50 protein-coding genes (2 of these 50 only partly in view) are annotated in these 57385 nt (G+C 71.8%); 20 read left to right on the top strand and 30 right to left on the bottom strand.

Features of this window, described 5'->3' with window-relative positions:
• Nucleotides 1–393 carry the start of an alanine dehydrogenase gene (ald, locus tag BJP65_RS12010; protein ID WP_070409299.1) on the bottom strand. It extends 693 nt beyond the left edge of the window, so only the first 393 of its 1086 coding nucleotides appear in the window; it begins with the start codon at nt 391–393; the stop codon falls past the left edge of the window.
• A 154-nt stretch (nt 394–547) separates the two neighbouring features.
• On the opposite strand from ald, the gene BJP65_RS12005 reads away from it, so the two are divergent.
• Both BJP65_RS12005 and BJP65_RS12000 read left to right on the top strand, forming a co-directional pair.
• On the top strand, nt 548–1021 hold the full coding sequence (locus BJP65_RS12005; RefSeq protein ID WP_055939124.1) for an Lrp/AsnC family transcriptional regulator: 474 nt from the start codon (nt 548–550) through the stop codon (nt 1019–1021).
• Nucleotides 1022–1131: 110 nt separating this feature from the next.
• A complete protein-coding gene (locus tag BJP65_RS12000; protein ID WP_070409298.1) occupies nt 1132–2136 on the top strand; it encodes a hypothetical protein in 1005 nt (334 codons plus the stop codon).
• Between the two features lie 10 nt (nt 2137–2146).
• Here BJP65_RS12000 and mmuM read toward each other — a convergent pair whose 3' ends face one another.
• The 5 genes from mmuM to BJP65_RS11975 all read right to left on the bottom strand — a co-directional run bounded on the left by mmuM (nt 2147) and on the right by BJP65_RS11975 (nt 6882).
• Nucleotides 2147–3001, bottom strand: coding sequence for a homocysteine S-methyltransferase (gene mmuM, locus BJP65_RS11995; RefSeq protein ID WP_070409297.1), 855 nt, complete (start codon nt 2999–3001; stop codon nt 2147–2149).
• Entirely contained in the window at nt 2998–3504 is a 507-nt protein-coding gene (locus BJP65_RS11990; RefSeq protein ID WP_055839275.1) for a MarR family winged helix-turn-helix transcriptional regulator, read from the bottom strand. Before BJP65_RS11990 ends, mmuM begins: the two co-directional genes overlap by 4 nt.
• A gap of 203 nt (nt 3505–3707) precedes the next feature.
• Nucleotides 3708–5264, bottom strand: a complete 1557-nt coding sequence (locus tag BJP65_RS11985; RefSeq protein WP_070409296.1) for a tripartite tricarboxylate transporter permease — start codon at nt 5262–5264, stop codon at nt 3708–3710.
• Nucleotides 5252–5893, bottom strand: a complete 642-nt coding sequence (locus BJP65_RS11980) for a tripartite tricarboxylate transporter TctB family protein (RefSeq protein ID WP_070409295.1) — start codon at nt 5891–5893, stop codon at nt 5252–5254. Before BJP65_RS11980 ends, BJP65_RS11985 begins: the two co-directional genes overlap by 13 nt.
• Nucleotides 5890–6882, bottom strand: a complete 993-nt coding sequence (locus BJP65_RS11975) for a tripartite tricarboxylate transporter substrate binding protein (protein ID WP_070409294.1) — start codon at nt 6880–6882, stop codon at nt 5890–5892. Before BJP65_RS11975 ends, BJP65_RS11980 begins: the two co-directional genes overlap by 4 nt.
• A 141-nt stretch (nt 6883–7023) precedes the next feature.
• Between BJP65_RS11975 and BJP65_RS11970 the strand changes: the two genes are divergently transcribed.
• Nucleotides 7024–8277 carry an ATP-binding protein gene (locus tag BJP65_RS11970; protein ID WP_156784884.1) on the top strand — a complete coding sequence of 418 codons (1254 nt, stop codon included), beginning with the start codon at nt 7024–7026 and terminating at the stop codon, nt 8275–8277.
• Complete coding sequence (locus BJP65_RS11965) at nt 8274–8987, top strand: response regulator (protein WP_070409293.1); 714 nt, start codon at nt 8274–8276, stop codon at nt 8985–8987. Before BJP65_RS11970 ends, BJP65_RS11965 begins: the two co-directional genes overlap by 4 nt.
• A 51-nt stretch (nt 8988–9038) precedes the next feature.
• Here BJP65_RS11965 and BJP65_RS11960 read toward each other — a convergent pair whose 3' ends face one another.
• Complete coding sequence (locus tag BJP65_RS11960) at nt 9039–10040, bottom strand: LacI family DNA-binding transcriptional regulator (RefSeq protein WP_070409292.1); 1002 nt, start codon at nt 10038–10040, stop codon at nt 9039–9041.
• A 171-nt stretch (nt 10041–10211) separates the two neighbouring features.
• Between BJP65_RS11960 and BJP65_RS11955 the strand changes: the two genes are divergently transcribed.
• The 5 genes from BJP65_RS11955 to BJP65_RS11935 all read left to right on the top strand — a co-directional run bounded on the left by BJP65_RS11955 (nt 10212) and on the right by BJP65_RS11935 (nt 17906).
• Nucleotides 10212–11495 (top strand): extracellular solute-binding protein, encoded by a 1284-nt coding sequence (locus BJP65_RS11955; protein WP_055839296.1) that lies wholly within the window; start codon nt 10212–10214, stop codon nt 11493–11495.
• Nucleotides 11496–11506: 11 nt separating this feature from the next.
• Nucleotides 11507–12520: a carbohydrate ABC transporter permease gene (locus BJP65_RS11950; protein ID WP_070409291.1), complete on the top strand. Its 1014-nt coding sequence runs from the start codon at nt 11507–11509 to the stop codon at nt 12518–12520.
• Complete coding sequence (locus BJP65_RS11945; RefSeq protein ID WP_055839302.1) at nt 12517–13401, top strand: carbohydrate ABC transporter permease; 885 nt, start codon at nt 12517–12519, stop codon at nt 13399–13401. Before BJP65_RS11950 ends, BJP65_RS11945 begins: the two co-directional genes overlap by 4 nt.
• A gap of 7 nt (nt 13402–13408) precedes the next feature.
• The gene (locus tag BJP65_RS11940; RefSeq protein WP_070409290.1) at nt 13409–15742 is read left to right on the top strand and encodes a glycoside hydrolase family 3 N-terminal domain-containing protein; all 2334 of its coding nucleotides are present in this window, start codon (nt 13409–13411) and stop codon (nt 15740–15742) included.
• 607 nt (nt 15743–16349) lie between these two features.
• The gene (locus BJP65_RS11935; RefSeq protein WP_083285840.1) at nt 16350–17906 is read left to right on the top strand and encodes a deoxyguanosinetriphosphate triphosphohydrolase family protein; all 1557 of its coding nucleotides are present in this window, start codon (nt 16350–16352) and stop codon (nt 17904–17906) included.
• A 33-nt stretch (nt 17907–17939) separates the two neighbouring features.
• Here BJP65_RS11935 and BJP65_RS11930 read toward each other — a convergent pair whose 3' ends face one another.
• Nucleotides 17940–19022, bottom strand: a complete 1083-nt coding sequence (locus BJP65_RS11930; protein WP_070409289.1) for an SDR family oxidoreductase — start codon at nt 19020–19022, stop codon at nt 17940–17942.
• A gap of 160 nt (nt 19023–19182) precedes the next feature.
• Between BJP65_RS11930 and BJP65_RS11925 the strand changes: the two genes are divergently transcribed.
• Nucleotides 19183–19782, top strand: a complete 600-nt coding sequence (locus tag BJP65_RS11925) for a hypothetical protein (RefSeq protein ID WP_070409989.1) — start codon at nt 19183–19185, stop codon at nt 19780–19782.
• A gap of 306 nt (nt 19783–20088) precedes the next feature.
• On the opposite strand, the gene araA is transcribed toward BJP65_RS11925, so the two are convergent.
• From araA to BJP65_RS11885, 8 genes are all read right to left on the bottom strand, one after another.
• Entirely contained in the window at nt 20089–21600 is a 1512-nt protein-coding gene (gene araA, locus BJP65_RS11920; protein ID WP_070409288.1) for an L-arabinose isomerase, read from the bottom strand.
• A 20-nt stretch (nt 21601–21620) separates the two neighbouring features.
• On the bottom strand, nt 21621–23192 hold the full coding sequence (locus tag BJP65_RS11915; RefSeq protein ID WP_070409287.1) for a xylulokinase: 1572 nt from the start codon (nt 23190–23192) through the stop codon (nt 21621–21623).
• On the bottom strand, nt 23189–23905 hold the full coding sequence (locus BJP65_RS11910) for an L-ribulose-5-phosphate 4-epimerase (protein WP_070409286.1): 717 nt from the start codon (nt 23903–23905) through the stop codon (nt 23189–23191). Before BJP65_RS11910 ends, BJP65_RS11915 begins: the two co-directional genes overlap by 4 nt.
• Before the next feature lie 175 nt (nt 23906–24080).
• Nucleotides 24081–25049 (bottom strand): LacI family DNA-binding transcriptional regulator, encoded by a 969-nt coding sequence (locus tag BJP65_RS11905; protein WP_070409285.1) that lies wholly within the window; start codon nt 25047–25049, stop codon nt 24081–24083.
• Nucleotides 25050–25172: 123 nt separating this feature from the next.
• A complete protein-coding gene (xylB, locus tag BJP65_RS11900; protein WP_070409284.1) occupies nt 25173–26564 on the bottom strand; it encodes a xylulokinase in 1392 nt (463 codons plus the stop codon).
• A gap of 388 nt (nt 26565–26952) precedes the next feature.
• Nucleotides 26953–28140, bottom strand: a complete 1188-nt coding sequence (xylA, locus tag BJP65_RS11895) for a xylose isomerase (protein ID WP_055939172.1) — start codon at nt 28138–28140, stop codon at nt 26953–26955.
• Between the two features lie 103 nt (nt 28141–28243).
• The gene (locus tag BJP65_RS11890; RefSeq protein WP_070409283.1) at nt 28244–29140 is read right to left on the bottom strand and encodes an alpha/beta hydrolase; all 897 of its coding nucleotides are present in this window, start codon (nt 29138–29140) and stop codon (nt 28244–28246) included.
• A gap of 324 nt (nt 29141–29464) precedes the next feature.
• A complete protein-coding gene (locus BJP65_RS11885) occupies nt 29465–29950 on the bottom strand; it encodes a glutathione peroxidase (protein WP_055839341.1) in 486 nt (161 codons plus the stop codon).
• A 127-nt stretch (nt 29951–30077) separates the two neighbouring features.
• Between BJP65_RS11885 and BJP65_RS11880 the strand changes: the two genes are divergently transcribed.
• Nucleotides 30078–31229 (top strand): ROK family transcriptional regulator, encoded by a 1152-nt coding sequence (locus tag BJP65_RS11880; RefSeq protein ID WP_070409282.1) that lies wholly within the window; start codon nt 30078–30080, stop codon nt 31227–31229.
• A 197-nt stretch (nt 31230–31426) separates the two neighbouring features.
• Entirely contained in the window at nt 31427–32671 is a 1245-nt protein-coding gene (locus BJP65_RS11875; protein WP_070409281.1) for a D-arabinono-1,4-lactone oxidase, read from the top strand.
• Between the two features lie 76 nt (nt 32672–32747).
• Here BJP65_RS11875 and BJP65_RS11870 read toward each other — a convergent pair whose 3' ends face one another.
• Nucleotides 32748–33476 (bottom strand): SDR family oxidoreductase, encoded by a 729-nt coding sequence (locus tag BJP65_RS11870; RefSeq protein ID WP_070409280.1) that lies wholly within the window; start codon nt 33474–33476, stop codon nt 32748–32750.
• Between the two features lie 235 nt (nt 33477–33711).
• Here BJP65_RS11870 and BJP65_RS11865 point away from each other — a divergent pair, with 235 nt between their 5' ends.
• The 5 genes from BJP65_RS11865 to BJP65_RS11845 all read left to right on the top strand — a co-directional run bounded on the left by BJP65_RS11865 (nt 33712) and on the right by BJP65_RS11845 (nt 39014).
• Nucleotides 33712–34410 (top strand): nucleoside/nucleotide kinase family protein, encoded by a 699-nt coding sequence (locus BJP65_RS11865; protein WP_235560586.1) that lies wholly within the window; start codon nt 33712–33714, stop codon nt 34408–34410.
• Complete coding sequence (locus BJP65_RS11860) at nt 34407–35183, top strand: ATP-binding cassette domain-containing protein (protein ID WP_055839350.1); 777 nt, start codon at nt 34407–34409, stop codon at nt 35181–35183. The genes BJP65_RS11865 and BJP65_RS11860 overlap by 4 nt, the downstream gene beginning before the upstream one ends.
• Nucleotides 35180–36262, top strand: coding sequence for an ABC transporter permease (locus tag BJP65_RS11855; RefSeq protein WP_055839353.1), 1083 nt, complete (start codon nt 35180–35182; stop codon nt 36260–36262). The genes BJP65_RS11860 and BJP65_RS11855 overlap by 4 nt, the downstream gene beginning before the upstream one ends.
• A 94-nt stretch (nt 36263–36356) precedes the next feature.
• A complete protein-coding gene (locus tag BJP65_RS11850; RefSeq protein WP_055839355.1) occupies nt 36357–37343 on the top strand; it encodes an ABC transporter substrate-binding protein in 987 nt (328 codons plus the stop codon).
• 207 nt (nt 37344–37550) lie between these two features.
• Nucleotides 37551–39014 (top strand): mannitol dehydrogenase family protein, encoded by a 1464-nt coding sequence (locus BJP65_RS11845; protein WP_070409279.1) that lies wholly within the window; start codon nt 37551–37553, stop codon nt 39012–39014.
• On the opposite strand, the gene BJP65_RS11840 is transcribed toward BJP65_RS11845, so the two are convergent.
• The 8 genes from BJP65_RS11840 to BJP65_RS11805 form a co-directional block, all read right to left on the bottom strand.
• A complete protein-coding gene (locus tag BJP65_RS11840; protein ID WP_070409278.1) occupies nt 38961–40187 on the bottom strand; it encodes an alpha/beta fold hydrolase in 1227 nt (408 codons plus the stop codon). The genes BJP65_RS11845 and BJP65_RS11840 overlap by 54 nt on opposite strands.
• Complete coding sequence (locus tag BJP65_RS11835) at nt 40184–41110, bottom strand: hypothetical protein (protein WP_055839363.1); 927 nt, start codon at nt 41108–41110, stop codon at nt 40184–40186. The genes BJP65_RS11840 and BJP65_RS11835 overlap by 4 nt, the downstream gene beginning before the upstream one ends.
• Entirely contained in the window at nt 41104–41565 is a 462-nt protein-coding gene (locus BJP65_RS11830; protein WP_055839366.1) for a hypothetical protein, read from the bottom strand. Before BJP65_RS11830 ends, BJP65_RS11835 begins: the two co-directional genes overlap by 7 nt.
• Before the next feature lie 22 nt (nt 41566–41587).
• Nucleotides 41588–42142, bottom strand: a complete 555-nt coding sequence (locus tag BJP65_RS17025) for a hypothetical protein (RefSeq protein WP_199858839.1) — start codon at nt 42140–42142, stop codon at nt 41588–41590.
• 318 nt (nt 42143–42460) lie between these two features.
• Nucleotides 42461–44119, bottom strand: coding sequence for an alpha-amylase family protein (locus BJP65_RS11820; protein ID WP_070409277.1), 1659 nt, complete (start codon nt 44117–44119; stop codon nt 42461–42463).
• A gap of 292 nt (nt 44120–44411) precedes the next feature.
• Complete coding sequence (locus BJP65_RS11815; RefSeq protein WP_083285975.1) at nt 44412–45383, bottom strand: LacI family DNA-binding transcriptional regulator; 972 nt, start codon at nt 45381–45383, stop codon at nt 44412–44414.
• A 242-nt stretch (nt 45384–45625) separates the two neighbouring features.
• Nucleotides 45626–46513, bottom strand: a complete 888-nt coding sequence (locus tag BJP65_RS11810; RefSeq protein ID WP_070409276.1) for a tagatose-bisphosphate aldolase — start codon at nt 46511–46513, stop codon at nt 45626–45628.
• A gap of 59 nt (nt 46514–46572) precedes the next feature.
• On the bottom strand, nt 46573–47925 hold the full coding sequence (locus BJP65_RS11805) for an FGGY family carbohydrate kinase (RefSeq protein WP_070409988.1): 1353 nt from the start codon (nt 47923–47925) through the stop codon (nt 46573–46575).
• Nucleotides 47926–48026: 101 nt separating this feature from the next.
• On the opposite strand from BJP65_RS11805, the gene BJP65_RS16310 reads away from it, so the two are divergent.
• Nucleotides 48027–49253: an HAD-IA family hydrolase gene (locus BJP65_RS16310; RefSeq protein WP_181015926.1), complete on the top strand. Its 1227-nt coding sequence runs from the start codon at nt 48027–48029 to the stop codon at nt 49251–49253.
• 239 nt (nt 49254–49492) lie between these two features.
• On the opposite strand, the gene BJP65_RS11795 is transcribed toward BJP65_RS16310, so the two are convergent.
• A complete protein-coding gene (locus tag BJP65_RS11795; protein ID WP_070409986.1) occupies nt 49493–50494 on the bottom strand; it encodes an SDR family oxidoreductase in 1002 nt (333 codons plus the stop codon).
• A gap of 66 nt (nt 50495–50560) precedes the next feature.
• Here BJP65_RS11795 and BJP65_RS11790 point away from each other — a divergent pair, with 66 nt between their 5' ends.
• Nucleotides 50561–50776: a hypothetical protein gene (locus tag BJP65_RS11790; protein ID WP_070409275.1), complete on the top strand. Its 216-nt coding sequence runs from the start codon at nt 50561–50563 to the stop codon at nt 50774–50776.
• 334 nt (nt 50777–51110) lie between these two features.
• Nucleotides 51111–51938, top strand: a complete 828-nt coding sequence (locus BJP65_RS11785) for a CPBP family intramembrane glutamic endopeptidase (RefSeq protein ID WP_070409274.1) — start codon at nt 51111–51113, stop codon at nt 51936–51938.
• 51 nt (nt 51939–51989) lie between these two features.
• Here BJP65_RS11785 and BJP65_RS11780 read toward each other — a convergent pair whose 3' ends face one another.
• The 4 genes from BJP65_RS11780 to BJP65_RS11765 form a co-directional block, all read right to left on the bottom strand.
• On the bottom strand, nt 51990–54797 hold the full coding sequence (locus BJP65_RS11780) for an FAD-binding and (Fe-S)-binding domain-containing protein (RefSeq protein ID WP_070409273.1): 2808 nt from the start codon (nt 54795–54797) through the stop codon (nt 51990–51992).
• Nucleotides 54794–55792, bottom strand: coding sequence for a 1-phosphofructokinase family hexose kinase (locus tag BJP65_RS11775; protein ID WP_070409272.1), 999 nt, complete (start codon nt 55790–55792; stop codon nt 54794–54796). The genes BJP65_RS11780 and BJP65_RS11775 overlap by 4 nt, the downstream gene beginning before the upstream one ends.
• Nucleotides 55789–56616, bottom strand: coding sequence for a class II fructose-bisphosphate aldolase (locus BJP65_RS11770; protein WP_235561638.1), 828 nt, complete (start codon nt 56614–56616; stop codon nt 55789–55791). The genes BJP65_RS11775 and BJP65_RS11770 overlap by 4 nt, the downstream gene beginning before the upstream one ends.
• Before the next feature lie 171 nt (nt 56617–56787).
• Nucleotides 56788–57385 carry the 3' portion of an ABC transporter substrate-binding protein gene (locus tag BJP65_RS11765; protein WP_070409271.1) on the bottom strand. The gene runs 392 nt beyond the window's last position, so only the last 598 of its 990 coding nucleotides appear in the window; the start codon falls outside the window, past its right edge; the stop codon is at nt 56788–56790.

Here is a 57385-nt window from a genome sequence, read left to right as displayed (position 1 = left end):
CGCCAACAGCGGGAGCGCGCGGTCGGCGGTCTGCACGGTCTCGTAGGCCACGGCCGTGGTCCCCGCGGCCATGAGCGCGTCGGTGAGAGGGCGGTCGGCGGCGAGGTGCAGGTAGGTGAAGAGGGTGAGGTCGCGGCGGAGGAAGCCGTACTCGGGCGCGATGGGCTCCTTCACCTTGACCAGCAGCTCGGCCCGCGCCCACGTCTCGTCGGCGGTCGGAACGATCTCGGCCCCCGCTGCGCGGTACTGCTCGTCGGCGAAGCCGCTCCCGACCCCGGCACCGGCCTGCACGAGGACCTCGTGGCCGCGGTGCACGAGCGCGTCGACCCCGGCGGGGGTCATGGCGACGCGGTTCTCGTTGTTCTTGATCTCGGTCGGCACAGAGACGCGCATGGGTTCCTCCTCGAGCGGATGGGCGTGCCGGAAGAATCGCAGAACAGGGTGTTTCGGTGGTGTAAACCCGCAGATTCTTCGCGCAGCGGTCGAGGAGCACGCGTATCGTCGGATCCTGACGCTCCGAGCGCGACCGACGGCCGAAGGATCTGCGATGCCCGACGACGAACTGCACCCGCACGACGCCCGCATCATCGAGCTGCTCTCGGTCGACGCGCGCATGACCAACGCGGCACTGGCCGAGGCGCTGGGGGTCGCCCCCTCGACCGCGCACTCGCGCCTGCGCTCGCTCGTCGACCGCGGCCTCGTCACCGGGTTCCACGCCGCCGTCGATCAGCGTCGCCTCGGCCGCGGGCTGCAGGCGATCGTCGGTGTGACATTGCGCCCCGGGCAGCGGCAGGAGAGCATCCACGCCTTCGCGCAGGAAGTGCGCCGGCATCCCGACGTCATCCAGCTGTTCTTCCTGGGCGGCGCCGACGACTTCCTCGTGCACATCGCCGTCGACGACTCCTCGGCCGTGCGACGCTTCGTCGTCGATCACCTCTCGGCGCGGCACAGCGTGGCATCCACGCGCACGAGCATCATCTTCGAGTACCACCGCAACGCCGTGGCGGCCGATTTCGACTGATCCCGCGTACGGCGACGTCGACTCCCTGTCACGTTCCACGCCCGGCGTCAACACCCGCCCCCACTCCACGGCGCGTGCGGCGCGGCGGCATGATGGGGCGCGGGGGTGCCATGCTGCTGTCGATCGGGGTGCTCGTGATGTGCGCCGGCCTGGCCGCCGGCATCATCGTCATCGTGCTGCCGCGCGTGGGAAGCCCCACCCCTCTCGGCGTCTTCCTGCGACTGTCATCGGTGGCGGGCGCCATGTCGGTGGGCGCGGGAACCCTGTACGTGGTGCGCTTCAACGGCGGTGGAGCGGTGTCGCAGGTGATGGCCGACACGGCCGTGGTGCTCGGTCCGGCGACGATGTGCCTCGCGGTGTCGGCACCCCGCGGGCGTCGCCTGCGCGTGGCGGTGGTTCTCGTGCTGGTCGTCGGGGCGGGGGTCGCGGCGAGCTCCGCGCTGCTTCCGCAGGACGGCGCACTCGTGGTCAAGGCGGCCGCTCTCGCCCTCAGCTGCGCGGTCTGCGCGCTTCTCACGGCGCGCAACCGCGCGCTCCCCCGAAGCTCTCGACGAGTCCTCATCGTGACGATGGCCACCTACGCCCTCTACTCGGCGGGTCGGGCGGTGACGGCGCTGCCCGGTCTGGGATCCCCCGCCGCCGACCTCGTCTTCTCGCCCGCGGGGATCGTCGTCGCAGCCATCACGGCGATGATGCTGACGGGACTCTCGGTCGCCCTCGTGGGGCGCCCGGCGACCGTCGGAACCTACGCCGATCGCCGGCCGCGCACCGCCGTGGTGATCGGCGACTGGAAGCTCGCGACCGCGGCGTACGGGAGAGACCGCGTGCTCGCCCTGCTGCTGGACCTGCGCTTGGCCGCCCGCGAGGTCGACCCCTCGGCCGTCGACGCGATGCACGGCGTCGAAGTCGCGCACCCCTCGGCCGTCTCGACGCTCAGCGCGCGCATGCGCGACTCCCACGGCTGGAAACCCGAAGAGGTCGCGCTGCTCACCACCGCCGCTCCGCGTTCGCTCCGCCGCAGCGATCGGGAGCTGCCGCCGTCGGCGACTCCGCTCGCCGGCGGGGAGGTCGTCGACGGGGGCGGCGCCGCGCTCCCCGGGTACGACGCGCAGTGACCGTGCGCGGTCAGCGCACCGCCGCCGCGATCGCGGCGATGTCGACCGGCATCGAGCGGCAGCAGCCTCCCACGATGCGCGCTCCCGCGGCGACCCACGCGGGTACGCCGTCGGCCAGCGGGGCGGTGCCGCCGTGCCAGGTGCGGGTCTCGGCATCCCACCGCTCCCCCGTGTTCGGGTAGGCGACGAGCGCGATGCCGGGCGCCTCGGCCAGCGCGGGCAGCACCGTGTCGGGCGCGCAGCAATTCACGCCGACGGCGAGCACACCGGGAACGGATGCCGCGAGGCGCAGCGCCGCGGCTCGAGAGCCGGGAACGGCGAAACCGGTGCTGTCGGCCGAGAGGCTCACCACCGCGGGGACTCCGAGGTCGGCGAGCTCGAGCGCCACCGCTTCGAGCTCGAGGGGCGAGGGGATCGTCTCGACCGCGAGCACGTCGGCCCCGGCGTCGGCCAGCACGTGCAGGCGCCGTCGATGGGCGCGACGCAGCTCGTCGAGCGACAGGCCGTACTCTCCCGTGTACTCGCTGCCGTCGGCACGCAGCGCTCCGACCGGACCCACGGATGCCGCGACCACGACGTCGGCGGCTTCTCGCGCGAGCGACACCGAACGTCGCAGGAGCGTCTCGACTTCGGCATCGGGGATCTCGCCGCCGAACCCCACCTGGTACGACGCCGTGATCACGATCTCGGCGCCCGCGGTGGCGAACTGCGCGTGCGCCGCGCGGATCTCGTCGGGGGCGTCGCGCAGCACCTGCGCCGACCAGAGGGCCGACGACACGTCGTTGCCACGGGCCTCGAGCAGGGTGCCGAGGCCGCCGTCGAGCACGACGGGACGCTGCCGCAGGGTCGCGGCGAGGTCGATCACGCCTCGTGCGTCTCGCCCGCAGCGAGCACGCGCAGGGCGCTGGCGAGCAGGGCCTGGTCGCCGCGGCTGACATCGCGCAGGGCCTCGCCCTCGAGGCGGACGAGCTCGGTCATCGCGGCGTCGACGCGCTCGATGCCCTCGGGAGTGATCGCGACGAGGATCGCGCGGCCGTCGGAGGGATTGGGGCGCCGGTGGACGAGAGCGCGCTCGGCGAGCTTGTCCAGACGATTGGTCATGGCGGCGCTGCCGATCATCGTGGCGGTGATCAGGCGCGTCGCGCTCAGCTCGGTGCCCGCGCGGCGGAGCACGGCCAGCACGTCGAACTCCCACACGGCGATGCCGGCGCTGGCGAACGCCTTCGCGCGCAGCTTCGACAGGTGGAACGCCGCACGGCGCAGGCGCGACATGACGTCGAGCGGGGTGAGGTCGACCTCGGGCAGCAGCTGCGACCAGGCGTCGATGAGGAGGTCGACCTCGTCGTCTTTGCTGCTGGCGGTAGTCACACCTCGACGGTACCGGAGCCGCGAGGGGATGCGGCGCGCGGCGGGGGCGTGTGCGGGGCTTTGGGAGGTGCGCCGGCCCGAGGGGCGCGGCGCCCTACCTCCGCCGGAGGGCGTCGAGTGTCCGAGACGCGCCGCGCGGCCAGGGACACGACCGGCGTGTCTCGGACACTCGACCTGGGGGAAACGCCGAGGAGGCGCAGCGGTCAGCGACGCCCGGCGGGAACCGGCGCGTCGCGGCGGGCGGCGGCCTCGAGGCGCTCGCGGCGAGCATGACGGGCGTGCTGCAGCACGCTCACCGTCACGATGATCGCGAGCAGCGCGTACAGCACGATGGTCAGCGGCGAGGCGACGAGGATCGTGGGGTCGCCCTCCGACACGGCGAGCGCCCGGCGCAGCTGCGTCTCGGCCATGGGTCCGAGGATCGCGGCGATGAGCACCGGAGCGAGCGGGATCGAGAAGCGCCGCATGACGAACCCGACGACGCCGATCGCCAGCGCGAGCCACAGGTCGACCACGCGCGAGGCGATCGCGTAGATGCCGAGCATCGCGACGACGGTGATGCCCGCGTACAGGTAGTGACGCGGGATGAGCAGGAGCTTGGCCCAGACCGCCGCGAACGGCAGGTTGATGATCAGCAGGATGATCAGGCCCAGGAACAGGCTCGCCAGCAGCGGCCAGACGAGATCGCCGGAGCGTTCGAACAGCAGCGGGCCCGGCTGCATCCCGTACTGCTGGAACGCGGCGATCATCATCGCCGCCGTGGCCGAGGTGGGGAGGCCGAGTCCGAGCAGCGCGCCCATGGCGGAGCCGGCGGTGGCGTTGCCGGCAGCCTCGGGGGCGGCGACGCCCTGAATCGCTCCGCGCGAGCCGAAATCGGTGTCACCGCGGCGGCGGGCGAGGCGCTTCTCGGTGCCGTAGGCCAGGAACGTCGGTACCTCCGACCCGCCGACCGGGATCGCCCCGAACGGGACGCCGAACGCCGTGCCCCGCAGGAACGCGGGCAGGGCCTGACGCCATTCGCTCCGTGACAGCAGCGGCGAGCCGCTGGGTGTGACGAGCTTGCCCGGTCCGCCCGCGCGGCGGATGTGCGACGACACGTGCAGCACCTCACCGATGGCGAGCAGACCGACCGTGATCACGATGATCGAGATCCCGTCGAAGAACACGGGGCTGCCGCCGGTGAAGCGTTCGGCTCCCGTCATCCCGTCGATACCGACCAGCGCCAGGGCGAAGCCGAGCCCCAGGGCGACGAGACCGCGCACGATCGAGTCGGCCACGACGGCCGAGATCGCCACGAACGCGAAGACGGCGAGCGCGAAGTACTCCGCGGGGCCGAAGACCTTGGCGAGTTCGACGATGTACGGGGCGAAGAACACCACCAGCACGCACGCGATCGTGCCGCCGATGAAGGCGCCGATGGCCGACGTGCCGAGCGCCTTCGCCGCCCTGCCGCTCTTGGCCATCCGATGACCCTCGAACGTCGTCGCGATCGCCGAGGAGTTGCCGGGGGTGTTGAGCAGGATGCCGGCGGTCGAGTCTCCGAAGAGCCCCCCGAAGTAGATGCTCGCGAACATGATGAACGCGCCGGTGGGGTCGAGGCTGAAGGTGACCGGCAGCAGCAGCGCGACCGCCATGGCCGAGCCGAGGCCCGGGAGCACGCCCACGGCGGTGCCGAGCACGGCGCCGATGACGAGGAAGAGCAGGTTCTGCGGCGTGAAGGCGACCGCGAATCCATCGGCGAGGTTGATCAGCTGATCCACGGCGAGAGTCCTTCCAGGATGCCGGCGGGAAGCGACAGGCCCAGGCCCGCGCCGAACGCGAGCTGGACGAGAGACGACACGATCACCGAAACGCCGATGTCGAGAAGGGGCCGGCGACTGCCGAACGCCCACGAGAGCACCCAGAACAGGGCCGCGGCCGAGAGGAGCCAGCCGAGCACCGGCAGCACCACGATGAACGCGGCCAGGCTGACGACGGTGATCCCGAGGGTCCGCCAGTCGACGCGCGCCGGCGCCGACGACGAGGCGACGTCTTCGGGTGAGACGACACGGATCTCGCCGGTCTCGTCGATCGCGCCGAGGTCCTCGAGCATCTCGTTCGAGATCTCGACGGGGTCGTCGGCGACGTGGGAGCGACGGGTCGTGCGGAGCACCTCGACGAGCAGGCCGACACCGGCGAGCCAGAGGAAACCGCTGACGAGCATCGGGAAGAACTGGGGACCGGGGACGGCGACGTCGGCGGGCACCTGCATGGTGACCGTGCCGTGGGTCATGAACCCGGCGAGGACGAAGACTCCCGCGACGACCACCAGCTCGCTGCGGCCGGTGTACCAGCGGGGCGTGCGCTGCACGCGCAGCGATCCCGTGGTGAGGGTGGACGGTTCGGTCACAGACCCAGCTCCTTCATGATCGCGGTCGTGCGTTCGGTCTCTTCCGCCAGGTATGCGGCGAACTCGTCGCCGACGAGGAAGCTGTCGACCCAGCTGTTGCGGGCGAGCACCTCTTGCCAGGCGTCGGTCTCGCGCATCTCGGATGCCATGGCCACCAGTTCCGCGTGCACCTCGTCGTCGATGCCGGGAGGCGCCACGAGCCCGCGCCAGTTCGACATGGCGACATCGACCCCCTGCTCGCGGAAGGTGGGCACGTCGACGTCGTCGAGCGGCTCCTCGGCCGACAGCGCGAGGGCGCGGAGATTGCCCGACTCGATCTGGTCGCGGAACTCGTTGTACCCCGAGAGCCCCGCCTGCGTGGTGTGCGACAGCAGCGAGGTGACGACCTCGCCACCGCCGGGGTACGCGAGGTAGTTCACGCGCTGCGGATCGATGCCGCCCTGCTGGGCCAGCATGCCGGCGAGCAGGTGGTCGATGCCGCCGAGCGACCCGCCCGCGATGGCGGTGCCCTCGGGGTCGGCGAGGAACGCGGCCATGAAGTCGTCGAGGGTCTGGAAGGGCGAGTCGCCGGGCACGACGAGCACGTTGAAGTCGTCGGCGAGGCGCGCGATGGGCCGCACGTCCTCGAGGCTCACGGGCGAGCGGTTGACGATCACGCCGCCCACCATGACGCCGCCGGTGACGAGCATGATGTCGTGCCGATCGCCCATCTCGGCGACCGCGCCGAGGCCGATGGTGCCGGCGGCTCCCGGGATGTTCATCACCTGCACGGCGCCGGCGATGCCCTCTTCGCGCATGACCTGCTGGGCCTCGCGGCCGAAGGTGTCCCACCCGCCGCCGGGGGCGGCCGGGGCCACGATGGTGAGCTTCGTGCGGGGGTTCGCCACCCCGCCGCTCGCGGCCGCGCTCAGACCCGCCGTCACGAACAGGGCGGCGGCGACGACGCCCACGATCGCTCCGGTGATCCGCTTTCGCGCTGATGACTGCATCGTCGCCCTCCCGGGACATCGTCGTTGCCGGATGAGAAGCTAGGTTGACAGCGCCGTCCCCCCTGCGGCGCCGTGCGAAGGCATTGCGCTCTTAGATGCTCACGATTCGCACTCACCCGCGATGCGCACGAGGAGGTGCCCATGTCGACCGCCCCCCTCGACCGCGCGGCCGACCGTGCGCCGGTGCGCGTGCGCCTCGCCGTGCTGCTCGCCCTGCAGTGCACCGTCGTCCTGGTGTGCGTGCTCGCCACGACCCTCGTCGCCATGTCGACGCAGGAGCGCAGCATCCGCACCGCGACCGAGGAGCGCGTTCTCGACGTCGCTCGGAGCCTCGCCGAGCTCGATCAGGTGCGGCGCGCCGTGCTGCTCGACGCCGACGCCGCCACCGCGGAGCTCCAGCCCCTCGCCGACGTCGTCGCCGCGGCATCCGGGGTGGATTACGTCGTGGTGACCGATGCCCGCGGCATCCGTCTCACCCACCCCAACCCGGCGGAGCGGGGGCGCAGCGTCTCGACGGATGCGACGGCGGTGCTGGCCGGCGAGACGTTCCTCGGCACCGAGACCGGCACGATCGGCCCGAGCCTGCGCGCCAAGGTGCCCGTGCGGGCGGGTGATGCGGAGACGGGGGCGGTCATCGGCACGGCCTCGGTCGGCGTGCTGGAGTCCGAGATCGCGGGCAGCTACGAGGAAGCCGTCGGCGGGTTGCTGCCCTGGGTCGCCGGGTCGATCGTGCTCGGCGTCGTGCTGAGCGGGCTGCTGACGGCGGCACTGCGTCGACGCGTGCGACGACTCGAAGCCGACGCGCGCGAACTCGAGACCCAGCGCCGCATCTCGGGCGCCCTGCGCGACCAGACGCACGAGTTCCACACGCGGCTGCACGTCATCCGCGGGCTCGTCGCCGAGGGTGAGACCGGCGACGCGCTGACCTACATCGGAGGGCTGGCGCCCGTGGCGTCCGGTCTCTCGATCGACGACCCGGCGCTGCGCGCCCTGCTCGACGGGCTGGCGGCCGAGCACCGGGGCCTGCGGGTCGATCCGGCGAGCCTCGTGCCGCGCGGAGTCGTCGACGACGACGCGCTGAGCGTCATCGGCAACCTCGTGCGAAACGCCGCCGAAGCGGCCGGCCCCGGCGGACGCGTCGACGTGCTCGTGCTCGCCGGCGACGAACGGCTCACGATCGATGTCGCCGACGACGGCCCCGGCGTGCCGCCCGCCGACGTCGCCCGCATCTTCGACCGCGGCGTCAGTTCGAAGGCTGCCTCGGGCCGCGGCGTCGGCCTCGACCTCGTGCGCCGCATCGCGGGAGCGCGCGGCGGTTCGATCACCGTCGGCGCGGCGGCCGCGGGCGGGGCGCGCTTCACGGTGGAGCTGCCGCACGCGGGGGTGCGGGCATGACCCCGGATGCCGCGATCCGCACCGTAATCGTCGACGACGACCCCGCGGTGGTGCGGCTGCACACCGCCTATCTCGAGTCGCTGCCCGGGTTCCGGCTCGTCGGGACGGCGCGGACGGGGGCCGCGGGGGCGGCGCTGGCGACGGGCACCGACGTCGAGCTCGTGCTGCTCGACATGAACCTGCCCGACTTCAGCGGGGTCGAGGTGCTGCACCGACTGCGGCTCGTGCGGGAGTGGAACGTCGACGTGCTCGTCATCAGTTCGGCCCGTGACACCCTGACGATCCGGCAGGCTGCGGCCGCCCACGTCGTGGGGTATCTCGCGAAGCCCTTCACGCGCGAGGCGTTCGTGCGCCGGCTCGAGGAGTACCGCCGCGGTCGCGCCACCCGCCCCGCCGAGGTGCCGGTGAGCATGGGGCAGGGCGACATCGACCGGCTGGTGGGTCCGGCGACCGCTCCGGTGCGTGCGGTGTCGGCATCCGAGCCCCTCCTCCCCAAGGGTCTCGCGGAATCGACCCTGCACACCATCCGCGCGGCGCTGCACCCGGTGACCCCGGCGAGCGCCCGCGACGTCGCCGCCGCGTCGGGCGCCTCGCGTGCAACCGTGCGCCGGTACCTCGACGCCCTCGTGGCTCGCGGCGAGGTCGATGTCTCGCACCGCTTCGGCGCCCGCGGGCGACCCGAGGTGCTGTACCGGCTGGCGGCGCGCTGACGCGGGGTTCCGGTTGCGCGGCGCCACCGGAGCTCGGCGCCGCGCGCGGTGTCAGCCCGCCCGCGGCGGCGCCGTCGTGCCACGCGCGACCAGGCGCGTCGGCAGCTGGATGTGCGTCTCGGGCAGTTCCTCGCCGGCGAGCAGGGCCAGCACCATCCGCACCGCCTCGGCGCCGAGGCGCTTCATCGGCTGGCGCACGGTCGTGAGCGCCGGTTGGGCGCGGGCGGCCTCGGGCACGTCGTCGAACCCGACGACCGAGAGGTCTTCGGGCACCCGCAGCCCGCGGTCGGCGGCGACGTCGATGATCGACAGGGCAGACAGGTCGTTCGCAGCGAACACCGCGGTGGGCGGGTCGTCGAGCGAGAGCATGGCCTCGGCTGCTTCGCGCGCGACGTCTTGGGCGTAGCGCCCCACGCCGACGAGGGCGGGATCGAAGGGGATGCCGGCCGCCGACAGCCCCGCGCGGTACCCCGACGCGCGGGCGACCGCCGAACGCAGATCCGGGCGCCCCGCGATGAAGCCGATGCGACGGTGGCCGAGCTGCACGAGGTAGTGCACCGCCTGCTGCGCACCGGTGAAGCTGTCGGATTCGACGGTCGGTACGACCCCGCGGCCGGTGTGCGGGTCGATCGCGACGATCGGCACCTCGCTCGCGACGGTGACGATGGTCGGCGTGACGATGATCGCGGCGTCGATGAGCGTGCCGCTCAGACGGCTGAGCGAGCGGCGCTCCCACCCCTCGCCGTCGCGGCGCGCGCCGGTGTAGGCGAGCAGGTCGTATCCGGTGTCGGACAGGGCCCCGCCGACGCCCTTGAGGATCTCGGCCGAGAAGGGCTCGATGTCGGCGACGAGCACGCCGATGACCCCCGTGCGGCGCGAGCGCATGCTGCTCGCGACGAGGCTCGATTCGTAGCCGAGGTTCTTCACGGCGTCCAATACCCGGCTCACCGTCGTGGGCGAAACCCCGTAGCGGCCGTTCACGGCTTTCGACACCGTGGCGACCGAGACGCCGGCCGCCGCGGCGACGTCGTGGATGGTCGGGCGCCTCGTCATGGCATCCGACCCTAGCGTGGAAATCATTTTCGAAAACGTTTGACGACCCTTCCGCGCGGGGCGACACTGCTCAGACCCGGGGCGCAGCAACACCCCGGGAAACGGCAACGCTGCCCATGACAACCGACGCCTCCTCACGGACGCACCTCGACGAAGAGAAACGGGAATCACATGAACACGCGCAAGATCCTCGCCGGAGCGGCCCTCGCCGTCGCCGGCACCCTGGCCCTCGGCGGCTGCGCCGGCGGCGGCGGCGCAGAGAACGCCGACGGCTCGGTCACCCTGACCCTGTGGCACAACTCCACCACGGGCGACGGGAAGCAGTACTGGGAAGACACCGCCAGCGCCTTCGAGGCAGCCAACCCCGGCGTCACGGTCGAGATCCAGGCCGTGCAGAACGAGGAGATGGACGGAAAGCTCCAGACCGCCCTCAACTCCGGCGACGCCCCCGACCTGTTCATGGCCCGCGGCGGCGGCAAGCTCGCCGACATCGTCACAGCGGGTCAGGCGATGGACCTCACCGACAAGATCTCGGCGGAGGCTAAGACCGCCCTCGGCACCTCGCTCGACGCCTTCGAGGTCGACGGCAAGAACTACGGCATGCCCGTCGCCGTGCTCCCCTCGGGCATCTTCACCGCGCAGGACCTCCTGAGCGCGGCCGGCGTCACCGAGGCCCCGGCCACGATCGAGGACCTCGAGGCCGCCGACGCGAAGATCCGCGCCACCGGCGTCGCCCCCATCGCGGTCGGCGCGAAGGACGCCTGGCCCGCCGCGCACTGGTACTACAACTTCGCCCTGCGCGCCTGCGCCAAAGACGTGCTCGACGAGGCCGCGCAGAGCCGGAGCTTCGACGACCCGTGCTGGCTCGAAGCCGGCGAGAACCTGCAGTCGTTCCTGCAGACGCAGCCGTTCAACGACGGCTTCCTCACCACCGCCGCCCAGCAGGGCGCGGGATCGTCGGCGGGCCTGCTCGCCAACCACCAGGCCGCCATGGAGCTCATGGGCGCGTGGAACCCCGGCGTGATCGCCTCGTTGACCCCCGACGAGAAGCCGCTCGCCGACCTCGGCTGGTTCCCGTTCCCCGAGGTCGCCGGTGGCGACGGTGAGCCCGGCGCGATCATGGGCGGCGTCGACGGATACTCGTGCTGGGTCAACGCTCCCGCGCAGTGCACCGACTTCCTGAACTTCCTCGTCAACAAGGAGAACCAGGAGAGCTACGCCGACGCCTTCCAGACCATCCCCGCCTCGAGCGAGGCCACGGAGGCCGTCACCACCCCCGCCCTGCAGTCGGCGCTCCAGGCCTACACCGACGCCCCGTACGTCTCGGTCTGGCTCGACACCCTGTACGGCCAGAACGTCGGCAACGCGCTGAACGTCGCGGTGGTCGACCTGTTCGCCGGCAAGGGCAGCCCGCAGGGCATCGTCGACGCCGTCAACGCCGCGGCCTCGCGCTGAGGACGACGGCCATGACCACCCAGCTCGCCACCTCGGCGACCGACGCCGGGTCTCGCCGCCCGGCCGGGGAGGGCGCTCACCGCGTCCCCTCGGCCGGGCGGCCGCCCGCGCGGCGCCGACTCGAGAATTGGCGCATCCGCGGCGAACTCGCGATCCTCCTGGGCCCCGCCCTCGTGGTCTTCGTGTCGTTCGTCATCCTGCCGGTGGCCCTGGCCGCCTATTACGGCTTCTACAAATGGTCGGGCTTCGGCACCCCCGTCGACTTCGTCGGCATCCGGAACTACGTCACGATCCTCACCGACCCCGCCTTCCACGAGGCGCTCGGTCACAACGCGTTCATCGTCGTCGGCTCGCTGGTGCTGCAGGGACCGCTCGCGCTCGGTCTGGCCCTGCTGCTGAGCCGCAAGATGCGCGGCCAGTCGCTCATCCGCGTGCTGATCTTCGTCCCCTACGTCATCTCCGAGGTCGTCGTCGGCCTCGGTTGGGGCCTCATGCTGCAGTCGGGCGGCGCGCTCAACGGGGCGCTGGACAGGATCGGCCTCGGCGCCCTGCGCGCCGACTGGATCTCGGATCCGGCGCTCGCGATCTGGACGCTGCTCATCATCATCACGTGGAAGTACATCGGCTTCGCGGTGATCCTCTTCCTCGCCGGGCTCCAGGGCATTCCCGAGGAGCTCAGCGAGGCCGCCGCCATCGACGGCGCCTCGTACTGGCAGATCCAGCGCTACATCGTGCTGCCCCTCATGGGCCCGACCATCCGCATCTGGGCGTTCCTGTCGATCATCGGCTCGCTGCAGCTGTTCGACCTGGTCTGGATCATCTGGGGCCAGTACGTCGCCTCGACAGCGGGCACCTCGACCATGGCCACGTACATGGTCGCCAACGGCCGCAACGCCGGCAGCTTCGGGTACGGCAGCGCCGTGGCCGTGGTGATGTTCCTCATCTCGCTCGCCGTCGCCCTCATCTACCAGCGCTTCGTGCTCCGTCGTGACACGGCCGGCGCCCTCACCGGAGGCACCAAGTGACCGCCACCGCCACCCTCGTCACCCCGCGCGGAAGCAGGACCCCGCGTCGGGCCCCCGTCGGATCGAGCCGCGGCACCTCGGTGATCGTCGGGTTCGTCGCCCTGCTGCTGATCGGCATGATGCTCGCGCCCGTGGTGTTCATCATTCTGGGCGGGTTCCGCTCGAACGCCGAGATCACGGTCGACCCCTCGGGCTTTCCCACCCGATGGAACTGGGAGAACTACTCCGACGTCCTCACCAGCGGCATCTTCTGGGGGCAGGTCGGCAACTCCGCCATCGCCGCGATCGCGACGACACTGTTCGTCGTGGCCCTCGGCCTGATGGCGGCCTACGCCCTCGCCCGCTACCGCTTCCGCGGGCGCGGGGCGGTCTACGCCCTGTTCACCGCCGGGCTCATGTTCCCGATGACCGTCGCCATCACGCCCCTGTACATCCTGGTGCGCAACCTCGGCCTGATGAACTCCCTCGCGGGCGTCATCGTGCCGCAGATCGCCTTCGCGCTGCCGTTGACGATCATCATCCTGTCGCCCTTCCTCGCAGCGATCCCCGCCGAACTGCAGGAGGCCTCCTCGATCGACGGCCTCGGCCGCCTGGGCTTCTTCTGGCGCATGGTGCTGCCGCTCGCGGTCCCCGCGGTGGTGACGGTCGGCATCCTGGCGTTCGTCAACAGCTGGAACTCGTACATGCTTCCGCTGTTCATCCTCAACAACGAGGCCGCGTACACGCTGCCCCTCGGCACGCAGGCCTTCGCCTCGCAGTACTCCGTCGACACCGCGCGCGTGCTCGCGTTCACCTCGCTGTCGATGATCCCCGCTCTGCTGTTCTTCAGCGTGTTCGAGCGACGGATCGTCGGCGGTCTCACCGGCGCCGTGAAGGGCTGACCCCGCCATGACCATCCACAACACCGACGTCGGCGCTGCCCTGGCGGCGGGCTTCTCGCCCCGGGTGCGGGCTCTCGTGGCCGACATGACCCTCGACGAGAAGCTCGCACAGCTCGTGGGCTACTGGGTCGACCAGGGCGACGAGGTCGTCGCCCCCCTCTCGGGCGAGAAGGTCACCTCGGCCGCGTACACCGACGCCACCGTGCACGGCCTCGGCCACCTCACCCGCGTGTACGGCACACGGCCGGTCGATCCGATCGAACGCGCCGCCTGGTTGTGGGGCGAGCAGCGGCGGCTGAGAACCGAGACGCGCCTGGGCATTCCCGCCCTGGTGCACGAGGAATGCCTGACGGGCTTCGCGGCCTGGCAGGCGGCGACCTTCCCGACCCCGCTCGCCTGGGGCGCGTCGTTCGATCCGGATGCCGTGGAGCTCATGGCATCCGCCATCGGTCGCTCGATGCGCGAACTCGGGGTGCACCAGGGCCTCGCTCCCGTGCTCGACGTGGTGCGCGACGCCCGCTGGGGCCGCGTCGACGAGTGCATCGCCGAAGACCCCTACGTCGTCGGCACGATCGGCACCGCGTACGTCCGGGGCCTGCAGGGCGCGGGCGTGCACGCGACCCTCAAGCACTTCGTCGGCTACTCGGCCTCGCGCGCCGGTCGCAACCACGCGCCCGTGCACGCCGGTCAGCGCGAGCTGCAGGACGTCTTCCTTCCGCCGTTCGAGATGGCCGTGCGCGACGGCGGGGTGCGCTCGGTGATGAACTCGTACACCGAGATCGACGGGGTGCCCGTCGCCTCGTCGCCCGAGCTGCTGACCGACCTGCTGCGCCGACGGTGGGGTTTCGACGGCACCGTCGTCTCGGACTACTTCGCGGTCGAGTTCCTGCGCTCGATGCACGGTGTCGCCGGGTCGCTCGGCGAGGCGGCGCAGCTGGCGCTGGAGGCGGGGATCGACGTCGAGCTCCCCGGGCCCGACGCGTATCCGCACCTGCCCGAGCGGGTGGCATCCGGCGCCCTGCCCGAGGCCGTGATCGACCGCGCCGTCGCCCGCGTGCTCGCCGAGAAAGAAGACCTCGGACTGCTGGATGCCGACTTCGACGACGTTCCCACCGCGGTCGACCTGGACGACACCGAACACCGGGCGCTGGCCCGCCGCATCGCCGAGGAATCGGTCGTGCTGCTGCGCAACGACGGCGTGCTGCCGCTCGCCACCCCCGGTCGCATCGCCCTGATCGGGCCGAACGCCGACAGCGCCGAGGCTCTGATGGGCTGCTACTCGTTCGCGAACCACGTGCTCGCGCATCACCCGGGCTTTCCGATGGGGTTCGAGATCCCCACCGTGCGCGAGGCCGTGGCCGCGCGCTTCGGCGAGGTCGCGTACGCCGAGGGCTGCGCGGTCGAGGGCTCCGACACCTCGGGCTTCGACGCCGCCACCGAGGTCGCACGCGGCGCCGACGTTGCGATCGTCGTGGTCGGCGACCGCGCCGGGCTCTTCGGCCGCGGCACGGTCGGCGAGGGCAACGACGCCGACTCGCTCGAGCTCCCCGGTGTGCAGCGGCAGCTCGTCGAGGCCGTCGTCGCCACCGGCACCCCGGTCGTGCTCGTGCTGCTGACCGGCCGCCCGTATGCGATCGGGTGGGCGCTCGACACCGTCGACGGCCCCGCCGCGGTGCTGCAGGCGTTCTTCCCGGGCGAAGAGGGCGGCCCCGCGCTCGCCTCGCTCCTGTCGGGGGATGCCACTCCCTCGGGGCGCCTGCCCGTCTCGCTCCCCCGCTCGGCGGGCTCCCAGCCCTACTCGTACCTGCACCCGATCCTCGGCGGCCCCTCGGGCGTGACGAGCACCGATCCGACGCCCGTGCGGCCGTTCGGCTTCGGGCTGTCGTACACGTCGTTCGAGCGCGACGAGCTGCGGGTCGATACGGCACCGGCCGGGGTCACGGCATCCGGGACCGCCGCCGAGGTTCGCGCGGGCGACGGGTTCCGCGTCAGCGCTCGGGTGACGAACACCGGGCGGGTGCGGGGGGCCGACGTCGTGCAGGTGTATGCGCATCGCGCCGTGGCCAGCGTCACCCGCCCCGTCGCGCAGCTCGTGGCCTACGCCCGAGTCGAGCTCGAACCCGGTGAGAGCGCTGACGTGCGCTTCACCGTGCCCGCGTCGCGGCTGGCCTACAGCGACCGGGCGCTGCGCCGAGTGGTCGAGCCCGGCGAGGTCGAGCTGCGCCTGGGCCCGTCGTGCGCCGCGTTCGACGCCGTCGCCCCGCTGCGCATCACCGGCCCGACGTACGAGCTGAGCATCGACGACGCCCGCGTGGTCGACGTGGAGGTGCGCCGGGGCTGAGTTCGGCGCGGCGCCCTGGGTTGGTGTGGGGGCGTTGAGTGTCCAAGACACGCCGCGTGACGAGGGGCACGAGCGGCGTGTTTTGGACACCCGACAGGGGGGCGGCGGGGTCACGCGAGCCCGCGGGGTGTCGGGGCGGCGGGGGCTTGCGAGCCCGTTGAGTGTCCAGGACACGCCGCGCGACGAGGGGCACGAGCGGCGTGTCTCGGACACTCAGCAGGGGGGCGGCGGGGGCTCGCGAGCCCGCCGACGGTCGGGGGCGGCGCGGTCGCACAAGCCCGTTGAGTGTCCAAGACACGCCGCGTGACCAGGGACGCGAGCGGCGTGTCTTGGACACTCAACAAGGGGGGCCGGCGGGGGCTCGCGAGCCCGCCGGGTGTCGGGGCGGCGGGGGCTCGCGAGCCCGCCGAGCGTCGGGGGCGGCGGGGGCTCGCGAGCCCGTTGAGTGTCCAGGACACGCCGCGTGACGAGGGGCGCGAGCGGCGTGTCTTGGACACTCAACGAAAAGAGGGAGGCACGCGACGCGAGCGGGGCAACGCGCGGCGGCGAGCGGGCCGCGCATCCGCGTTAGCGTTGACCCACGCCGCCGACGCCGCGAGAGGACCGGATGACCCTGCACGACGAGACCCCTCCCCCGGCCGCGGACGCGCTCGCCACCGCCCCGACGCACCCCGACACGGTCGTGGGCAACCCGGCCTCGCGGGTCCACCCCGATCACGACGACGCCCGCGCCGACCCGTGGTCGATCGATCTGGAGCGCATCCAGTTCTCGCCGTACTTCTCACGCCTCTCGGCCGTGACCCAGGTGGTGTCACCGTCGATCGGCGGCGCCCCCGTGCACAACCGCCTCACGCACACGCTCAAGGTCAGCGCGATCGCCCGCGTGGTGGCCCTGCAGCTGAACACCCGGTCGCGCCGAGCGGGCGAGGGCGACGTCTGCAACGCCACCGTCGTCGAGGCCGCGGCGTACGCGCACGACCTCGGGCACCCGCCGTTCGGACACCTCGGCGAGTCGACGCTCGACCGCCTCGCCCGCACCGAGCTCGGCCTCGCCGACGGCTTCGAGGGCAACGCGCAGACCTATCGCATCCTCACCGCCCTCGACGTCGTCGAGAACGCGCCCCGCGGGCTCAACCTCACGGCCGCGGTGCGTTCCGCCTCGGCGAAGTACCCCTGGGCGCCGACGGTCGACGCCGCCGACATCGAACGGATCGGCCCGCCCCGCGGCATCCGTCGTTCCTCCGACGGCGCGTACCGCGTGCACAAGTACTCGGCGTACGACCTCGATCTCGACGACCTCGTCGAAGCGCGTCGGGGAGTGGATGCCGAACCCCTGCGCCAGAGCATCGAGGGCGCCGTGATGGACCTGGCCGACGACATCGCGTACTCGGTGCACGACGTCGACGACTTCTACCGCGCGGGGATCCTCGACCACGCCCCCATCGCGGCGGAGTTCCGCGGCTGGCTTGACGACGTGCTCGAGTGGCGCTCCCGCGACGACGCCGAGGTGCGCGCCGAGCTCGCCCCCGGTGCGGGACTGGAGCGGCTGCGCCGCAAGATGCGCCGTGACGACCCGTGGATCGCCGACGATGAAGCCTTCCTCGCCGCGGTCAGCGACGTGGATGCCGAGATGGTCACCGACCTGCTCGCCCGCCCGTTCGACGGCTCGTTGACGGCCGAGCGGCGCCTGGCCTCGTTCACCGACCGGTGGATCCGCCGGTTCCAGGAGTCGGCGCAGCTACGCCCGCTCGACACCCCGCGGGCCGGTCCCGTCGTGCTGTCGCCGTGGGCCTGGCACCACGTCGAGGTGCTGAAGTTCGTGCACAAGCGGTTCGTGCTCAGCCGACCCGACCTGGCGATCCAGCAGCGGGGGATGAGCCGCATCCTCGCCCGCTCGGTGCGCGCCCTCGGCGAGTGGCTCGACGACGACCTCGACCGCGCGCGCACGCCGCGGCGCCTGCGCGAACTCATCGCCCTCGCGCACGAGCAGTACGCGCAGCTCCCCGCCGATCGCCGCCCCTCGGATGCCGATGCCGAGACGCTCGCGCGCTCCCGCGGAATCGTCGACTACGTGGCATCCCTCACCGATTCGCAGGCATTCGCGCTGTCGGAGGCGATCTCGGGGCGAGCGGATCGGCTGTGGGCACTGGGGCAGCGACTGTGATGCCCCGGCGCCGACGGGCCGGCGGCGCCCCGCTCAGGGAATGAGACGCGCCGCGCGGTACCGCTCGAAGAGCCGCGTGAAGGAGTCCCGCGTGCGGTGATGCTCGGTGAAGCCCGCGAGACGACTCTTCGACATGTCGGTCATCACCTCGATGTCACGCCCCAGATCGGCATCGGTGTGCCACCACGAGGCGACCCGCGTGAGGTCGGACTCGATCAGGCCGTGCTGCTCCACGATCTCGGCCCACAGGGGTGCCGCGTCAGCCATCTGCTGCTCGAAGGGGCGGGGAGCGGTGTCGAAGCCTTCGGCCTCGACTCCGAGGTCGGCGGCGATCCGCGGCCACATCCAGCGCCACCGGAACACGTCGCCGTTCGCCGTGTTGAACGCCTCGTCCGCGCCCTCGGGATGGGTGGCCGCCCACACCATCTGATTCGCCAACAGATCCGCATCGGTCACGTCGGTCAGGCCGTTCCACTGCGTCTCGCTGCCGGGGAAGATGAACGGTCGACCGGTGTGGCGACTGATCGCGGCCGCGACGGCGATCGTGAGGCCCATGTTCATCGCGTTGCCGACCGCGTGCCCCAAAACGGTGTGCGAGCGGTGCACCGACCAGGTGAATCCATGACGATGCGCGGCCGCGAAGACCTCGTCTTCTTGCGCGTAGTAGAAGTTGTCGACGTCGAGGCGCGGCTCGTCCTCGTGGAACGGGGTGTCGGGCATGTCCCCCTGGCCGTAGGCCTCGAAGGGGCCGAGGTAGTGCTTCAACCCGGTCATCAGCGCGACGTGGCGTACCGGGGCGTCGGTGAGCTCCGCGAGCAGGTCGCGCACCATTCCCCCGTTGACGGCGATGTTCTCGGCCTCGGTGTCCTGCCGCGACCACGCGGTGAAGAACACGTGCGTGACCGGAACGCCTCGCAGCGCGTCGGTCAGCGCGGTCGGCGAGCGCAGATCGGCGGACCGCCACGTCACTCCCGTTCGCGCCGCTCCGGGCCGACGCGACAGTGCCGTCACCTCCCAGCCGTCGTCGACCAGACGGTCGAGCAGGGCGCCACCGGCGATACCGGTGGCGCCGACGACGAGGGCGTGTGAGGAGTCTGTCAAAACGGGGGTTCCCATCGGGTTGAGGTGAACCGGGGGAAACCACCGGCAGAGGGCCGGTATTCCGCGTTCGGCGGCGGGGATCATCCGACGGGGGTTTCGAATGCCGGGTCGCGCACGCGAACATGGACGGATGAAGTCCGCTCACCCGAGCGCCGGCGACCCCTGGCCTCACGACATGGTCGTCTCGATCGAGGACCGGCCGCATTCCGCGTGGGAGATGCTGTGGGTCCGCGAGGCTTATGGGCTCGCGCCTTCCGGGGACCTCCCTCCCCCCTTGATCGATCCGCCCGCACCCGCGACACGCTCGCTGGGTCGGACGGAACGCGCGCGCTGGGAGGCAGCCTGGTCCTCGCTGTGGACGCCGGTCATCGAGCACGCGGGGCAGCCCACCGACACCCCGGCCATGGATCGCCTCCTCCGCCAAGACCTGTCGGCCGATGAACGCGCGACTCTCCTCGCGGAAGTCACCGGTCCGTCCTGGAGCGACGAGTTCGGCCACGAGGTGTTCCACGACCCGTCGTACCGCGACGCGGAGGAGCGTTCTCTCGAGGCCTGGCGCACGACTCGCCCCCGTCGGCTCGACGATCTCCCGGAGAGGCGCGATGTCGTCGCCCTCGCCCCTGCGTGGCGCAGAGGCCTCATCAGGGTCGTCGTGATCCCCTGCCGCGGCTCTTACGTCCGCACCCTCGGCCCGGCCGGGCTGCTCGTCACCACCGAGGTTCGCGACGACTCCGCCACGTATCGCGAAGCCCTGTCGTCCTTCGCTCCACGCTGAGCAGCGCCCTTTCACGCGGCACGGGATGCCAGGGCGTCTACGTGCGGAAGTGGGCGAGCGCGGTGTCGCCGAAGCGCACGACGCCGGACGCGAGACGGACGGCGGCACGCGTGGGCACCGACCGCCGAGACCGGAAGAAGAAGTGTGCCCCGGATCCGAGGCAGCCCACCGCCACGTCGAATCCGGGGCACGATTTCGCTCGTGGAGGCGACAGCAGCGCGTCGACGAGCGGGGCGCATTCCGAGCGAACGGAAGGCGCACGTGCCGCGCCATCCCGGGGCCTCACGGCGCCCGGGACGGCGGGTCCTACAGGCCCTGGGCCAGGCGGTAGTACGCCTGATTCCAGCGCAGCTCACTCTGGAAACCGCGGACCGTGGTGTCCTCGTCGATGACGACGAGCTCGGTCTTGGCGATCTCGGCGAAGTCGCGGAACACCTCGATGCCCACCGCCGTCGTCATGACGGTGTGGTGCGCGGCACCCGCGGCCAGCCAGCACGAGGCCGACGTCGCGAAGTCGGGCGCGGGCTTCCACACGGCGCGGCCGACGGGGAGCTTCGGCAGGTCGGGCGCCTCGACGTTCTCGACGACGTTGGCGGTCAGGCGGAACCGATCGCGCATGTCGCTGAGGGCGACGACGAGCGCGGGGCCGGGGTCGGCGGTGAAGACCAGGCGCACCGGGTCGTCCTTGCCGCCGATGCCCAGCTCATGGATCTCGAGGCGCGGCTTGGCCGTGGTGAGCGAGGGCGAGACCTCGAGCATGTGCGCACCGAGGATGCGCTCGGCCCCGGGAACGAGGTCGTAGGTGTAGTCCTCCATGAGCGACGCGCCGCCGGGGAGGCCGGCGCCCATCACGTTCGCGACGCGCACGAGGATCGCCGTCTTCCAGTCGCCCTCGGCGCCGAAGCCGTAGCCCTCGGCCATGAGGCGCTGCACCGCGAGACCGGGGAGCTGCTTCAGCGCACCGAGGTCTTCGAACGACGTGGTGAAGGCGCCGAAGCCGCCCTCCTCGAGGAACGAGCGCAGGCCCATCTCGATCGCGGCGCCATCACGCAGCGACTGGTGACGCGCGGCGCCGGGGAGCAGCTCTTCGGCGACGTCGTAGCTGTCGACGTACTCCTGCACGAGCGCGTCGATCTCGGCATCCGACGCGCTTTCGACGGCCTCGACGAGTTCGTTGACGCCCCAGGTGTTGACCTGCACGCCGAAGCGCAGCTCGGCCTCGGTCTTGTCACCCTCGGTGACGGCGACGAAGCGCATGTTGTCACCGAAGCGGGCGAGCTTGAGGGTGCGCGACGCGGTCCAGCCGGCGGCTGCGCGCTCCCAATCTTCGATCTGCTGACGCACGACGGGGTTCGACACGTGGCCGACGACCGTCTTGCGCGCGACTCCCAGACGCGTCTGGATGTACCCGAACTCGCGGTCGCCGTGAGCGGCCTGGTTGAGGTTCATAAAGTCGAAGTCGATGTCGTTCCACGGCAGCTCGACGTTCGCCTGCGTGTGCAGGTGCAGCAGCGGCTTCTGCAGGGCATCGAGCCCCGAGATCCACATCTTGGCGGGGCTGAACGTGTGCATCCACGCGATCACGCCGATGACGTCGTCGCGGCCGTTGATCTCGAGCGCCATGCGGCGGATGCTGTCGGAGTCCTTGAGCACGGGCTTCCAGACGACCTTCACCGGCAGGCCGTTCAGGCCCTCGACGACGGCCTGCGACTGTTCGGCGACCTGCTTCAGCGTCTCTTCGCCGTAGAGGTTCTGGCTACCGGTGACGAACCAGACCTCGTAGCCGTCGAGGTCGTTCTTGAGGGGGGTGCGGGTCATGACGGTTCCTTTTCGGGTGATCAGAGGGATGCCACGGCGGCGGCCTCGACGGCGAGGCCTGCGCGATAGCGGTCGAGGTAGGTAGAGAAGCCGGCGACGTCGGAGGCGTCGGGCTCGGCGGTGACGATCGGCGCGTCGGCGAAGATCGCTTCGCGCAGGTACGTGTCGAGGTCGCGGCCCTGGCCGTCGACCACGTAGGCCGCGAGCACCGCGATGCCCCACGCGCCGCCCTCGGATGCCGTCTCGGCGACGGCGACGGGAGCATCGAGCGCCGCCGCGAGGAAGCGCTGTGCGACACCCGCGGTGCGGAACATGCCGCCATGCGCATACATGCGATCGAGCTGCACGCCCTCGCCGTGGAGCACGTCCATACCGAGCGCCAGCGTGCCGAAGACGCCGTAGAGCTGCGCGCGCATGAAGTTCGGCAGCGTCAGGCGGCTATCGGGCGTGCGCACCACCAGCGGTCGCCCCTCGGCGAGGCCCGCGATGGGCTCACCGGCGAGGTGGTTGTACGCCAGCAGCCCGCCCGCGTCGGCTTCTCCCGACAGGGCGGCGTCGAAGAGCGCCGCGTAGGTGGCATCCGGGGTCACCGGCGTGCCCGCCGCGGCGGCGAAGGCGGTGAACAGGTTCGCCCAGGCGGCCAGTTCGCTCGCGCCGTTGTTGCAGTGCACCATCGCGACGGCGTCGCCCGACGGGGTCGTGACGAGGTCGAGCTCGTGGTGCACCTGGCTGAGCGGACGCTCCAGCACGACCATCGCGAAGATGCTCGTGCCCGCGCTGACGTTGCCCGTGCGCGGGGCCACGGCGCCGGTGGCGACCATGCCGGTGCCGGCGTCGCCCTCGGGCGGAGCGAAGGGGATGCCAGGATGCAGGGTTCCGCTCGGGTCGAGCAGGGCCGCCCCCTCGGCGGTGAGGCTGCCCGCGGAGGTTCCCGCCACGAGCGACTGCGGGAGCAGGTCGCGGAGGGCCGGCAGCCGGCCGGCGGCGAGCGCGTCGTAGCGGGCGACGAGGTCGGCGTCGTAGTCACGGGTGGCGGAGTCGATCGGGAACATGCCCGAGGCGTCGCCCACGCCGAGCACCTTCTCGCCGGTCAGCTTCCAGTGCACGTACCCGGCGAGGGTGGTGAGGAAGCGGATCTCGGGGACGTGCGGCTCGGCGTCGACGACGGCCTGGTGCAGGTGAGCGATCGACCAGCGCAGCGGAATGTTCACGCCCAGCAACTCGGTGAGTTCGGCCGCCGCGACGCCCGTGTTCGTGTTGCGCCAGGTGCGGAAGGGGGCCAGCAGCTCGCCATCCGAGTCGAACGCGAGGTAGCCGTGCATCATCGCCGAGACACCCATGGCGGCGTAGCGCTCGGGGGTGACGCCGAACTGCTGTCGGACGTTGTCGACCAGCTCGGCATAGGCGGCCTGCAGGCCCGACCACACGGCATCCAGGGAATAGGTCCACAGCTTGTCGGCGTAGACGTTCTCCCACTCGTGGGAGCCGGTGGCCAGTACCTCGGCGTCGGGGCCGATGAGGCAGGCCTTGATGCGGGTGGATCCGAGTTCGATGCCGAGGGAGGCCCGGCCTTCGGTGATGGTGGTGCTCATCGGCGGTCGTCCGAGCTCTGTCCGTAGACGTTCTGGTAGCGGTTGTAGAGGGCGTCGATCTTGTCCTGCGGGATCGGGATGAGCGGGCCCGCTTCGCGCGCGATGTGCACGGTGCGGGCGACGTCTTCGAGCATGACGGCGGCCTTCACGGCATCCTTCGCGTTCGTGCCGATCGTGAAGGGACCGTGGTTCTGCATGATGACGCCGCGCGAGCGGTGCCCCCGCAGGGTGTCGACGATGCCGCGCCCGATCGAGTCGTCGCCGATGATCGCGAACGGACCGACCGGAATGGGGCCGCCGAACTCATCCGCCATCGCCGTGATGACGCACGGGATCTCTTCGCCCCGCGCGGCCCACGCGACACCGTAGGTGGAGTGCGTGTGCACGACACCGCCGACCTCGGGCATGTTCCGGTAGACGTAGGCGTGGGCCGCGGTGTCGCTGGAGGGGCTGCGCTCACTGCCGGGGGTACCGGGGATGGCGTTTCCGTCGAGGTCGCACAGGATCATGTTCTCGGGGGCCAGGTCGTCGTACGAGACGCCGGAGGGCTTGATCACGAACAGATCGGCGCCGGGGACGCGGCCCGAGACGTTGCCGCCGGTCCAGACGATGAGGTTGTAGCGCACGAGTTCGGCGTGCAGCTTCGCGACGTCGGCGCGCACGGCGTCGATCGCCTGCTGCACCTCGGGCGCGAACCGGGCGGCATCGGTCACGCGGGGTCTCCTTCGACTCGTTCGGGTGGGGCTTCGGTTTCGATGTTACCGGTAACATCGCGGCGGCGCGAGAGGTAATTCGGCGTGCGGGCGCGGCGGCGCGGGACGGCGGCGCGGGGCGGCGCGGCGGGACGGCGGGGCGCGGCGGCGCCGAACCCACGCCGCGAAGCCGCCGTCAGCGCGGAGCGGTCACCGAATCCCGCGCCACGAGCACGGGGGCCGCGGGCGCCGGGGCCGCGTCGCCGAGGACGGCGGCGACCGCGTACTCGGCCTCACCCTCGACGTCGAGGCGCACCGTGGTGAGCGCGGGCGTGTAGAAGGCGGCATCCGGGTTGTCGTCGAACCCGGTCACCGAGACGTCGGCGGGTACACGCATGCCCCGCGCGGCGAGACCGGCGATGAGGCCCAACGCCATCTGGTCGTTGGCGGCCGCCACGACGGTGGCACCTTCGGCGACCCGCGCGGCGACGGCGTCGGCCACGGCGGATCCCGAGGCGGCGCTCCAATCGCCCTCGACCCGGTCGACGACCTCGAGCCCCCGGCGGGCGGCGGCGTCGGCCACGCCCGCGGTACGAGCGAGCGCCTCGCGCCAGTCCGACGGGCCCGCGAGCTCGACGATGCGGCGATGTCCGAGGTCGGCGAGATGATCCACGACGAGGGCGGCCGCATCGCGTTGGCGGATGCCGGATTCGCCGTACAGCGGCACGATCGGCACGTCGTACCCCTCGAGAGGAGTGGCTCCGTGCGCGGCGACCAGCACGATCCCGTCGACCCCCTGATCCAGCAGGTGCCGCACGGCGGCGTCGATGTCGGCGGGGTCGTCCGAGTCGGTGTAGGCGGTCGTGATCCACCGACCGCGCGTCCGCGCGGCCCGCTCGAGCGCCGCGATGCCCGCCGAGGGACCATGCAGAACGGCATCGGATGCCACGACCCCCACCGTGCGGGTGAGGCTCGTGCCCAGCGCCCGCGCGGCGTTGTTCACCCGGTAGTCGAGGGCGGCGACCGCGTCGAGCACGCGCTCCCGCGTCGCCGCGCGAATGCCCGGATAGCCGTTGAGCACCCGCGACACGGTCTGCGTCGACACGCCCGCGGCGGCCGCGACCTCGCGCACGCCGCTGCGCTTCGCCCCGACCTCGCCGCTCATGGTCCCTCACAGTAGCGTCGCGAGACTCCCTCGGCCGCCGCGGCGACGCGTCCACCGAGCCCATCCGCCGCGGAAAGCAGAGACCGCCGACATCCCCCTTACAAGATGTCGACGGTCCCAGGTCTACTCTGCCGCACGCAACGCTGCGACGACGTCGTAACGTTCGCGAATCTGCGGCCGGTGATCGGTGTCGACAGCGCGCGTCGTCGCGACCGCCCAATCCACCGGTCCGCCCGCGAGCACACCCGCGGCCTGTCGCGCCGCACCGAGCGCGACGTACTCCCCCGCCGCCGGCACCACGATCTCAGCGTCGAAGACCTGTGCAGCGATCCGCGCGACACCCTCGTTCGCGGCCGCGCCGCCGATGAGCAGGATGCGCCGCACGTCGACGCCCTGCGCCTGGATGGCCTCGAGCCCCACGGCCAGACCGCTCAGCATGCCCTCGATCGCGGCGCGCGCGAAGTTCGCGCGGTTCGTGGATGCCAGGGTCAGCCCCGTCAGCGACGCCTGCGCCCGCGGAAGGTTGGGCGTGCGCTCCCCCTCGAACCAGGGCACGAGCACGACGCCGTCGGCGCCCGGCGCTGCCTCGAGGGCGAGGGCTCCGAGCTCGTCGTGCGTCACACCGAGCAGCCCCGCGAAGGCGTCGAGCACCCGGGCAGCGTTCAGCGTCGCCACCAGGGGCAGGAACTTGCCGGTGGCGTCCGCGAATCCGGCGACGGTGCCCGTGGTGTCGCGCGTGGGTGCGTCGGCGACGGCGAAGACGGTGCCCGAGGTGCCGAGAGAGACGACGACGTCGCCGACCCCCGCGCCCAGGCCCAGCGCTGCGCCGGCGTTGTCACCGGCGCCGGGGCCGACGAGGGCGCCGCCCGAGAGGGTTCCGGCGCTCTCCCACGGGCCGAGCACGCGCGGCAACACGGCGTCGTGCCCCAGGGCGCGGCGGAACAGCTCGAGGTCGTACCCGCCGGCGCCCCAGTACGCGGTGCCCGAGGCGTCGGAGCGGTCGGTGACGAGCTCGTCGAGCACAGCGTTGCCGGGACCGAAGCCCCCCAGACGCCAGGTGAGCCAGTCGTGCGGCAGCGCCACGGCGGCGACGCGCGCGGCGTTGTCGGGCTCGGCATCCCGCAGCCATCGCAGTTTCGTCCCGGTGAACGAGGCGACCGGCACCACGCCCGTGCGCTCGGCGTACGCGTCGGCACCGACCTCGTCGATGAGGTCGCGTGCCGCCTGAGCCGAGCGGGTGTCGTTCCACAGCAGGGCGTCGCGCACGACGCGACCCTCGGCATCGAGGGCGACCATTCCGTGCTGCTGCCCGGCGATCGAGACCGCGGCGACGTCGTCGAGACCGCCGGCCTGGGCGATGGCATCCTGGAGCGCGCTCCACCACGCCTCGGGATCGACCGCGGTGCCGGAGGGATGCGACGCGCGCCCCTCGCGCACCACGCGTCCGGTCTCGGCGTCGACGACGACGACCTTGCACGACTGCGTCGACGAATCGACTCCCATGACGAGCGCCATGCTCACCCTCTCTGCCGTCCGCGCCGTCATCGGCGCGGGTTGTTCGTGTGGTGTTCTCGTCGAGTGTCCACGACACCCGGATGTGCCCGGAGGGCGTCCGGGTGTCCCTCGAAACGCGACGCGGATGCCGCGAAGTGCCGCTGAGCGTCCAGGAAACGCCGCGTCCGCTCGGTCCGGAACGGCGTGTCCTGGACACTCAACGGGGTGATGACGCGGCGGTTGGGCGGGTCGGACGGGCGGCGCGGCCTCCCCCGTCGAGTGTCCACGAAACGCCGCACCCGCTCGGTCCGGAACGGCGTGTTCTGGACACTCAACGGGGTGCGACGCCGAGACCTGACCGGGGGCGGGGCGTCGGGCCCGGATGCCGCGGCATCCGGGCCCGTGCAGGTCAGCGCGCGCCGAGCAGGTGCTCGGTGGCGAGCTGCTGCAGGCGGACGAAGCCGAAGCCCTTGCCGCCGAGGTACGCGTCGGTGTCGAAGTCCTCGTAGGCCGAACGGTCGGCGAGGAAGTCGTCGTAGGTCTCGCCCTCGTTCAGCGTCGGCTGAGCGAGCTCGGGGACCTTCGATGCCTCGAGCGCCGCCTGCACCTCGGGGTCGGCGCGGAAGGCCGCGGCGCGCTCCTTCAGCAGCAGGTAGGTGTTCATGTTGGCCGAGACCGAGTCCCAGACGCCCGTCTCGTCTTCGGTGCGCGAGGGCTTGTAGTCGAAGTGGCGAGGGCCGTCGTACGCGGGAACGCCGCCGGGGCCACCGTTTTCGAGCAGGTCGACGAGCGCGAACGCGTTGTGCAGGTCACCGTGGCCGAACACGAGGTCCTGGTCGTACTTGATGCCGCGCTGGCCGTTGAGGTCGATGTGGAAGAGCTTGCCGTGGTACAGCGCCTGGGCGATGCCGGCCGAGAAGTTCAGGCCCGCCATCTGCTCGTGACCGACCTCGGGGTTGACGCCCACGAGCTCGGGACGCTCGAGCGAGTCGATGAAGGCGATCGCGTGGCCGAGGGTCGGCAGCAGGATGTCGCCGCGGGGCTCGTTGGGCTTCGGCTCGATCGCGAAGCGGATGTCGTAGCCCTTGTCGGTGACGTAGTCGCCGAGCAGGTTGACGGCCTCGCGGTAGCGCTCGAGTGCCTGGCGGATGTCTTTCGCCGAGTCGTATTCGGCGCCCTCTCGGCCGCCCCACATGACGAAGGTCTTCGCGCCGAGTTCGGCGGCGAGGTCGAGGTTGCGCAGAACCTTGCGCAGGGCGAAGCGGCGCACCTCGCGGTCGTTCGAGGTGAAGCCGCCGTCCTTGAAGACGGGGGCCGAGAACAGGTTGGTGGTGACCATCGGCGTGATGATGCCGGTGTCCTGCATCGCGCCCTTCAGACGGTCGATCTGCTTCTGGCGCTCGGCGTCGGTGGAGCCGAAGGCGAAGAGGTCGTCGTCGTGGAAGGTGAGGCCGTAGGCGCCGAGTTCGGCGAGCTTCTCGACGGCGTGCACGACGTCGAGGGCCGGGCGGGTCGGGCCGCCGAACGGGTCGGCGCCGTTGTAGCCGACGGTCCAGAGGCCGAACGAGAACTTGTCATCGCGGGTGGGGGTGGGCATTCCTGCTCCTTCGCATGGAGACGCACGAGTGCGCGGTGACGCACGGCGGGTTTGTTGGTTCTCACAACATATAACCCGGATGCCACGGCGTCCAGCGTTCCGGTCAGATTCCCAGGGCCTCGTCGACGACCGCGAACACCGCGGGGTCCCACGTCAGCGCGCGCTCCCACGGCAGCCCGAACGCATCGGCGAAGAAGATGCTGTGCACGTCGTCGGGGAACGCGTGACGCCTCGCCTCGGGAAGCACCTCGGCGGGGATGTCGTCGGCGCGTCCGCTGCGGAGCGAGACGAGACCGTCGTGCGGCCAGAGCCGCGCCGGCTCGACCGCCGCGGCGAAGTACCCCGCGCCGATCGCGGTGACCGGGATGCCGTCGAGCACTCCCGTCTGAGCCCGATTCCACTCACGCAGGTATCGATGGGATACCTGCTCGGCCGCGCCCTCGGAGTTCGCCGCGGCGTACGCGCGCGCCTGCGCGAGGATCGTCGTCGTCGACGGGTCGCCGTGCGCGTCGGCATCCGTGATCTCGCCCGCGACGGCATCACCGAGCACCGCGCCGTCCCACGGGGTGCCGAGGGTGATGAGCCGCTCGGCACGCGGGTCCTCGTCGCCCAGCTCGCGGATCGCGGCGCGGGCGAACAGCCCGCCCATCGAATGCCCCACCAGGTCGACGCGGGTCACCGCATGCTCGGCGGCGAGCCGGCGTAAGAACGCGGCGAGCGCGACGCCGGCGTCGTCGATCGTGCCGACCGAGTTGATCGTCATCTCGGTGGGCAACACGACGGGCACGTCGTCGAAGCCCTGCCACCCGGCATCGGCCCGCACCTCGCCGACCCCGAGGCGGGCGGGTGCGGTGAACACCCGCAGGCCACGATCGAGAAGGTGCCGGCGCAGCGCGGTGAGCGTGTTTCCCGCGGCAAGCCCGCGGCCGGCGGCGTGATCGGGGTCGGTGTACGGCGAGACGGCCGCACCACCGGAGACGAGGACGACGACATCGGCCATGGCGGCTCCTTCACGGGTCGGGTCCCGGTCAGGATAGGGCAGCCCTCGGACATCGCCCCGCCGCGTTCCCGTGCCCCATTCGCGCTCCCCCGTCGAGTGTCCAGGGCACGCCGCGTCGCCCCGGGCGGAGACGGCGTGTTCTGGACACTCGACAGGCGGGGCACGCCGCCCTCGGTGTCACGGCTTCGGGAGGGCGCCAGCGCGTCAGGGCGCCAGCGCGTCAGGGCGCCAGCGCGTCAGGGCGTCAGGGCGTCAGGGCGTCAGGGCGTCAGCGCGTCAGCGCGTCAGCGCGTCACGGCGCCAGCGCGCCAGCGCGTCAGGACGTCAGCGCGGCAGCGCGCCCTCGATCGCGGCGATGACCTCGGGGTCGTCGGGCTGGGTCCGCGGGCTGAAGCGCGCCACGCGGCCGTCGGGGGCCACGACGAACTTCTCGAAGTTCCACGAGATGCGACCGGTCTTGCCCTCGGCATCCGGGGTCGTCGTGAGCTCCTTGTACAGGGGGTGGGCGCTGCGCCCGTTGACCTTGACCTTCTCGGTCATCGGGAAAGTCACGCCCCACGTCGCCGAGCAGTACTGCTCGATCTTCTCGCTGTCGCTGAGCTCCTGCAGGAACTGGTTGCTCGGGAAGCCGATCACGGTGAATCCGCGCTCGGCGTAGCGCTTGTGCAGCGCCTCGAGGATCTCGTACTGCCCCGCGAGCCCGCAGCGCGAGGCGACGTTGACCACGAGCGCCGCCTTGCCGTCGGTGAGCGCGCCGAAGGTCGTCTCTTCGCCCTGGAGGGTGGTGATGGGGATGCCGGAAAGGTCCATGCTCCGATCCTGGCACCGCTAGCTAGGCCCGGGGTGGGAACATCGCTTCTTCACGGCAAGCGGCGCAGGCCCGCACGGGACACCGACGCGCGCGGGCCGAGCGCTCGGCGCATGGCACAGTGGTCGCATGGTCACCGCGGGCACTCGGGGCGACGGCATGCGCCGCGCCAATCTCTCGCTCGTGCTGCGAACCGTGCACCGCGAGGGCCCGCGCTCGCGCGCTGCGCTGACCGAGGCCACGGGACTGAACCGCTCCACGATCGCCGACCTCGTCGGAGAACTGCAGCGCGGGGGGCTCGTGATCGAGCGGGCCTCCGACACTCAGGGTCGCGTGGGCCGCCCCTCGCCGATCGTCGCCCCCGACCCCCGCGTCGTGGCCGTGGCGGCCAACCCCGAGGTCGACGCGCTGGACCTCGCGGCGATCGCCCTCGACGGCACGATCCTCGTGCGCGAACGCCTCGACCAGCGGGCGCTGCTCACCCCCGAACGCACCGCCGAGATCATCGCCGAGCGGCTGGCGGCCTGGCGTCGCGGCCCCCTCGCCGACGCCCGGATCACCGGGGTGGGGGTCGCCGTGCCGGGACCGGTGCGGGCCTCCGACGGACTCGTGCGCGAAGCCCCGCACCTCGGATGGATCGACGCCCCGCTCTCGCAACTGGTGACGGATGCCACGGCCCTCCCCGCCCACGTCGGCAACGACGCCGCCCTCGGCGCACTCGCCGAGTACCTGTTCGGTGCCGCGCGCGGAGCGCACGACGTCGTCTACCTCAACGGCGGCGCGAGCGGTATCGGCGGCGCCGTGATCGTCGGGGGCACCCCCCTCGGCGGAGCGGGAGGCTACGCGGGAGAATTCGGGCAGAACCGGCCCGGCATCGTCGACATCGCCGACCGGCGGGCGGCCGACGGCGTGCTCGAAGACGAGGTGAGCCGGGCCCACCTGCTCGCCGCCGCGGCGCTCGACGGCGGCGACGATGCCGCCCTCGCACGTGCTCTGGCATCCATTCCCGACGTCTCCGAGGTGGATCGCCAACGGCGCATCCTCGCCACGGCCCTGGCGAACGCCGCCAACGTACTGAACCCGGCCGTGATCGTGCTGGGCGGGTTCCTCGCCGTGCTCGCGGCGCGCGACCTGGCCGGACTCGACGCGGCCGTGCGGGCGCAGACCATCCCCGCGTGCGCCGAGGGTCTACGCCTCGCCGTCGCGGAGCTCGGCGAGGACCGCCTGCTGGTGGGCGCCGCCGAGGCGGTGTTCGAGGCCGCGCTGTTCCCGGCGCGCTGAGCCGGGACGGCTGAGCGCTGAGGCGGCGCGGGGCGGGACGAGCGGAGGGCCAGGGACGAGCGGAGGACCGCAGCGCCCGATCCACCCTCCGCTGGTCCCCGACCCTCCCCTCCGCACCGCCGCCGCACTCGCACGCGCCCCACCCGAATGTCGGTGGTGCGGGGCAGGATAGGGGCATCCACGCGAGGAGAGCACTGATGCAGACACGACCCCCCGGCGCCACCTGGTCGGGCAACCACCGCTACCGTGCCGCCGAGACACTGCTGCCCGGTGACCTCGACGAGCTCGCCGAGGTCCTGACCTCCGCCGACGCGGTGCGCGTGCAGGCGACGCGTCACACGTTCAACGACGTGGGTGACACCGACGGCGTGCTCGTCTCGCTCGAACAGCTGCCCGTGCGCATCGAGATCGACGGCGACCGCGCGCGCGTCGAGGGACTGGTCACCTTCGCCGAGCTCGCCCCGGTGCTCGAGGCCGAGGGTCGCGCCCTGCACAACCTCGGCTCGCTGCCCCACATCTCCGTGGCCGGCGCCACCGCGACGGGCACGCACGGCTCGGGCCTCCGCAACGGCAACCTGTCGAGCGCGGTCCGCGCCGTCGACGTCATGGATGCCGACGGCCAGACGCACCACATCGACCAGACGCACGAGTGGTTCGCCGCCGCGGCGCTCGGCATCGGCGCGTTCGGCGTGATCACCGCCGTCGAGCTGCAGACCGAACCGTCGTACACGGTGACGCAGCAGGCGTACACCGGCGTGGCGTGGGACGACATCGTGGGCGACCCCGAGCGCGTGTTCGGCGGCTCACGCAGCGTCAGCGTCTTCACGACGTGGGGCGACCCCGCGCACGATCTGGTGTGGGCGAAGAGCGACGACGGCGCACCGGACTGGGTGGAGACGCTCGGGGGCCGCCCCGTCGGCGACGACATCCACCTGGGACGCATCCGCACCGTCGACAACACCACTCCGCGCGGCACACCGGGTCCGTGGCACACGCGCCTGCCGCACTTCCGCGCCGACGCCCTGCCGAGCGACGGCGACGAGATCCAATCCGAGTACTTCGTGCCGATGGCCTCGGCCCGCGATGCGCTCGCGGCGGTGCGCGCGATCGCCCCCGCGTTCTCCGCGCAGCTGCTCGTCTCCGAGCTGCGCACCGTCGCCGCCGACGAACTCTGGCTGAGCCCCGCGTATCAGCGCGATGTGATCGCCATCCACTTCACCTGGCGCAACGACACCGACGGGGTCCTCGCGGTGCTCCCGCACATCGAGGCCGCCCTCGCGCCGTTCGACGTGCGCCCGCACTGGGGCAAGGCGTTCACCATGCCCGGCGAGGCCGTGCGGGCGAGCCTCGCCCGGATCGACGATTTCACCGCCGCGGCACATCGGGTCGACCCCCGCGGCGTCTTCCGCAACGACTTCCTGCGGCGGACGCTCGGCCTGTAGCCCGGCGCACCGCCCACCGCACGACAGACCGCGGAACGGCGTCGCCCACCGCGACGCCGCCCCGTGGCATCCGGGATCAGCGGCTCGAGTAGCCGCCGTCGATCGGCAGCGAGACGCCCGAGATCATGCCGGCGCCGTCGCTGAGGAGGAACACGATGGGGGCCGCGATGTCGTCTTCGGTGGCCCACTTGTGCAGGGGCATCGCGTCGAGGAACGGGCCCTCGATGTCGGGGCGCCCCCAGTACCAGGCCGACATCGGCGTCATCACGACGGTCGGGTTGACGCTGTTGACGCGGATGCCGTAGCCGCCCAGCTCGAGGGCGGAGACGCGCGTGATGTTGTCGAGCGCCGCCTTCGACGAGCCGTACGAGATGTGGCCGGTGAGGGCGACGAGGCTCGCCTGGCTCGAGACGTTGACGATGGCGCCCCCCTTGCCGACGCGGATCATCTCGCGCGAGGCGTACTTGGTGACCAACAGCGAGCCGCGGGCGTTGATGCTCATGACCTTGTCGAACACGTCGATGTCGGTCTCCATGGGGGTGGCGATCTCGCCGCCCCATCCGCCGCAATTGACGACGCCGTAGAGGTCGCGTCCCTCGATCGCGGCGCGGATCTCGTCCTCGGATTCGAGGTCGAACACGACGGGCTCGGCGCCGGTCTCTTCGGCGATGGCGGCGACGCTGTCGGCCGTGCGACCGGCGGCGAGCACGGTCGCACCGGCGGCGACGAGGTGGCGGACGGTGGTGCCGCCGATGCCGCCACCGGCGCCGGTGACGAGAATGGTGCGGTCGGAGAATTCGCTCATGGGCGGGGCTCTTTCGGGTTCACGATGTCGGGGGCGACGTCGATGTCGCCGCGGCCCATGATAACCACAGAATCACGCGGATGACTTCGGTGTCATGACGAATTGATCACGGGTGTTGACACCGGTGTCATCGCGGGCTTACCGTAACCGGAGTTCGACCGGCGGCCTCCCGCCGGACCCGCTTCACCGACGCAGCACTCCGATGTGCGGCGTCGCCCGGAAGGACCACACCGCTGTGACCCACACCTCGGATAACGCCGCGACGGCCGCCGCCGTCACCGTGCACCTCGACGACCTCGTCGCCCGTGCCCGGAACCTCGCGGCGACCGGCGAGCGCCGCGTGCTGGGACTGGCGGGCACCCCCGGCGCGGGCAAGTCGACGGTGAGCGACGCGCTGCTCGCCGCCCTCGGATCCGACGCGGTCCTGGTGGGGATGGACGGCTTCCATCTCGCCAACGAGGAGCTCGAGCGCCTCGGTCGCCGCGACCGCAAGGGCGCCCCCGACACGTTCGACGTCGAGGGCTACGTCGCCCTGCTCGATCGCCTCCGCGCAGGCCACGCCGTCTACGCCCCCCGCTTCGACCGCGGCCTCGAGGAGTCCATCGGCTCGGCGGTGCTCGTGCCCGCCGACGTCCCCCTCGTCATCACCGAGGGCAACTACCTGCTGCACGACGACTTCGGGTGGGATGCCGTGGCATCCCGTCTCGACGAAGTCTGGTTCCTCGACATCGAGGCCGACACCCGCCGCGAACGTCTCGTCGCACGCCGCCTGTCCCACGACCATCCCCACGACGACGCCGTCGCCTGGGTCCGCGACGTCGACGAGGCCAACGCTCTCGTCGTCGAGCGCGGGCGCCACCGCGCCGATCTCGTCATCACCGTCTCCGACGCCCCCGCCGGGGGCGTCGGCCACCACGAAGGAGCTGCCTCATGAGCACCACCACGACCGTGCCCGTGCTGCAGGCGCGGGGTCTGTCGCGTCAGTTCGGATCCGTCCGTGCCCTGCACAACGTCGACTTCGAGGTCTACCCCGGAGAGGTCACCGCCCTCATCGGCGACAACGGCGCCGGCAAGTCGACGCTCGTGAAGGCCCTGTCCGGCAACCTCGCCACCGACGAGGGCGAGATCCGCTTCGACGGCACCCCGATCGACATGTCGAACCCCCAGGTCGCCTCGGGCCTCGGAATCGAGACGGTCTACCAGGACCTCGCGCTCGCCCCGCACCTCGACCCGGTGCAGAACATGTACCTCGGCCGCGAACTCCGCCGCCCCGGCCTCGCCGGAGCCCTCGGGTTCATGAAGACCAAGGACATGGCCGTCGCCTCCCGCGCGGCGTTCGACGAACTCGGGGCCACCGTGCGTTCGTTGACGTCGCCCGTCGGTGAGATGTCGGGCGGACAGCGGCAGGCGATCGCGATCGCCCGCGCCGTGCACTGGGCGTCGCGCGTCGTCTTCCTCGACGAACCCACCGCCGCCCTCGGCGTGCGTCAGACGAAGAACGTGCTCGAGACCATTCGGCGCGTCCGCGACAAGGGCATCGCCGTGGTCTTCATCTCGCACTCGATGCCGCACGTCATCGACGTCAGCGACCGCATCCAGGTGCTGCGCCTCGGTACCCGCGTCGCCAACATCAAGGCTGCGGACACCTCCATGGAAGAACTCGTCGGACTCATGACCGGCGCCGTCACGAAGGACGACCAGAAGTGAGCACGCAGACACCTCCCACCGAGACGGTGGCCATCGGCACCTTCGACAACCACAAGACGAACCCGATCAAGGCCGTCCTGCGCACGCAGGCGTTCCAGATCCTGCTGGTGCTGCTGGCCATCATCATCGTCTTCAGCATCCTGGCTCCCGAGTCGTTCGCCCAGTGGTCGAACTTCCGCCTCATCATCCAGAACGCCTCCATCCTCGCCGTGCTCGCGGTCGGCATGACCTACGTCATCATCACCGCCGGCATCGACCTCTCGGTCGGATCGGTGCTCGTGTTCTCGGGAGTCGTCTCGGCGCTCGTGATGCGGGCCCTGGGCGGCGAAGGCTGGGGCGTCGCCACCGTCGGCATCATCGTCTCGATCCTCAGCGGCGTCTGCTGGGGGCTGCTGAACGGTTTCCTCATCGCCAAGGCGAAGATCCCGCCGCTCATCGTCACGCTCGGTTCGCTCGGCATGGCCCTGGGTCTCGCCCAGATCCTCACCGGCGGCGTCGACGTCCGCGACGTGCCCACCGTGCTGACCGTCTCGATCGGGTACGGCAACGTGTTCGGCAGCGTCCCGATCATCAGCGTGATCGCCCTGGTCGTCGTCATCATCGGCGCCATCGTGCTGCACTACACGCGCTTCGGCCTCTACACGCTGGCCGTCGGCTCGAGCGAGATCGCAGCACGCCGGGTCGGCGTGAAGGTCGACGCGCAGCTGATCAAGATCTACACGATCTCGGGCGCCCTGGCCGGGCTCGGCGGCATCCTCTCGCTGTCGCAGTTCTCGACCACCGCCATCGCGGGTCAGACCCAGACCAACCTGAACGTCATCGCCGCCGTCGTGATCGGTGGCACGTCGCTCTTCGGCGGCGTCGGAACGATCATGGGCACGGTCGTGGGTCTGTTCATCCCCGCGGTGCTGCAGAACGGCTTCGTCATCACCGGTGTGCAGCCCTTCTGGCAGCAGGTCGCGGTGGGCGCGGTGCTGATCACCGCCGTCTACGTCGACCAGGTGCGCCGCACCGCCGCCACCCGAGGCAACTCGCAGGGCCTCTGGCGCAAGTTCATCAGCGGAGGTCGGCGCGGCTGAGCCGCGGCGGCACCCCTGCTCCCTTTCCCCTCGAACCCCACCCCACCAAGAAGAACCCGACACAGGACAACCCGAAAAAAGAATGGTGATCACAATGAAGTGGAACAAGAAGGCGACCGCACTGACGGTCTTCGGTATGGCAGCGACGCTCACCCTCGCGGGGTGTTCGGGCGGAGCCGCCTCGGGCGGCGCGTCGGCCGGTGCCGACGGGTACAAGATCGCGTTCGTGCAGGGCGTCGCCGGAGACGAGTTCTACATCTCCATGCAGTGCGGCATCCAGGCCGAGGCCGAGAAGGAGGGCGCCACGGTCACGACCCAGGGCCCCGAGAAGTTCGACCCCACCCTGCAGAAGCCCATCGTCGACGCCGTCGTCGCCTCCCAGCCCGACGCACTGCTCATCGCCCCCACCGACGTGTCCGCGATGCAGGCGCCGATCGCCGCCGCCGAGGCCGCCGGGATCAAGGTCGTCCTGGTCGACACCACGCTCGAGGACCCCTCCGGTGCCGTGTCGCAGATCTCGTCCGACAACGAAGGCGGCGGCGCCGCAGCGTTCGAAGCGATCCAGAAGGCCAACCCGAACGGCGGCAAGGTGCTCGTCGTGTCGACCGACCCCGGTGTCTCCACCACCGACGCCCGCGCCCAGGGCTTCGAAGACGCGGTCGCCAAGGACAGCAAGTTCGAGTCGGTGGGCGTGCAGTACTCGCACAACGAGCCCTCCACCGCCGCCGAGATCGTCACCGCCGCGCTGCAGAAGGACCCCGACATCGTCGGCATCTTCGCCGCGAACCTGTTCGCCGCCGAAGGCTCCGCCACCGGCGTCCAGCAGGCCGGCAAGCAGGGATCGATCACCATCGTCGGCTTCGACGCCGGCCCCGCCCAGGTGAAGGCCCTCGAAGCCGGAACCGTCCAGGCCCTGGTCGCCCAGGAGCCCGCCACCATCGGCTCCGACGGCGTGAAGCAGGCCATCGCCGCGCTGAAGGGCGAGGCGACGGAGGAGAAGATCCAGACCGGCTTCACCATCCTCACCAAGGACAACATCACCACCGACGGCGCCGACGCCGTCTACAAGTCCAGCTGCTGACACCCCGGATGCCGGGACCCCCACATCCGCGTGGGGGTCCCGGCATCCCCCTTCGCGTGAGTCGCCACACTTCGTCGCCTCGGACACCACGCCGGCGACAGATCCTGGCGACTCACGCGCGGCGCGAAGCGCCACCGCCGCGAAAGACCCCTCCCGAGCCCGTCGACGCTCGGGCCCCCTGCCACCGCCGCACCCACGGAGTCCCGCATGACCGATCTCACCGCCGCCGCCCTCCCCTCCCTCGCGGCGAACGTCTCCGTCCCGACGTACGACCGAGCGGCCGTGCGCACGCGGATCGTGCACTTCGGCGTCGGCGGCTTCCACCGCGCGCACGAGGCGATGTACCTCGACCGGCTGCTCGAGGCCGGGCACACCGAGTGGGCCCTCTGCGGCGTCGGCGTGCTGTCGTTCGATGCCGCCATGCGCGATGCGCTGCGCGCGCAGGACACCCTCTACACGCTCGTCACCGAGGCTCCCGACGGCACCTCGACCGCACGCGTGGTCGGCTCGATCGCGCAGTACCTCTTCGCCCCCGACGACCCCGAGGCCGTGGTCGCCAAGCTCGCCGACGCCGACACGGCCATCGTCTCGCTGACCATCACCGAGGGCGGCTACGGCATCGACGACGCGACCGGCGCCTACGCTCCGCGCGACGAGGCCACCCTCGCCGACCTCGAGGGCACCGACGCCCCGCGCAGCGTCATGGGCTTCCTCTCCGAGGGGCTACGCCGCCGACGGGATGCCGGCACCCCGGCCTTCACGGTGATGTCGTGCGACAACATCCAGGGCAACGGCCACGTCGCCCGTGCTGCGCTGCTGGGCTTCGCCGAACGGCTCGACCCCGAGCTCGCCGCCTGGATCGCCGAGAACGTGTCGTTCCCGAACTCCATGGTCGACCGCATCACCCCGGTCACCACCGACGCCACCCGTGACGCGATCGCCGAGGAGTTCGGCATCCGGGACCTCTGGCCCGTGCGCTCGGAGTCGTTCGAGCAGTGGGTGCTCGAGGACTCCTTCTCGTCGGGCCGACCGCCCCTCGACGAGGTCGGGGTGCAGCTGGTCTCCGACGTCGAGCCGTACGAGCTGATGAAGCTGCGGCTGCTGAACGCGTCGCACCAGGCGATGAGCTACCTCGGCATCCTGTCGGGAGCCGAGTACGTGCACGAGGTCTGCACCGACCCGCTGTTCGTGGCGTTCCTGCAGGGGTACATGCACGCCGAGGCCATCCCGACCCTGCGCCCGGTGCCGGGCATCGACCTCGATGCCTACTGCGACCAACTCATCGAACGCTTCGGCAGCGAGGCCATCCGCGACACCCTCGCGCGTCAGGTCGTCGACGGCTCGGACCGTCTGCCCAAGTTCCTGCTGCCGGTCGTGCGCGAGCAACTCGCCGCGGGCGGACGCATCGACCACGCCGCGCTCGTGTTGGCGGGCTGGAGCGTCTTCCTCGAGGGTCGCACCGAAGGGGGCGAGGAGACCCCGGCCGTCGACAGTCGCCTCGACGAGCTTCGGGCGGTCATCGCCGATGACCCCGCAGCCCTGCTCGACTACGCGCCCGTGTTCGGCGACCTCGGCCGGAACGCGCGACTGCGCGAGGCGTACCTGGCGGCGCGGGCCTCACTCGCCGAGCGGGGCGCTCGCAGCGCGATCCAGGTCGTGCTCGACGCCTGAGCGCGGGCTCGAGGCTCCGCCCTCTCCGCGCGCGGCGGCGGCGCGGGCGACCTCGCGTAGGAAGCCGGCGATGGCGTCGTGGAATCGCTCGGGTTGCTGGTTCGCCTCGTTGCAGTGCCCCGAGGAGTCGAACGCCACCAGGGTGGCCTCGGGATGCCGAGTCACGTACGCCGCCGAACCCGCGAACGGCACCACCGGGTCGGCGCGGCCGTGCACGATGAGCGTCGGCAGGGCCGCCCCCGGGCGCGGGCCGTCGACCCAGTTCAGGGCGCGGGCGTCGACGGCCTCGATCAGGCCCAGGGCGCTGGCGCCCGCACGACTGCCGAGCACCCGCAGAGCCGACGCGCCGATCGAGCGGGGCAGGTGCGCGCCGTCGACGGCGCTGCGCACGATGCGGGTCCAATCCAACGCGGGCGCGACGAGCACGAGGCCGGTGATCCGTGCGCGGTGCCGGGACTCTTCGAGCGCGAGCATCGCGATCGTCGCCCCCATCGACCAGGCGACCAGCACGACTTCGCGGGCCCCCCGCTCGACCGCGTAGGCGATGGCGTCGTCGACGTCGCGCCACTCGCGCGTGCCGAGGGTCGAGGGCAGGGCGTCGGCGGGGGCGGCCTCCTCGTCACCGGCGTACGACACCACGAGCGACATCCATCCGGCGTCGTTCGAGGCCGGAGCCGAGCGGAGCGCGCCGTGGCGACTCGAGCGCAGCCCGTGCACGTGGATGGTCCAGCCGCCGTCGGCGTTCTCGGGGTCGCCGATCTCCCACGCCTCGGCGGTTCCGCCTCGGCGCAGCGGAATCGCGACGTGACGCGTGGGGCCGACGTCTTCGGGCGCGCCGATGTTCTGCGAGGTCCATGCCGCTGTGGCGGTGCCATCGCCGAGCCCCGCCGGGCGGGTGAGGATCGAGCGGACCACGCGGTCCCCCTCGACGCGGATGACGTCGCCGACCATCAGGTGCGCTCCGTCGTCGAGGCGCAGTCCGTAGGTGCCGGGCTGTCGACTGTCGTCGGTCGCCGGCACCGACACCGTGTCGCCGACGATCGTGACGGGCTCGAAGACCTTCGCGGCGCGCGGCGCGATCAGACGCCGTGCGACGTAGCCGGCGAGCGCCGTGTGCGCGACGGCGAGCGTGGCCGCGGCCACACCCGCGCCGATGACGAGCGGTCGGATCATGCGCGGACTCCCGGGGTTCGGCGGGTGAGGTGGGCGTCGACGTCGTCGAGCAGCGCGCGCTGCGCGGGCGTCAGGGGCACGGACCGCGCGATCGCGTCGTCTTCGATGGCGACGCGCAGGGCGTACAGCCGCGTGTCGAGCGCCGGGTCGAGGGCGATGCCCGAGAGGTCGGTGGCACCGCGCTCGCGAGCGAGGTTCTCGAGACGCTCGAGCAACGACGCGCCCCGACGCCGGATCGTGGTCGCGGCGCGCGACGCGACGAAGATCCCCGCCACGAACGACACGACGCCCAGGTAGAACAGCGGGTCGAACAGGGCGCTGACCACGGCGTTCGCCGTGAAGAACCGTGTGAGGGTGAGGTCGACGATCTCGCTGAGGCAGCCGAGCACGATGGCGACGGCCCCGAGGCGGAACAGCAGCCGACTCACGGGCAGCGAACCGCGTGCTGAGCGCAGCAGAAGAACGCCCACGAGCGCGATCCCGCCCATGTGCAGCACGCCGTACGCCCACGCTCCGGTCGAGGTCTCGGCCGCGGTCTCGAGGAACAGGAATGACGAGGGGCCCCGATCGGGCACCGCCACGAAGAACACGACCGCGAACAGCGCCCCGAGCAGCAGGGGGAAGCGCCACCGCAGGGTGGGGATGCGCGCGGTCGCCGGGGCCGTTCCCGCCTGGATGCCGAGCCACAGGGCCACCATGGTGAGCACGTTCTGCACGAGCTTGAGGATGTTCGTGCCGCCCAGTGCCCCGTCGAGCACCTCGATCGGGATGACCGTCCCCTGCGTCAGCAGGGCGATCGCGCCGACGAGCGCGGCGAGCCAGGCGATGCGGGCGCGGGGCTGTCGCCAGGCGACGCGCGCACGCCCCACCACGACGAGGACGAGTCCGACCAGCGCCGCATCGATCAGCAGCACGGTCACCACGACAGCTCGGCGACCCGGGGGCTGGTGTACATGAGCTTCGCGATGGCGTGAGCGACGTGCTCGGCCACCAGCTCCGCCTCGACCTCGGGCGTGGTGAGGGCGGGGTTCGCGTGGGGCGACACCGAGGAACGCTCGTGCAGCGCTCCCGTGCAGTGCGCGTCGTCGAGCAGGTGGCCGAGCTCGTGCGACGCGGCGAACTGGCTGTACAGCGGTGCGTCGGCGGCGCGCACGTGGATGGTGCCCTCGCGCCGGTCGGGGAAGTAGGCGAGGAATCCCGTCAGGGTCCCCCACGTGGCGGTGTCGGACTCCGCGACGACGGTGAGACGGATGTCGACGGCCGCTTCGACGGCGCGGACGACCTCGGCGAACGTCATCCCCGGCGCGAGCGCGGCGCGCGCGAGCGCGCGATCGACCCGGGCCTGCACCCGGGCGCGCGTCTCGTCGGCCTGCGTCATCGCCGGTCCCCCTCGCGGTCGATCATGGTGTCGGCGGCCTGCCGCGGAGCGAGTGGGCGATGGCGCGCAGGGCGTCGGGCGACATCTGCCCGAGGGCGCGGAACTGGATGCTCTCGGCCCCCGCCGCGCGCATCGCCTCGCGCAGTTCGAGTTCGGCCTCGGTGCGGTCGGTGAGCGCCTCGTCGGTGTGGTCGGTGAGGTATTCGACGGGCACGTCGGCCCACTGCGTGATCTGCCGCAGCACCTCTTCGTCGACCACGACCGTGTTCGTCGTGGCGTCGAGCAGGCCTCGGGCACCGGCCGCGACCGACGGGTCGGCATCGTCGAGGTGCCCCAGGAGCTCGGTCTCGGTGGCGGCCTGGCTCGAGATGAGTCGGCGCACGCGTTCGCTCACGGCACCGGCGGGAACACGCATCTCGACGCGCGGAGCCGACTCCGGGCTCGCGAGCTCTTCGGGGGCGACGCCCAGGACGGCGGCGAGCGACTCGATGTCGTTGGTGTTGTACGGCAGCGAGAAACCGGCCCTCGACTGGTAATAGCTCTTCGTCATTCCGGCGCGACTGATGAGCTCACCCACGGTGAGCCCTTTCGCCTTCCGCAGGCGATCCACATTCGCCACCACTCGTCGGGAGTACCGAGAGGGTGGTCCGACAGCGCCACGACCCACGTCTTCGATCGTAGACGACCCTCACCCGGGGGGAGGTGATCGTATTTACGCGACGCCGGGAGTGCTATTTACGATCCTCTGTGCTTGGATGAATGCGAGACATCGCGTGCGGCCCCCCGGCTCGTTCCGCCCGCGTGCGTCGGATGACGCGGGGCTGCCGCTTTTCTCGCCTACGGGCGCGGCGGCATTGGGGGACGCCGCGCCCGTTCTCCCCTCTCAGCGTGAAGGTCAGGCGATGCGTCGCTCCCCCGGACGGATGACCCGCCACCAGCTGTGGCCGTAGCCCTCGAGGGCGACCTCGAACCTCCCGTCCTTCAGCGACACGGGACCCTCGGTGTCGCTCAGCAGGTTCACCACGCTCCACCCCTCGGCATCCGCTCCCTCGAGAGTGAGGTGAAAAGTGCGTCCATCGGGGGCGAAGTTGTGCGCGGCGACGACCATGCCGAGTTCGCTCGTCACCGAGTGCGCCAGCACGCAGGCGTGCGGCTGATCCAGGATGCCCAGCTCCCCCCACCCGATCTCGGGCGAAGCGCGGTAGTGGCGCACCAGGTTCTGGACGAACCTCAGCATCGAGTCGGGGTCGTGACGCTGCTGGGCGACGTTGACGTGCTGCGGGCCGAAGCCGCCGGGAACCACCTGCGCGACGAGATCATCGCCGTCGGCGTGCGAGAAGCCCGCGTCTTCGACGCCGGTCCACTGCATGGGCGTGCGAACGGCGGCGCGGCTGCCCTCGATCTCGGGGTTCTCGCCCATGCCGATCTCTTCGCCGTAGTACAGCACGGGCGCACCCGGCAGCGAGAAGATCAGGCTGTAGACCATGCGGATGCGACGAGGGTCGCCCTCGAGCATCGACGGCAGGCGGCGGGTGATGCCGCGGCCGTGGATGCGCTGACCCGCGTTCGGTGCGAACGCCTCGAACACCTCGTCGCGCTCGGCGGCCGTGAGCTGGTCGAGGGTGAGCTCGTCGTGGTTGCGAACGAAGTTGCCCCACTGATTGCCCCGGGCGATGTCGGGCCGCGAGAGCAGCGCATCGCGGAGCGGACCGGCATCCTGACGGGCGAGCGAGAGGAAGAGCCGCTGATTGGCGACGAAGTCGAACTGCATGGTCAGCTCGTCGCCGTCGGCGTCGCCGAAGAAGCGCAGCTGCTCGTCGTAGGGCAGGTTGACCTCGCCGAGCAGCATGGCGTGACCGCTGCGGCGCGAGACGTAGCCGCGGAGCTCGCGCAGGAACTCGTGCTCGGGTCCCTCCTGCCCGTCGATGAGGTGGGGCACGGCGTCCACCCGGAAGCCGTCGATGCCCAGTTCGAGCCAGAAGCCGATGGCCTTCGCGATCTCTTCGCGCACCTCGGGGTGGTCGGTCGCGAGATCGGGCTGGTGCCGGTAGAACGAGTGCTTGTAGTACTGCCCCGCCGTCTCGTCGAAGAACCACACGCCGTCTTCGACGTCGGGGAACATGCTCGCGGGGGCGTCGGCGGGCACGTCATCGCGCCACTGGTAGAAGTGGCGGTACCGGTTGTCGCGGCTGGTCCGCGCCTGCTGGAACCAGGGATGCTGGTCGGAGGTGTGATTCACCACGAGGTCGACGATCACGCGCATTCCCCGGTCGTGCGCGGTCCGCAGCACCTCCACCATGTCGCCCAGCGAGCCGTAGCGGGGGTCGACGCCGTAGTAGTCCTCGATGTCGTACCCGTTGTCGCGCTGTGGCGAGGGGTAGAACGGCGCGAGCCACAGACACGTGACCCCGAGCTCGGCCAAGTGGTCCAGGCGCTGCGCGAGGCCCCGAAGATCTCCGATGCCGTCGTCATCGGCATCCAGGTAGGTCTTGACGTCGAGGTTGTAGAAGACGGCGGTCTTCCACCACAGGTCGCTGGTGTCGGTGAGTCTCATGCCGTCGCCACCCCCGTCGCGGTGTCGGGGTGGCGCGCGGTGGTCGCGGAGGTCGTCATCGGAGCCCTCTTCTCGGGAGCGGTGGCGGCTGGTCCCCTTCGTTCTACCCACGGCACCTGATCATCGGCGGCCTCTTGCCTCGGCCGCGGCGATGTGCGTCGTGCGGTGTCGTGTGGCGGGCGGAGGAGCAGGGACGAACGGAGGACGCACCACCCACGAGGGCCCTCCCCTCGCCCCACGCCCTCCGCCCATCACCGGCCGCGGGGCAGCGTGGCCGGCAGCGGCGCGCGGGTCAGAGGCGGCAGGACTCCCGCTCGACCAGCGACACGTCGATCACCGTGAGCTCGTCGAGGCCGAGGCCGGCGTCGGGCCGCAGGCGCGCGAAGACGCGCTCCGCGGCGAGCGCTCCGATGCGGCGCGGATCCTGGTCGATCACGGTGACGGCCGGGGTCAGGGTGTCGGCCATCGGGAAGTCGCCGAAGCCGACGAAGGGCATCGGCGCCCCGCGCAGCACGTGCGCGAGCGCCATCGAGGAACGGGCGTTGGCCGAGAACAGCGCCGTCGGCGGCTCCGCCAGATCGCGGAGCCGTGCGAGGGCGGATGCCGCGGACTCGCGGTCGGAGACCTGAGAGGCCACGAGCTGCTCGTCGATCTCGACGCCGGCGTCGCGCAGCGCCCGGCGCCAGCCCTCGACGCGCTTGGTCTCGGTGGACAGGTGCACCATGTCGCCGACGTACGCGATGCGGCGGTGCCCGTGCGAGAGCAGGTGGCTGGTGGCGAGGTGAGCGCCGGCCTCGTCGTTCTCGGTGAAGGTGTCGGTGAGAAGACCCACGGGGGCACGGTCGACGAAGACGATGGGCGTGTGACCGCGCCAGCGCTCGAGCCACGAGTGGTCGGTGCCGACGGGCGCGATGACCAGCCCGGTCAGCTGGCGGCCGAGCAGGGACTCGAGCGCGGGGCGTTCGTCGTCGGGATCCTCGCCGAGGCTCGTGACGAGGGTCGACAGACCGTGGCGGCGCGCGGTGTCCTCGACGGAGCGCGCGATGGCCGCGAAGAACGGGTCGACGACGTCGGGCACCGCGACGCCGATGACCGAGGCGCGACCGGCGCGGAACGTCGTGGCCAGGGCGTTGGGCACGTAGTTGAGGTCGCGCATGGCCGCCTCCACCAGCGCGCGGGTGTCGGGCAGTACGTGGGGGTCGTCGTTGAAGACGCGCGACACCGTCTTGGTGCTCACACCGGCGCGCAGGGCGACGTCGCGCATCGTGGTCACGAGGCACCTCCGGGGTGTGGGCGAGTGGCGGGTCCGACGAGCCACCCTATCCGGCGGTCACCGCCGACCAGCGCCGAGACGGCGGGGGCCGACGCCGCCCCCCGCCGGGCGGAAGAGGCGCCCTCCCGCCCGGCACCGTGGCATCCGTCCCCCGCGCGCACCCGCGGCGAGATCGGCCGACGGGCGTCGGACGCGATCATGGACGGACCCGGCGCCGGGCGGGCGTGGTCATCTCAGCGGCCGTCGACGGCGTCGGCGAGCTCGCGCAGGCGCGGCAGGGCGCGGCCCGAGAGCAGCTCCTCGCGGCGTTCGGCGTCGATCGAGAGGCTGTCCTTCCACAGTGACCGACCGGCCATCGCGCCCGACGCACCGTTGGCGACGGCCGTGCGCACCTGCTCGATGAAGGTCTCGTGGTCGACACCGGCCGACAGCACGGCCCACGGCACACCCTGGGCGACCTCGGTCACGCGGGCGCTGGCCTCGGCCGAGCCGGGGTACTGGAGCTTCAGGATCTTCGAGCCGCGCGCGACCGCCAGTTCGGCGCCGTCGACGACGAGGTCGGCGAACTTCGCCTTGTACTCCTCGTCGCTCTCGTCCTCGAGCTGGTACGTGAGCAGCTCGACGATGAGCAGCAGGCCCTCGGCCTCGCAGGCGGCGACCAGGTCGCGGATCTCCTGAGCGACGCGGGAGTCGGCATCCTGCTTGTCGGGGCGCGTGTAGTAGAGCATCTTCGCGACGGTGCCGCCCATGTCGCGGACCGTGCGGGGGGTGACGCCGGGCACGAAGCGCGTGTACTTGAGGCCGTCGACGGTCTCGAAGCCCGAGGCGTCGAGGCCCACGACGAGGCCGGTGTCGCGATCCAGCACGCCGTCGTCGACGATCTGCGGCAGCGCGACCTCGGGGTCGAGCAGGATTGCGGGAGCGTGGTTGGCGAGGTGGCGGACGAGGTCGGCCTTCACCTCGGCGAGCTCCTCGCGCGTGATGGCGTCGGAGCCGTTCGGGGCGTCCTTGATCGCGGCCTTCATGCCGTTGCGCTGGTCGGCGGCGACGATGAGCATGTGGCCGTCGGGGGTGCTGATCGACTGGAGCGCGCGGCGCTCGAGCGTGGTGAGTTCGTTCATGTTTCTCTCTTCTCTGGGGTGTGCGCGCGCGTGCGGTCGGGGCAGGCGCGAGGGTCGGGTCAGGAGGGGACGGATGCCGAGACGAGGCGCCGCGCCATGTCGGCGGCTCCCCACGCGACGTCCTGCTCGCGGGCGGACAGGGCGAGGTCGGGCAGAGCGTGGGCACGGGCGCGTCGGACCGAGGCCATGCCCGCCCACCCGCCGGTGAGCGTGGAGTGGGTCGCCGGGGCGACCTCACGATCCATCGCGGCGATGAGCTCGGCGATCTCGGCGTTGCTGTGCCGGAGGGCGGCCCCGAAGATCTCGGCGGGAGAGGCCTCGGCGTGCAGCGTCAGGCGCAGGACGCCGTCGTCGTTGCGCGCCCCGGTGACCTCGATCGCGCCGGCGGGCAGCTCACCCTCGTAGGGAAGCGCCATCACCGCGGCGTCGAGGGCGTCGCGCCCCGCGCGATCGCTGATGCCGCTCGCGTGCAGCACGCGCCGCAGCAGGAGCCCGGTCTTGACGCCGGCGACGAGCACGTGTTTGCCGGGCACGACGTGGCGCACCTCGTTGATGAGGGCGTCGGCCAGGCGCTGGCGCGCGGCGTACCCCAGGGGCGCGTCGAGCACGCGCAGCAGCACCTCGGCCGTGCCGAGCGAGACGTGGTACCCGTCGGCATCCAGCGTGCCGTTGGCTTGAGCGGCCACGAGGTGGTCGTGGCCGGCGACGGTGAGGGCGGCACCCGCGACGCGCGGGCCGAAGACACCGGAGGCGACGCCCCACGAGAGGCCTCCGCCGCGGAGCGGGGGAAGCAGCGTGTCCTCGACGCCGAGGGTGTCCAGCATCGCGGGCCACGCGGCGCCGGAGTCCTGGTCGATGAGGCCGGTGCGTGAGGCGAGCGAGAGCTCGAGGGCGACGTCACCGCCGAGGGCGGCGACGATGAACTCGGGCAGGTCGAGCCAGCGCAGACCCGCGAGGTCGGTGCCCTGATCGCGCAACCAGGCGAGCTTGGCGACGCTCACCTGCGCTCCGAGGGGCAGGCCCGTGCGGCCGGCGAACTCCTCGCGCACCGCCCGCGGGAACGCCGCGATCTGCTCGAGGCCGCGCGGGTCGAACCAGGCGAAGCCCGGGCCCGCAGCGGCACCGCTCTCGTCGATCAGGATGCCGGTCTCCCCCATGCCGGCGACGGCGAGCGAGGTCAGCGGCTCGGCGGTCAGCGGGGCGAGATCGGCGTCGACGAGGTCGACGAGCGCATGCACGGAGGCCAGCAGGTCGGCGGCGTCGATGTCGGTGGTTCCGCCCGCTCCGACCCGCCACGGGGTGGGTACCTGAGCGCCGGCGATCTCGGTGCCGTCGTCGTCGACGACCAGCATCTTGATCGCGGTGCTGCCGAGGTCGAGCCCGGCGTGGAGGCGCGCGGACCCCGAAACCATGTCACCGGTGTCTCGCATGAGCGGCCGTCCTTTCCGGAACTTCTTCGAGTCCCGGAATTTCAAGCATGACACCGGTGACTTGCTACGTCTATGGTGGGGGTATGCCGTCGCCGTGTCAAATACCCGAATCGCTCGCCGTCGTCGTCGCCGGCACCGCCGGCAGCGGCAAGAGCACCCTGGGTCGGGCGATCGCCGAGCACCTGCGGGCGCCCCTCATCGACCTCGACAGCGTGACCACGCCGCTGCTCGACGCCCTGCCCGACGGCGCGCTGGGCGACCACTGGCTCACGTCGCCGCACGGTCCCGCGATCCGCGCCGGACGCTATGCCGCCCTGCGCGCCACCGCCGCCGACGCCCTCTCCACGGCGGGCCGCGTGGTGGTCGTGGCGCCGTTCACCGCCGAGCTCACCGGGGGGCCCGAGTGGGACGCACTACGCGAGGCCCTCGCCCCCGCCGAGCCGCACGTCGTGCACGTCGACGGAGACCCCGCCGTGCTGGCATCCCGCCGCTCCTCACGCGGCGCGTCTCGCGACGCCCACCGCCCCGACACCGCCCCCGTGGCCCCCTCGATCCCGGTGACCGCCGTCGACGCCGAGCTGTCGACGGCGCAGCAGCTGGCCCGCGTCCTGCCGGCGCTGGGGATCCGGCGGCCGATCGATGCGGACGCCGAGATCTTCACGCGCGAGTTCGACGCCGTGCTGTTCGACCTCGATGGCACGCTGGTGGACTCCACAGCATCCGTCGTGCGGTCGTGGCGCCGCTTCGCCGAGCACTTCGACGTGTCGATGGAGGCCCTGCACGCCAACCACGGCCAGCCCGCGCGCACGCTCGTGGGTCATCTGCTGCCCGCCGACCGGCATGCCGAAGCCCTCGCGCACGTCACCGACCTCGAGGTGACGGATGCCGTGGGCCTTCTCCCCATCCGAGGCGCCGACGCGTTCTTCACCTCGGTGCCCGCCGAGCGCCGAGCCATCGTGACATCGGGGTCGGTGCCGATCGCGACCGCCCGCCTCGCCGCCTCGGGCTACGACCGGCCCGACGTGTTCGTCACGGTCGACGACGTCGAGAACGGCAAACCCCACCCCGAGCCGTTCCTCACCGCCGCCGCCCGCCTCGGCGTCGACCCCGCGCGCTGCCTCGTCGTCGAAGACGCGCCGGCCGGTATAGCGGCAGCCCGCGCGGCGGGATGCGCCGTGCTGGCGCTGACCGGCACGACGGCGGAGGAGGAGCTGACCGCCGACCTGGTGGTGGACGGACTGGATGCCGTGCGGCTCGAGGTCTCGGCATCGGGAGCGCTGCGGTTGGTGCCGGCCGGGCGCCGCGACTGACCCGGCGGCGCCGCACGGTCTCGTGCCCCGCTTCCACCTGACACGAGGCAAGAGTTCTCGCCGCGGGTCACCGTCCGCGGGGTATGGACCTGCTGCGTTGCGTCAGCCGCGTCCGTGTGCCGAGTGGAGACTCCTCTTGAATGTGAGCTCTGCTGCCGAATGACCGCGCGAGCCGTTGCGATCTACGCCAGCCCCACCACGAGGTCTCCCCGGATACTGCGGGCGCGCGCGGGCGCTGACTAGCGTCGTCCGGTCACCGCCGCCGTCACCCCGACTGCGGCGGCGAGGGTAAGAGCGAGGGCAGAGAAGACGGGCCGGCGGTGGCGGATGGCCCACGTCTGAGGGCTGAAGGAGTGGGCGTCATCGGAGAAGATGCCCCGAGCACCGTGGTCACCTGCAACGGGCTCCCACAGGTTGGACGGCTGGGTGGAGCGCGGCTTGCCCGTCTCCACCTGCCCGCTGTACGCCGTCTTCGCGAGGAACCAGTCGAGGAACCGCCCGGCGAACCGCGCGCCGAGGATGGTGGCCGCGGTGGGTTCGCCCACCCAGGTACGTCGACGCGGTACGTCCGCAACGTCCGCGACCGCACGTGCACCGACTTCGGGTTCGAAGATGGGCGGCACGGGCTGGGGGTGCTCGGGGAAGCTGGACTTCACCCAGCCGAACTGCGTCGTGTTCAGCGCGGGCATATCCACCAGGGACACCGCTACGTCGCTGTGATTGTGCGTGAGTTCCGCGACGACGGCGTCGGTGAACCCATGGATTGCGTGTTTCGCGCCGCAGTAAGCCGCCTGCAACGGAATCCCTCGGTGGGCGAGGGCTGACCCGATCTGGACGACGTGCCCCGCTCCTCGCGACGTCATCCGACTGAGCGCTGCACGGGTGCCGTTGACGACCCCGAGGTAGGTGACCTGTGTCGCTCTATCGAAATCCTCGACGGACGTATCGAGGAACTCCGAGATGGTGCCCGCCATGGCATTGTTCACCCACAGGTCGATGGGACCGAGCTCGTCCTCGATCGCCGACGCGGCCGCATCGACGGCGGCCCAGTCCGCGACATCGGCGCTCACGGCATAGCCTCGACGGCCCCGTGCCTCGATTTCTCGGACGGTGGCAGCGAGACCGTCTCCGCCGCGCGCCAGCACGGCAACATCCCACCCCCGATCCGCCAGCTCCCGACTGATCGCCCGCCCCAGGCCCGCAGACCCTCCCGTCACTACCGCCACACCACGCGCGCTCATGGTCACCCCTCATCACCGATTAGCTTCGCGGCAACCGTACGACCCGCGCCCACCGTCGAGAGGGGGTTGTGGAAGTCACGGGCGTCCGATCGCGCCGAGCTCAAGGCGGTCGAGTACCGTTCGGGCACGGCCTGGAACGACAGCGCACCCCGTGATCGGGCCGCCGCTCAGATCCTCACCGTGTTCGGCTCGCTGGTGACGGCCGCGTCGTTCATCCTGTTGTGGTCCACGCTCGCCTTCGGCCGGTTCGACGATGTCACCCGCCTTGGCATCCCGGTCTGACTGCTGGCTGGCTTGGGAATCGGCGGGGGCTGTGGATCGTGTGGCGCGGGATCGCCATGTACCGGGCGGATCAGTCTCCGCGTCGATAGGTGTTCCCGACCACCCCTGCGGCAAACCTCGGGCCCCGCGGCCCGGCCGCCGAGCCCCGCCGCGCGACCCAGGCCCCGAGCCCCGCCCCGCACACCTCCGGCAACCCGCCCCACCACCCGCTCCCACCCACCCTTCCCCCGCAAAACGCAGGAGTTGTGCCGAAGCCGCAGCGCACACCCCGCCATCGCGGCCCCTCTGTCACGATGAAGCACGAACGGGCGGCAGGGGATTCAAGGGGGCAGACATGGCGCACGGCGCATCGAGCTGGTCGAGATTCTGGAACAGGGGCGGGTTCTGGCGGGCACTCCTGCTCGCGGTCGTCTATCTCGGCGTCTATCTGCTGATCGGTTTTCTGCTCAGCCGCGTGCTCACCCCGGGCGGAAGCCTGCGGGGCGAGACGGGCAGCGCCGGCGACGTGTTCTTCGGCACCGGCGTCCCGATCCTCGTCACCGGGGTACTGCTCGTCGCCTTCGCGGCGTCGGTCGGGTGGCGCCGCGAGCTGTTCTCGCGGCAGACGCTCGGTGGGCGCCGGTGGATGTGGACCGCCGTGATCGTCGTGCTGGCGATCAACGTCTTCGCCCTGCTCTCGATCGATTACGCGGCCGCGGGGCTCCCGCTCGTCGGCGCCTGGTTGGTGACGGGACTGTTCATCGGCTTCGTCGAAGAGCTCGTCACGCGCGGCTTCGTCGTCAACCTCATGCGCAAGGCCGGTCACCGCGAGATCGTCGTGGCCCTCGCCTCGGCCGGGATCTTCGCCGCGCTGCACCTCGCCAACCTGTTCACCTCGACCGAGGGCGTCGCCGTGGTGCTGCAGCAGGTCGTGTACACCTTCTTCTTCGGCCTGTGCATGTACCTCGTGCTGCGGGTGACCCGCACGCTGATCGCCCCGATGCTCGTGCACGCGAGCACCGACCCGACCCTCGAACTGCACGGCCTGTTCCCGGCCAACGGCCTGCTCGGCGTCGTTCCCACGCTCAGCACCTACATCGTCGTGCTCACCGGGCTGATTCTGCTGATCGCCCTGATCGTGAGCGAGCGCCGCCGCGCCGCCGCCGCACCCGCCTTCGAGTGAGGGGTCGATTCCCGTCGCCGCGGGGCTCCCGAGGCGGCGGGGCCTGACGCCTCACGCGCCCGACCGCGTCGCCCGCTCCAGCAGCTCCAGCACGTGCACGTACGACTCCCCCGTCGCCTTCGTCATGCCCAGCTCGCAGGTGCGGTTGCACGAGGCGTACGCGTCGGCGCCCCAGCCGGCGACCTCGGCCGCCTCGGGAGCGGTCGCGGCCTCGGTCAGCTCCGGGTGCAGCATGCCGCGATCGCCCGCATACGCGCAGCAGCCCCAGGCGTCGGGAACACGGACCTCGGATGCCACGACCGCACCGATCGCGCGGAGTGCCGGGTCGATGCCCAACTGCGTCGACGAGCAGGTCGGGTGCAGCGCCAGCCGTTCGGCCACCGGTGCCGGGGTGAGACGCGGAAGCAGATCAGATGCCGTGAAGGCCACGGCATCCAGAACCCGGATGCCGTCGTCGCGCAGCGTCGCCGCGAAACCCTCGGTGCAGCTCGACGCGTCGCACACCACCGGGAGGGCGCCGTCGCGTGTGGCCTCTCGGACGGCCGCACGCACGCGGGCCGACATGGTGGCGTGCCCCTTCGCGTAGCCCTTCGACGACCACGGGGTGCCGCAGCAGAGCGCGTCGATGCCGTCGGGGACGACCGCCGAGACGCCGGCGCGCTCCAATAGCCGGGTGAACGCCGCGGTCGCGCCGATGCCCTCGGAGGCGCCGAACATGCTGCCCACGCAGGCCGGCAGGAACACCGCCACGGGCTCCACACCCGCCGCGCCGACCCGAGACCCCAGCGACCGCCGCGATGCCCCACCGGCGGGAAGCTCCGCCGAGTACCGCGGCACCGTATCGGCGCCGAGCACCGCGCGGGCGGCATCCGTCACCGTCCGCACGAGCGGCGTGGGCAGCGCCGCGGCGACCGTCAGCGCGGCGGATCCCGCGCGCGTCACCGCTCCCCATCCGGTCGCCGCCGCCGACCATCCCGCGGCCAGCACCGGGTTGGCATCCTCCCGCCGGAAGCGCTTCATCAGCGTCCCGGTGTTGATGAGCACGGGGCACGCCGTCTGGCACATGCCGTCGACCGCGCAGGTCTGCACGCCGTCGTAGTCGTAGTCGCGCTCGAGCTCCGCGACGAGAGCGCCGTCGCCGCGCTCGCGGGCTGCGGTCGACGCCCTCCGCACGACGATCCGCTGGCGCGGCGTCAACGTGAGCGATCGACTCGGGCACACCGGCTCGCAGTATCCGCACTCCACGCACCGGTCGGCCTCGGGCTCGATCGACACCGGCGTCTTCAGGTCGCGCATATGCGCACCGGGGTCGTCGCTGATGATCACGCCCGGATTCAGGATGCCGCTCGGGTCGAGCAGACGCTTCAGCTCGACCATCACGTCGTACAGTTCGTCGCCGTACTGCCGGCGCACGTACGGCGCCATCGCGCGACCGGTGCCGTGCTCGGCCTTGAGGTTGCCCCCGGCGTCGAGCACCAGGTCGACCATCGCCTCGGTGAACCCCTCGAACCGACCGAGCGCTTTCGCGCCCTCGAAGCGGTCGGTGAGCATGAAGTGGATGTTGCCGTCCTTGGCGTGGCCGAAGATCACGCTGTCGTCGTAGCCGAACCGCGCGAACAGCTGCTGCAGCCCTTCGCAGGTGTCGGCGAGACGCGCGACGGGCACGACCACGTCTTCGAGCAGCGCCGTCGTGCCCGAGGGGCGGGCCCCGGCGACCGAGGCGTAGAGACCCTTTCGGAAGGTCCACGCGGCGGCGCGCTGCACCGGGTCACGGGAGAAGACGGCCGCGTCGAGCAGGTCCTCACCGGCGAGCACGCGTGCGCCCGCCCCAGCGAGCTCCCGGAGCGCGGGAGCGTCGTCCGCGTGGTACTCCACGAGCAGCGCCGCCTGCGTGGTGGCCTCGAACCCGTGGATGGCGGCGGGGGTGCCGGCCAGACGCTGTCCGACGCGGAGGGAGGTGGCATCCATCAGCTCCAGCGTCGCCACTCCCGTCGACACCAGGGCGGGAAGAGCGCGGGTGGCCGCGTCGAGCGTGGGGAACACCGCGAGCGTCGTGGCGACGGCCGGGCGGATCGGCACCGTGCGGAACGTCGCCTCGGCGACGAACGCGAGCGTCCCCTCGGATCCCACCGTGAGGTGCGCGAGCAGAGCCGCCGGGGTGTCGAAGTCGAGGAACGCGTTGAGGGCGTAGCCCATGGTGTTCTTCATCGCGAACTGCCGCCGGATGAGCGAGACGCTCACGGCATCGCCGACCACGCGCTCCCGCAGGCGCATCAGCCCTTCGACGAGGGCCGGCTCGCGATCGCGCAGCAACGCGTCGGCGTCGGGGGCGGCCGTGTCGACGACGGTCCCGGATGCCAGCACCAGCACGAGGCCCTCGAGGGTGCGGTACGAGTTCTCCTCCGTTCCGCACGCCATGCCGCTGGAGTTGTTCGCCACGACCCCGCCGATCGTGCACGCCGCTTCGCTCGCCGGATCGGGGCCGAGCCGGTGCCCGTGCCGCGACAGCCGCGCGTTGACCTGGCGCACCGTGGCGCCCGGCTGAGAGCGCACGCGGCGCCCGCCGTCGAGCACGTCGATGCGCCCGAAGCCCTGCCGCACGTCGATCAGCAGCCCCGCTCCCGACGACTGCCCCGACAGGCTGGTGCCGCCCGAGCGGAAGGTCACCGCGGTGGCCGAGGCGGTGGCCGCCCGCAGGATCGCTCCCACCTCGGCCGCGTCGGCGGCGACCACCACGGCATCCGGGGTCAGCAGGTAATGGGAGGCGTCGTTGGCGTAGGCGACCCGGTCGATCGCGCGCGTGCGGACGCGCGACACGTCGGCGACCGCCGCGGTGATCTCGGGAGCGAGGACGCTCACGCGTCGCCCTCCGGGTTCAGGGCGCGAGTGAGGTCGGGCTCGGTGTCGACGAGGGCCCGGATGCCCTGGGGCGGTCCCGCGACGAGGGTCGACGCGTGCGCCACCGCATGGGCTCCCCACTCCGCGGCCGAGGCTGCGGCCACCGCGAGCGAATCGGCGCCGGCCGCCGCCGAGGCGGGCGCGCGGGTGAGACCGAGCAGGAACCCCGCCAGGGCGGCATCCCCCGCCCCCGCCGTGTTGGCGACGTGCGGGGCCTCGGCGCGGGCGAAGACCACCCGCTGATCGGTGACGGCGAGCAGGCCGTCGGCGCCCATGCTCGCCAGCACGATGCCCACGCCGCGCGCGACGATCTCGCGCGCGGCGGTGACGACGTCGCCGAGGGTCCCGAGGGGGCGCCCGACCGCGGCGGAGAGTTCGTCGACGTTCGGGGTGAGCAGGTCGATGCCGGCGGGGTCGGCGAGCAGCGCGTCGAGCGCGGCTCCGCTGGTGTCGACGGCCACGCGGGCACCGCGCTCGCGGGCCGCCGCGCGGACGGCGGTGAGGTCGACGAGGGCGTGGGTTCCCGCGAGCTCCGGCAGGCTGCCCGAGATGACGAGCCAGGGCTGCTCCCGCGCGGCGAGCTCGTCGCGCACGGCCGACACCGTGGCATCCCACGCCTCCGCCGACAGCGGCGGGGTGGGAGCGTTCACCTTGGTGGTCGCTCCGTCGGCGTCGACGATCGACGTGTTCACGCGTGTCGCGCCGGGCACCTCGACGATGCGCAGCAGGGGGGCGGTGAGTCCGCAGCGCGCGAAGCGCACGTCGTCGGCGCCGAGCACCACGACGGCGGCCGTAGGCGCGCCGCCCGCGGCGAGGGCGGCCGAGACGTTGACGCCCTTGCCGCTCACCTCCCGCGTGTAACTGTCGGCGCGGGCGAAGGCGCCGCGGCGCAGGATGCCGACGCGGTAGGTCGCGTCGATGGCCCCCGCCGCGGTGAGGGTGACGATGCCGGTCATGCGGTGCGTCCGGTGATGACGTCGAGCAGTCGATGCACTTCGCCCGCGACCGCCTCGCGGCCGGGCGATAGCCAGCGGCGCGGGTCGATGGCATCCGGGTCCCGGTCGAGCTCCGCGCGCACCGCGGAGGTCAGCACCTGGTTCAGGTGCGTGCCGACGTTGACCTTGCGCACGCCCGCGCGCACGGCGCCGTCGATGCCGGCGTCGGCGACGCCGCTGGAACCGTGCAGCACGAGGGGCACGGACAGGGCGGCCGAGAGGTCGGCGATCAGGGCTTCGTCGAGCCGCGCCGTACGCTCGCGCATGGCGTGCTCACTGCCGACTGCGACGGCGAGGGCGTCGACGCCGGTCTCGCCGACGAAGCGCACGGCCTCGGCGACGTCGGTGCGGACGCCCGGTGCGTGCGCGCCCTTGCCCCCGATCTCGCCCAGCTCGGCCTCGACCCAGGCGCCCGCGGCGTGCACGCGTGCAGCGACGGCGGCGGTGCGGTCGAGGTTCTCGGCATCCGGAAGGTGGGCCGCGTCGAACATGACCGACCGGATGCCGACGGCCAACGCCTCGTCGACGAGCGACTCGTCGGTGGCGTGGTCGAGGTGAACGACGACGGGCACCCGGGCGGCCTCGGCCAGCCGTAGCGCGGCGGAGGCGGCCGGGGCGAGCCCCCCGTGGAACGCGATGGCGTTCTGCGACAGCTGGAGGATCACGCCGCGGTCGGCGGCTTCGGCCCCGGCGACGATGGCCTCGGCGACCTCGAGGGTGATGAAGTTGAAGGCCCCGACCGCGCGGTGCGCGGCGAGCAGTTCGGGCATGTCGGCCAGCGGCACGGCGGTGTCTTTCTCGTCGGTGGTGATCGGCGGCGCTTCGCGCGCGCGTGAGTCGCCAGAATCTGTCGCTGACGTGGTGGTTGATGCGACAAAGTGTGGCGACTCACGCGAAGAGCGGAGGGGGGATGCCGGGACCCCCACGCGGATGTGGGAGCCCCGGCATCCGGGGTGTCAGCAGGTGGACTTGTAGACCGCGTCCTTGCCGTCGGTGTCGATGTTGTCCTTCGTCAGGATGGTGAAGCCGGTCTGGATCTTCTCCTCCGTCGCCTCACCCTTGAGCGCGGCGATGGCCTGCTTCACACCGTCGGAGCCGATGGTGGCGGGCTCCTGCGCGACGAGCGCCTGCACCGTGCCGGCCTGGAGGGCCTTGACCTGGGCGGGACCGGCGTCGAAGCCGACGATGGTGACGGCGCCCTGCTTACCGGCCTGCTGCACACCGGTGGCGGAACCTTCGGCGGCGAAGAGGTTGGCGGCGAAGATGCCGACGATGTCGGGGTCCTTCTGCAGAGCCGCGGTCACGATCTCGGCCGCCGTGGAGGGCTCGTTGTGCGAGTACTGCACACCCACCGACTCGAACTTCGAGTCCTTCGCGACCGCGTCCTCGAAGCCCTTCGCTCGGGCGTCCGTGGTCGAGATGCCGGGGTCGACCGAGACGACGAGCACCTTGCCACCGTTCGGGTTGGCCTCCTGAATGGCTTCGAACGCGGCCGCTCCGCCGCCCTCGTTGTCGGACGAGATCTGCGAGACCGCGCCCGAGGGGTCCTCCAGC

Source organism: Microbacterium sp. BH-3-3-3, from assembly GCF_001792815.1.
In the GTDB taxonomy this organism is placed as follows: domain Bacteria; phylum Actinomycetota; class Actinomycetes; order Actinomycetales; family Microbacteriaceae; genus Microbacterium.
The sequence above is the reverse complement of the archived record's forward strand: the minus strand, read 5'-3'. Positions and strand labels throughout refer to the sequence as shown.

Coding starts and splice junctions, on each gene's coding strand:
- BJP65_RS12005 (WP_055939124.1), top strand. CDS start 548: ATGCCCGACGACGAACTGCACCCGCACGACGCCCGCATCATCGAGCTG.
- BJP65_RS12000 (WP_070409298.1), top strand. CDS start 1,132: ATGCTGCTGTCGATCGGGGTGCTCGTGATGTGCGCCGGCCTGGCCGCC.
- BJP65_RS11975 (WP_070409294.1), bottom strand. CDS start 6,882: ATGCAGTCATCAGCGCGAAAGCGGATCACCGGAGCGATCGTGGGCGTC.
- BJP65_RS11970 (WP_156784884.1), top strand. CDS start 7,024: ATGTCGACCGCCCCCCTCGACCGCGCGGCCGACCGTGCGCCGGTGCGC.
- BJP65_RS11965 (WP_070409293.1), top strand. CDS start 8,274: ATGACCCCGGATGCCGCGATCCGCACCGTAATCGTCGACGACGACCCC.
- BJP65_RS11960 (WP_070409292.1), bottom strand. CDS start 10,040: ATGACGAGGCGCCCGACCATCCACGACGTCGCCGCGGCGGCCGGCGTC.
- BJP65_RS11955 (WP_055839296.1), top strand. CDS start 10,212: ATGAACACGCGCAAGATCCTCGCCGGAGCGGCCCTCGCCGTCGCCGGC.
- BJP65_RS11950 (WP_070409291.1), top strand. CDS start 11,507: ATGACCACCCAGCTCGCCACCTCGGCGACCGACGCCGGGTCTCGCCGC.
- BJP65_RS11940 (WP_070409290.1), top strand. CDS start 13,409: ATGACCATCCACAACACCGACGTCGGCGCTGCCCTGGCGGCGGGCTTC.
- BJP65_RS11935 (WP_083285840.1), top strand. CDS start 16,350: ATGACCCTGCACGACGAGACCCCTCCCCCGGCCGCGGACGCGCTCGCC.
- BJP65_RS11930 (WP_070409289.1), bottom strand. CDS start 19,022: ATGGGAACCCCCGTTTTGACAGACTCCTCACACGCCCTCGTCGTCGGC.
- BJP65_RS11925 (WP_070409989.1), top strand. CDS start 19,183: ATGGTCGTCTCGATCGAGGACCGGCCGCATTCCGCGTGGGAGATGCTG.
- araA (WP_070409288.1), bottom strand. CDS start 21,600: ATGACCCGCACCCCCCTCAAGAACGACCTCGACGGCTACGAGGTCTGG.
- BJP65_RS11915 (WP_070409287.1), bottom strand. CDS start 23,192: ATGAGCACCACCATCACCGAAGGCCGGGCCTCCCTCGGCATCGAACTC.
- BJP65_RS11905 (WP_070409285.1), bottom strand. CDS start 25,049: ATGAGCGGCGAGGTCGGGGCGAAGCGCAGCGGCGTGCGCGAGGTCGCG.
- xylB (WP_070409284.1), bottom strand. CDS start 26,564: ATGGCGCTCGTCATGGGAGTCGATTCGTCGACGCAGTCGTGCAAGGTC.
- xylA (WP_055939172.1), bottom strand. CDS start 28,140: ATGCCCACCCCCACCCGCGATGACAAGTTCTCGTTCGGCCTCTGGACC.
- BJP65_RS11890 (WP_070409283.1), bottom strand. CDS start 29,140: ATGGCCGATGTCGTCGTCCTCGTCTCCGGTGGTGCGGCCGTCTCGCCG.
- BJP65_RS11885 (WP_055839341.1), bottom strand. CDS start 29,950: ATGGACCTTTCCGGCATCCCCATCACCACCCTCCAGGGCGAAGAGACG.
- BJP65_RS11880 (WP_070409282.1), top strand. CDS start 30,078: ATGGTCACCGCGGGCACTCGGGGCGACGGCATGCGCCGCGCCAATCTC.
- BJP65_RS11875 (WP_070409281.1), top strand. CDS start 31,427: ATGCAGACACGACCCCCCGGCGCCACCTGGTCGGGCAACCACCGCTAC.
- BJP65_RS11870 (WP_070409280.1), bottom strand. CDS start 33,476: ATGAGCGAATTCTCCGACCGCACCATTCTCGTCACCGGCGCCGGTGGC.
- BJP65_RS11860 (WP_055839350.1), top strand. CDS start 34,407: ATGAGCACCACCACGACCGTGCCCGTGCTGCAGGCGCGGGGTCTGTCG.
- BJP65_RS11850 (WP_055839355.1), top strand. CDS start 36,357: ATGAAGTGGAACAAGAAGGCGACCGCACTGACGGTCTTCGGTATGGCA.
- BJP65_RS11845 (WP_070409279.1), top strand. CDS start 37,551: ATGACCGATCTCACCGCCGCCGCCCTCCCCTCCCTCGCGGCGAACGTC.
- BJP65_RS11840 (WP_070409278.1), bottom strand. CDS start 40,187: ATGATCCGACCGCTCGTCATCGGCGCGGGTGTGGCCGCGGCCACGCTC.
- BJP65_RS11830 (WP_055839366.1), bottom strand. CDS start 41,565: ATGACGCAGGCCGACGAGACGCGCGCCCGGGTGCAGGCCCGGGTCGAT.
- BJP65_RS11820 (WP_070409277.1), bottom strand. CDS start 44,119: ATGAGACTCACCGACACCAGCGACCTGTGGTGGAAGACCGCCGTCTTC.
- BJP65_RS11815 (WP_083285975.1), bottom strand. CDS start 45,383: ATGCGCGACGTCGCCCTGCGCGCCGGTGTGAGCACCAAGACGGTGTCG.
- BJP65_RS11810 (WP_070409276.1), bottom strand. CDS start 46,513: ATGAACGAACTCACCACGCTCGAGCGCCGCGCGCTCCAGTCGATCAGC.
- BJP65_RS11805 (WP_070409988.1), bottom strand. CDS start 47,925: ATGGTTTCGGGGTCCGCGCGCCTCCACGCCGGGCTCGACCTCGGCAGC.
- BJP65_RS16310 (WP_181015926.1), top strand. CDS start 48,027: ATGCCGTCGCCGTGTCAAATACCCGAATCGCTCGCCGTCGTCGTCGCC.
- BJP65_RS11795 (WP_070409986.1), bottom strand. CDS start 50,494: ATGAGCGCGCGTGGTGTGGCGGTAGTGACGGGAGGGTCTGCGGGCCTG.
- BJP65_RS11785 (WP_070409274.1), top strand. CDS start 51,111: ATGGCGCACGGCGCATCGAGCTGGTCGAGATTCTGGAACAGGGGCGGG.
- BJP65_RS11775 (WP_070409272.1), bottom strand. CDS start 55,792: ATGACCGGCATCGTCACCCTCACCGCGGCGGGGGCCATCGACGCGACC.